46 protein-coding genes (1 of these 46 only partly in view) are annotated in these 51964 nt (G+C 47.0%); 20 read left to right on the forward strand and 26 right to left on the reverse strand.

The genetic code is table 11. The features are described 5' to 3' along the window. The 3 genes in view from map to OXH00_22705 are tightly spaced (each overlapping or abutting the next) and all read right to left on the reverse strand, a layout consistent with a single transcriptional unit that may run on beyond the window. Positions 1–109, reverse strand: partial view of a type I methionyl aminopeptidase gene (gene map / locus OXH00_22695; protein ID MCY3743832.1) — the 5' end (the start) only. 677 nt of this gene lie to the left of the window's left edge; the window shows 109 of its 786 coding nt (coding positions 1–109); it begins with the start codon at positions 107–109; its stop codon lies off the left edge, out of view. Continuing rightward, on the reverse strand, positions 109–1551 hold the full coding sequence (gene miaB, locus OXH00_22700) for a tRNA (N6-isopentenyl adenosine(37)-C2)-methylthiotransferase MiaB (GenBank protein ID MCY3743833.1): 1443 nt from the start codon (positions 1549–1551) through the stop codon (positions 109–111). The genes map and miaB overlap by 1 nt, the downstream gene beginning before the upstream one ends. After that, positions 1548–2312 (reverse strand): PmoA family protein, encoded by a 765-nt coding sequence (locus OXH00_22705; protein MCY3743834.1) that lies wholly within the window; start codon positions 2310–2312, stop codon positions 1548–1550. The genes miaB and OXH00_22705 overlap by 4 nt, the downstream gene beginning before the upstream one ends. Before the next feature lie 429 nt (positions 2313–2741). On the opposite strand from OXH00_22705, the gene OXH00_22710 reads away from it, so the two are divergent. Further along, positions 2742–3434, forward strand: a complete 693-nt coding sequence (locus OXH00_22710) for a gamma-glutamyl-gamma-aminobutyrate hydrolase family protein (protein ID MCY3743835.1) — start codon at positions 2742–2744, stop codon at positions 3432–3434. 374 nt (positions 3435–3808) lie between these two features. On the opposite strand, the gene OXH00_22715 is transcribed toward OXH00_22710, so the two are convergent. From OXH00_22715 to OXH00_22770, 12 genes are all read right to left on the reverse strand, one after another. Beyond that, the gene (locus OXH00_22715; protein ID MCY3743836.1) at positions 3809–4741 is read right to left on the reverse strand and encodes a PorV/PorQ family protein; all 933 of its coding nucleotides are present in this window, start codon (positions 4739–4741) and stop codon (positions 3809–3811) included. Between the two features lie 29 nt (positions 4742–4770). Next, positions 4771–6375: an AAA-like domain-containing protein gene (locus tag OXH00_22720; GenBank protein ID MCY3743837.1), complete on the reverse strand. Its 1605-nt coding sequence runs from the start codon at positions 6373–6375 to the stop codon at positions 4771–4773. A 19-nt stretch (positions 6376–6394) separates the two neighbouring features. Beyond that, positions 6395–6838: a type II toxin-antitoxin system VapC family toxin gene (locus OXH00_22725; protein ID MCY3743838.1), complete on the reverse strand. Its 444-nt coding sequence runs from the start codon at positions 6836–6838 to the stop codon at positions 6395–6397. Between the two features lie 2 nt (positions 6839–6840). Beyond that, positions 6841–7071, reverse strand: a complete 231-nt coding sequence (locus tag OXH00_22730) for a hypothetical protein (GenBank protein MCY3743839.1) — start codon at positions 7069–7071, stop codon at positions 6841–6843. 16 nt (positions 7072–7087) lie between these two features. Then, a complete protein-coding gene (locus OXH00_22735; protein MCY3743840.1) occupies positions 7088–7849 on the reverse strand; it encodes a hypothetical protein in 762 nt (253 codons plus the stop codon). Between the two features lie 994 nt (positions 7850–8843). Continuing rightward, positions 8844–11912 (reverse strand): N-6 DNA methylase, encoded by a 3069-nt coding sequence (locus tag OXH00_22740; protein MCY3743841.1) that lies wholly within the window; start codon positions 11910–11912, stop codon positions 8844–8846. Between the two features lie 7 nt (positions 11913–11919). Next, positions 11920–12594, reverse strand: coding sequence for a hypothetical protein (locus OXH00_22745; protein MCY3743842.1), 675 nt, complete (start codon positions 12592–12594; stop codon positions 11920–11922). A 57-nt stretch (positions 12595–12651) separates the two neighbouring features. Beyond that, the gene (locus OXH00_22750; protein ID MCY3743843.1) at positions 12652–13833 is read right to left on the reverse strand and encodes an SLBB domain-containing protein; all 1182 of its coding nucleotides are present in this window, start codon (positions 13831–13833) and stop codon (positions 12652–12654) included. Between the two features lie 31 nt (positions 13834–13864). After that, positions 13865–14077, reverse strand: a complete 213-nt coding sequence (locus OXH00_22755; protein ID MCY3743844.1) for a hypothetical protein — start codon at positions 14075–14077, stop codon at positions 13865–13867. A 22-nt stretch (positions 14078–14099) separates the two neighbouring features. Next, positions 14100–14447 carry a hypothetical protein gene (locus OXH00_22760; GenBank protein MCY3743845.1) on the reverse strand — a complete coding sequence of 116 codons (348 nt, stop codon included), beginning with the start codon at positions 14445–14447 and terminating at the stop codon, positions 14100–14102. A gap of 493 nt (positions 14448–14940) precedes the next feature. Beyond that, a complete protein-coding gene (locus OXH00_22765; GenBank protein MCY3743846.1) occupies positions 14941–15756 on the reverse strand; it encodes an amidohydrolase family protein in 816 nt (271 codons plus the stop codon). After that, positions 15753–16748 carry a lysylphosphatidylglycerol synthase transmembrane domain-containing protein gene (locus tag OXH00_22770; protein MCY3743847.1) on the reverse strand — a complete coding sequence of 332 codons (996 nt, stop codon included), beginning with the start codon at positions 16746–16748 and terminating at the stop codon, positions 15753–15755. Before OXH00_22770 ends, OXH00_22765 begins: the two co-directional genes overlap by 4 nt. A 180-nt stretch (positions 16749–16928) precedes the next feature. On the opposite strand from OXH00_22770, the gene OXH00_22775 reads away from it, so the two are divergent. Then, a complete protein-coding gene (locus OXH00_22775; protein ID MCY3743848.1) occupies positions 16929–18155 on the forward strand; it encodes an MFS transporter in 1227 nt (408 codons plus the stop codon). A 9-nt stretch (positions 18156–18164) separates the two neighbouring features. Here the strand turns inward: OXH00_22775 and OXH00_22780 are convergent, their stop codons facing one another. From OXH00_22780 to OXH00_22790, 3 genes are all read right to left on the reverse strand, one after another. Further along, a complete protein-coding gene (locus OXH00_22780; GenBank protein MCY3743849.1) occupies positions 18165–19262 on the reverse strand; it encodes a hypothetical protein in 1098 nt (365 codons plus the stop codon). A gap of 87 nt (positions 19263–19349) precedes the next feature. After that, positions 19350–20159, reverse strand: coding sequence for a formylglycine-generating enzyme family protein (locus OXH00_22785; protein MCY3743850.1), 810 nt, complete (start codon positions 20157–20159; stop codon positions 19350–19352). A 2-nt stretch (positions 20160–20161) separates the two neighbouring features. Then, the gene (locus OXH00_22790; protein ID MCY3743851.1) at positions 20162–21025 is read right to left on the reverse strand and encodes a phytanoyl-CoA dioxygenase family protein; all 864 of its coding nucleotides are present in this window, start codon (positions 21023–21025) and stop codon (positions 20162–20164) included. 475 nt (positions 21026–21500) lie between these two features. Between OXH00_22790 and OXH00_22795 the strand changes: the two genes are divergently transcribed. Further along, on the forward strand, positions 21501–22682 hold the full coding sequence (locus OXH00_22795) for a mandelate racemase/muconate lactonizing enzyme family protein (GenBank protein ID MCY3743852.1): 1182 nt from the start codon (positions 21501–21503) through the stop codon (positions 22680–22682). A 66-nt stretch (positions 22683–22748) separates the two neighbouring features. Here OXH00_22795 and OXH00_22800 read toward each other — a convergent pair whose 3' ends face one another. Next, entirely contained in the window at positions 22749–23606 is an 858-nt protein-coding gene (locus OXH00_22800) for a restriction endonuclease (protein ID MCY3743853.1), read from the reverse strand. 838 nt (positions 23607–24444) lie between these two features. On the opposite strand from OXH00_22800, the gene OXH00_22805 reads away from it, so the two are divergent. From OXH00_22805 to OXH00_22815, 3 genes are all read left to right on the forward strand, one after another. Further along, positions 24445–25215 carry a hypothetical protein gene (locus OXH00_22805; protein MCY3743854.1) on the forward strand — a complete coding sequence of 257 codons (771 nt, stop codon included), beginning with the start codon at positions 24445–24447 and terminating at the stop codon, positions 25213–25215. Positions 25216–25250: 35 nt separating this feature from the next. After that, positions 25251–26315 carry an ELM1/GtrOC1 family putative glycosyltransferase gene (locus OXH00_22810; GenBank protein ID MCY3743855.1) on the forward strand — a complete coding sequence of 355 codons (1065 nt, stop codon included), beginning with the start codon at positions 25251–25253 and terminating at the stop codon, positions 26313–26315. Positions 26316–26416: 101 nt separating this feature from the next. After that, complete coding sequence (locus OXH00_22815) at positions 26417–27709, forward strand: hypothetical protein (GenBank protein ID MCY3743856.1); 1293 nt, start codon at positions 26417–26419, stop codon at positions 27707–27709. Between the two features lie 92 nt (positions 27710–27801). On the opposite strand, the gene OXH00_22820 is transcribed toward OXH00_22815, so the two are convergent. Then, complete coding sequence (locus OXH00_22820; GenBank protein ID MCY3743857.1) at positions 27802–28779, reverse strand: cache domain-containing protein; 978 nt, start codon at positions 28777–28779, stop codon at positions 27802–27804. Between the two features lie 155 nt (positions 28780–28934). Here OXH00_22820 and OXH00_22825 point away from each other — a divergent pair, with 155 nt between their 5' ends. From OXH00_22825 to OXH00_22845, 5 genes are all read left to right on the forward strand, one after another. Continuing rightward, a complete protein-coding gene (locus OXH00_22825) occupies positions 28935–29765 on the forward strand; it encodes a phosphatase PAP2 family protein (GenBank protein ID MCY3743858.1) in 831 nt (276 codons plus the stop codon). Between the two features lie 177 nt (positions 29766–29942). Beyond that, positions 29943–30692, forward strand: a complete 750-nt coding sequence (locus tag OXH00_22830; protein MCY3743859.1) for a hypothetical protein — start codon at positions 29943–29945, stop codon at positions 30690–30692. Positions 30693–30847: 155 nt separating this feature from the next. Further along, complete coding sequence (locus tag OXH00_22835; protein ID MCY3743860.1) at positions 30848–32077, forward strand: DegT/DnrJ/EryC1/StrS family aminotransferase; 1230 nt, start codon at positions 30848–30850, stop codon at positions 32075–32077. 56 nt (positions 32078–32133) lie between these two features. Further along, the gene (locus OXH00_22840) at positions 32134–33948 is read left to right on the forward strand and encodes a lipase maturation factor family protein (GenBank protein MCY3743861.1); all 1815 of its coding nucleotides are present in this window, start codon (positions 32134–32136) and stop codon (positions 33946–33948) included. A gap of 193 nt (positions 33949–34141) precedes the next feature. After that, on the forward strand, positions 34142–34921 hold the full coding sequence (locus tag OXH00_22845; GenBank protein ID MCY3743862.1) for an inositol-phosphate phosphatase: 780 nt from the start codon (positions 34142–34144) through the stop codon (positions 34919–34921). Positions 34922–34952: 31 nt separating this feature from the next. Here OXH00_22845 and OXH00_22850 read toward each other — a convergent pair whose 3' ends face one another. Continuing rightward, positions 34953–35837: a GNAT family N-acetyltransferase gene (locus tag OXH00_22850; GenBank protein ID MCY3743863.1), complete on the reverse strand. Its 885-nt coding sequence runs from the start codon at positions 35835–35837 to the stop codon at positions 34953–34955. Positions 35838–35999: 162 nt separating this feature from the next. Between OXH00_22850 and OXH00_22855 the strand changes: the two genes are divergently transcribed. The 9 genes from OXH00_22855 (at position 36000) to OXH00_22895 (ending at position 46429) form a co-directional block, all read left to right on the forward strand. Then, positions 36000–36680 carry a cyclase family protein gene (locus OXH00_22855; GenBank protein MCY3743864.1) on the forward strand — a complete coding sequence of 227 codons (681 nt, stop codon included), beginning with the start codon at positions 36000–36002 and terminating at the stop codon, positions 36678–36680. Positions 36681–36861: 181 nt separating this feature from the next. Then, positions 36862–38337, forward strand: coding sequence for a CCA tRNA nucleotidyltransferase (locus OXH00_22860; GenBank protein MCY3743865.1), 1476 nt, complete (start codon positions 36862–36864; stop codon positions 38335–38337). A 20-nt stretch (positions 38338–38357) separates the two neighbouring features. After that, positions 38358–39077: a site-2 protease family protein gene (locus OXH00_22865; GenBank protein ID MCY3743866.1), complete on the forward strand. Its 720-nt coding sequence runs from the start codon at positions 38358–38360 to the stop codon at positions 39075–39077. Positions 39078–39143: 66 nt separating this feature from the next. Continuing rightward, the gene (locus OXH00_22870; GenBank protein ID MCY3743867.1) at positions 39144–39998 is read left to right on the forward strand and encodes a segregation/condensation protein A; all 855 of its coding nucleotides are present in this window, start codon (positions 39144–39146) and stop codon (positions 39996–39998) included. 11 nt (positions 39999–40009) lie between these two features. Beyond that, complete coding sequence (gene scpB / locus OXH00_22875; GenBank protein ID MCY3743868.1) at positions 40010–40651, forward strand: SMC-Scp complex subunit ScpB; 642 nt, start codon at positions 40010–40012, stop codon at positions 40649–40651. Continuing rightward, positions 40648–41976: a threonine synthase gene (thrC, locus tag OXH00_22880; GenBank protein MCY3743869.1), complete on the forward strand. Its 1329-nt coding sequence runs from the start codon at positions 40648–40650 to the stop codon at positions 41974–41976. The genes scpB and thrC overlap by 4 nt, the downstream gene beginning before the upstream one ends. A 129-nt stretch (positions 41977–42105) precedes the next feature. Beyond that, positions 42106–43275, forward strand: coding sequence for a xylose isomerase (gene xylA, locus OXH00_22885; protein ID MCY3743870.1), 1170 nt, complete (start codon positions 42106–42108; stop codon positions 43273–43275). A 188-nt stretch (positions 43276–43463) separates the two neighbouring features. Continuing rightward, positions 43464–45359 (forward strand): carbon starvation protein A, encoded by a 1896-nt coding sequence (locus tag OXH00_22890; GenBank protein ID MCY3743871.1) that lies wholly within the window; start codon positions 43464–43466, stop codon positions 45357–45359. A gap of 386 nt (positions 45360–45745) precedes the next feature. After that, the gene (locus tag OXH00_22895) at positions 45746–46429 is read left to right on the forward strand and encodes a hypothetical protein (GenBank protein ID MCY3743872.1); all 684 of its coding nucleotides are present in this window, start codon (positions 45746–45748) and stop codon (positions 46427–46429) included. Here the strand turns inward: OXH00_22895 and OXH00_22900 are convergent. The 5 genes from OXH00_22900 to OXH00_22920 all read right to left on the reverse strand — a co-directional run bounded on the left by OXH00_22900 (position 46426) and on the right by OXH00_22920 (position 51606). Then, positions 46426–46644 carry a hypothetical protein gene (locus OXH00_22900; GenBank protein MCY3743873.1) on the reverse strand — a complete coding sequence of 73 codons (219 nt, stop codon included), beginning with the start codon at positions 46642–46644 and terminating at the stop codon, positions 46426–46428. The genes OXH00_22895 and OXH00_22900 overlap by 4 nt on opposite strands. 88 nt (positions 46645–46732) lie before the next feature. Further along, entirely contained in the window at positions 46733–47512 is a 780-nt protein-coding gene (locus tag OXH00_22905; protein MCY3743874.1) for an isochorismatase family protein, read from the reverse strand. Further along, a complete protein-coding gene (locus OXH00_22910; protein ID MCY3743875.1) occupies positions 47509–49659 on the reverse strand; it encodes a pitrilysin family protein in 2151 nt (716 codons plus the stop codon). The genes OXH00_22905 and OXH00_22910 overlap by 4 nt, the downstream gene beginning before the upstream one ends. After that, on the reverse strand, positions 49659–51176 hold the full coding sequence (locus OXH00_22915) for a pitrilysin family protein (GenBank protein MCY3743876.1): 1518 nt from the start codon (positions 51174–51176) through the stop codon (positions 49659–49661). The genes OXH00_22910 and OXH00_22915 overlap by 1 nt, the downstream gene beginning before the upstream one ends. Before the next feature lie 172 nt (positions 51177–51348). Further along, on the reverse strand, positions 51349–51606 hold the full coding sequence (locus tag OXH00_22920) for a hypothetical protein (protein ID MCY3743877.1): 258 nt from the start codon (positions 51604–51606) through the stop codon (positions 51349–51351). Between the last annotated feature and the right edge of the window lie 358 nt (positions 51607–51964).

Below are 51964 nucleotides of genomic sequence, written 5' to 3' on the forward strand. Positions count from 1 at the left end.
CACCCGGAGCAATTGCCTCTCCAATGCGCTTAAGTACAGTCGCAGCCGCTTTACCGCTCCGTTTCATCTTCTCAATTTCGAGTCTGTTTTTGATCCTAAGTTTATCCATCAGACGATCTGTCCAATCAAGGTATGCGCTGTTGTACTGTCAATGCGAACGTTGACAACCTCACCGATTTTACTATCTACTTTGGGAAATACTGTCGTTTTGAAACCGTCTGTTTTTCCGTAATATTTATCTGCTTCCCGACGCGATTCGCCTTCCACAAGCACAGCGACAGTATCACCGACTGCAGCCGTGTTGATTTCCGCAGAAATCTGCTCCTGAAGTTCAATAATCTGTTTGAGGCGTTCTCCCTTTTCTGTCTCCGGCACATCATCGGGTAGCGCTTTGTGGGCAAGTGTCCCTTCACGTTCAGAATACTTGAACATGAACGCCGAATCGTACCGGATGTCCGTCATCATCTGATACGTCTCCATAAATTCTGCTTCGGTTTCGCCACAGAAACCGACGATAACATCGGTGGAGAGGGCAATATCAGGGATGCGTTCGCGGAGTTTTGAGACGAGCACCCGATACTCTCCCGCTGTGTAGGTACGCCGCATCCGCTCAAGTACCGGCGTAGATCCAGATTGCAGCGGGAGGTGTAAATGTTTACAAACAGTTGGAGAACTCGCCATCGCGTCAATCATACGCTCCGTCGCATCTGCCGGATGTGGCGAGGTAAAGCGCACGCGTTCTAAGCCGTTGACTTCGCCGACAGCATAGAGCAGATCCCCAAAATCGGAGCCGTTGTCGCGATAGGAGTTAACCGTCTGACCGAGTAAGACGACCTCTTTGAAACCTTGGTCAACCAATTTTTCGACATCTTCAACGAGAAGTTTCAATGGCAGACTCCGCTCCCTACCACGGACAAAAGGAACGATGCAGAAGGTGCACATCTTATCGCAGCCTCGCTGAATCGTGAGCCATGCCCGGATCCCTTCTTTTCGGATGGGTGCGATGTCGGCGTAATCCTCGCTTTTGTCCAAGCGTAATCCGAGGAACGGATCTCGGTCTTTCAGGGAGACGTGCGCCTCCACACCACCTGTCAACGAATCCAGCGCGATGGGTAGATTCCGATAGGCATCCGGTCCCATCACGAGATCAACGTAGGGTGCAGCGTCCAAGAGTCGGTCGCGGAGATGTTGCGCCATACAACCGCAGACCCCGATAATGAGTTCTGGCTGCCGACGTTTGCGGTGGTTGAGATGCTTAAGCCGATTAATAACCTTCGTTTCCGCGTTTTCCCGTATCGCACAAGTATTGACGAGAACGACATCGGCATCGTCGATATGCGTCACGGTCCGGTGTCCACTTTGCGTTAAGATACCTGCCATCAGTTCGCTGTCACTGACGTTCATCTGACAGCCATAAGTTTCGATGTAGACCCGGCGCGCGTGTGCATGCTGAGGCGTGTCAGTAGATGTCCCGCCTTGCGATTTTTGCGGCGGTGGATGCGGGATGTCTTTATTATTATAAAGTGGAAAAAGCGTTTCGTTTTTCATCATGACATGTTCATATAATCTTGGTGGTATCCCCATAAATCTACAATGAAGAGATCGCCAATGTATGCAAGCACACGATATTTTAACGTGTGCGTTGTCCGTGTGTTTATTGTAAAAGGTGCCGTCTGTGCGAAGAGGTGCCCGAAAGAAGCATCCGCCGCGAGAAATGTTGTGTCGCCGTTTGACGGATGCGGAAAGATAGCGACCCCGACGGCTTCCTGCTCAGCAGCCGTAAGTCCGCAGAGCGTACCCCACGCCGATATATTGTTATTTACCTCTGACTCGCCGATCCGTCCGTCTGCATTAGCGGCTTTCCGGTACTCCATCTCAGCAGTGAGACAACCGAGGCCTATATCTCCCGTAAATTCAAGCGAGTGACTCGGTGCGTGTAATGAGAACTCCATATCCAAGACTTGCACTTCGGTCTGACGTGGATGAACTTCTGTCGTGCAAGTTTCTATCAGGTACGGTTCTGCCGAATCTTTCCAGGTCGTGACAATAGAAAATCGCGCTGAATCTGCCGCCGTGTCGCGCGTAATTTCATCGTGACCCAGCTGCCCGTCATTGACGGTTCCGCGAGTGAAACAGATTCCCGGCGGATGCTGATGCCCGATATTCGTGTCGCCCGTTACCACTTGCCCGTTGGGCGCATAGAACGGATGCAGATATGGCGGACGTGCCACCCCGCCACCATGGTAGCAAGTAAGTATCGGCGCACCGTCTTCTGTAATGGATAATTCTTTTTCGTTAAATTCGTATAACATAAATGCTATGCGTAAATTATACCACGCATCTCACTATAATGCAAACGCGATTTAGGGGTTATCAGCAGAGGCACTCAATTGTCCATTTTTTGATCGAATTTTCACCCCCAGGTCCGGTAGGTTCGGTTTTGCGGTGTACTCACCTGCCCCCCTGATAAGGGGGGATAAAGGGGGTGTTTTTGCTGGGGTGTTTCTTGCGATCTGCATTCCTAACCGAACCGGATACTTAAAAAAAGACGTGAAATCCAATAACTTCTAAAACTTGAATGGCTCTGGGGTTATCAGTTTTCAGTTTTCAGTTAAAAAGAGGTCTGATTAACCAAGGTATCTCTTAATGGCTCTGACCCACGCCTGATTAGGTTGCTATTTGTCCGCAAAATAAGGTATAATTTATGTATAGTAAAACGATTCAAAAGGAGACTTTTATATATGCCACCTATTATCGGAATTACATTTTCATCCGAGAGTATAAGGGGTACTTCTAAGAACTATATCCACGCCATTGAAGAGTTCGGCGGCATACCCCGCAAACTGTATCCCGATGTGCCAGATTCTGAATACGCTGATATTGACGGACTTTTACTAACAGGGGGTCCCGATATTGACCCGGCCTATTATGGTGAAGAGAGGCATGAAACTACAGACATTAACGCAGCTCGCGACGAGCTGGAGTTACCACTATACAAGTGGGCTATAGAGAAAGATCTCCCCGTTTTCGGAATCTGCCGCGGTATCCAGATTATGAATGTTGCAATAGGAGGCAGCCTGTACCAAGATATTCCTTCACAGTTTACATGCCGTTTGACCCATAAGATACTGGTAAATTCGGACGACTCTTGGCATAGTATTAATAAGATTCAACCAGGCAGTCTACTAAACCAAATTACAGGTGAGAGCATCACCGAAGTTAATTCAAGACATCATCAAGCCTTAAAAGTAATTGGCAAAGGGTTTACCGTAACTGCACAATCAAAAGATGGCATCATTGAAGCAATAGAAGATAGATCAAAACGGTTTGTGCTTGGCGTGCAATACCATCCAGAGCGGATGACCCAGACCGCTGAATTCCGTGAACACAGACGTAAACTATTTGAGGCGTTTATTAAGGCTGCCTCTCGATAACACCATAAGTCCATTTAGGGGATTTCACAAATCTATAAACATGCCGTCCCTACAGGACTTAGGCGCATTTAGTATCGTAGGTTGGGTAGAACGGATGCCATCAAATCCGTAAAGGTTACAGAAAGATGAGGCACCTCTATACACGCTAATCAAACAAAATACCCAGTGAAACCCAACACTTTCATCGTAAAGCCTGAAGTTGGGTTTCACTATGTTTTTGAGGATATACGGTAGTACATTAGATTCGACGTATCTTTGAAACAGTGATACTCACATCTCAGTTCCCTTCTACCTAACCTACGGGACCATGTAAATCCTAAATTGACACCTATGGGTCTTTTACCGCTCTACTCAACCTACGTATATTACAAGATTTAGAAATTAGCGACCAAAGAGAACCGGTGTGTCAATCCGAGAACACCGAAGGGGACGAGTGCGTAATCGACTTGAAATCGCAGAACCTTCAATCCGAAACCGCCTCTGAGTCCAGAAATCGCACCTAAATCGTTGCCGCCGATCCTGTAATTATAGCCAGAGCGGAGTTGCAAGATATTGCCGATCGTGTAGCCTGCCCCGACCGCAAGAGAAATATCGTTGTCGGCGGGACGGATAACGTCTGTCGTTAGGACAAGTGCCTCACCCCAGAGTCTGTATGCTGCACCCAGCCTGAAGGTAACAGGTAAACCGAACGCCTCTTCAATAAACGTCACACGCGGTCCGAGGTGCTGCGCGTTGAACCCCAACGAAAGCGGTATATCAGAAAAAGTGTATAACCCACCGAGATCAAAGGCGATACCGGTCCCCGTTTCGTCAGCAATCTCCTCGCGTAAGAATTTCGCGTTCGCACCGAAGGCGATGGAACTGCTGATATTACGCGCATACGAAAAGATCATCGCGAGATCGTAAGGACGGAAAACTGTCGTCTCGTTTCCCTCCCTATCGCGCCCCTGTAATTCGCCAAAAGACAAGAAACTTGCACTGGCACCGAGGGTGCCGATATTCCCCAATGGCAGCGCAACCCCGACAAACTCATGATTGATGCCAGCAAACCATTCGTTGTGCATGAGTGCAAGTTGTGGTTCTTGAAGTTTCGCCAGACCCGCTGGATTCCAATAAGAGGCGTACAGATCATCGGTCGCAGCGACTTGGGATTCGCCCATCCCGATTGCTTTCGCGCCGACCCCGATTTTAAGGAACGTCATGGCGCGGGTGCCAGCGTTTTCGTGGATGTCGGTGTTATCTGCTATGACGGGTCCACATGCGAAAATGAGAACTGTAATGCAGGTGTATGTAAAAAATCTGTTCATAAGTATTTCCATCTAATTTTCTAAATGTTTTATCTTTCAGTTTGGCCGTTTGAGGGGACATCCTGCATCACAGGAATAACATAACTCCGAATTGATACACTATCAATGACTTCCGTTTCAACTCGCGGTTCAGGGGTCTGCCGGTGATCAAACACGACATAGTATCCCACTGTTGCTCCTTCCGACTTAAGATACGCCGCAAGCTGCGTTTTACCTACTTGATAACGGTTGTTCCCTCTCCAAATTTTTGTTTCAACGACATACTTTCTCCCATTGTGGGTGATAAGGATGTCCATTCTGCCGCGTCCCGTTGGCACCTCGATGTGCATAAGACCGCCGATCCGTTTAACGAACGCATCAAGGTAGGCGAGCAAAAGGTGCCGTCCTACCGACTCCTGGGGGGTCTCTGGCACTTGCAGGATTCTGAATCCTGCGCGTCCAATGAAGTCTTGGAAGTTATCAAGTAACGCTTTCATTTCAATCTGTCCTGTAGATGTGAGATAATCCCGCAACTCATCACTGGTGTTTTCTGAAAAGTATTCCTGCTCCAATCCATTTACGACTGGCTTGAATGCCCTCATAATCCGATAGAGATAAATCGGATTGAGGATATCACACATACCGTCAACCCCCTCTTTGATGACACCATAGGTAGCGAGTTCACTGATAATGTCATCATCCAAGTTGAAATCTACACCTTCATCGCGTGCCATAATTTGCATCAGAACGCTCTCAAAACGTGGATCTCTGCGGATATTTGTTGTCAACTGATCAATGTTGGTATTCCGTTCCCGCAGCAGCTGTGTATGTGCCGTTGTGAAGTGCGTCATCGTAATCGATTCAGCCTTCGGGATATCCATCTCTTCGGTAAGGATCTGCGCGAACCGGTTGACAAGCACGGGCTGTCCTGCAGTCTGTTTATAAATGGATTCAACGACTTCGGGGACAAACGCTTGCCCAATTTCGTCTGTATATTGTCCCAGCAGTCCTTGTATCTGTTCAAGGGTAAAGTTCGGCAGGCGAAACTCGTCTTGAATATTGAACGGGGAAACAGACCTATCGTAGTTGAGTTGCGTGATACTTTTAACCCCGATGATGCCAACACTGTGTGGACACCGAGGTTCATCAGATAAGTAAACGTGGCGGAGTGTATACAGAAAATCGCTTACAACGGTTTGTGGGATACCATCAAACTCATCGATAACAACAACAACTCTCTTATGCTCAAGAAAACCCAATAATTCCTGAAAAAAAATCATCAGTGAGAATTCATCGGTTAGCTGCGTTTCCTCCAAAAATTGTATCAGTGATGTTGGGGGAATTTTCCCGCGTTGTTGAAAAACGGTCTTTATTTCCCGCTGTATCATATAGTAGAGTCGTTGATAAAAAGTGGCAGGGGCGGTGTTGCGCACTATTTGAAAATCCAATTGTATAGGAAAGTAGGCTGTATCTTGCGTCGTGAGTGCCTCCAGTGCCAATCGAAAAAAGGTAGTTTTGCCGGTTTGCCGCGGCGCGAAGAGGACAATGTAACGTCCATCTTTGACGCGGTCGATAAAATCGGCAATCTCATCGGTCCGAGAGACGACATAATGTTTATTGGGGTATACGCGACCTTGGGTGCCAAAACGTCTCATTTCTTATTCCAATTGATGGCTAAACCCCTGCAGGATTAACAACCTCAATTCCTTCATCAGTATAGCGTTGAAAGTCTGTTACATTGAAAGTTAGGATATGCTTTACATTATGAGCAATCATTGACGCAGCCAACCGTGCATCGTGAACCTGAACACCGGACACATCATACTTTACGACGAGTTGTCTCCACACTGGATAGACTGTGAACGAATCGGGTAACAAAGGGAAAAGCTTTTCCAAATCTTGCAATAAGTCATCTGCTTCAACTGTTGTTTGTCCAAAACCGTTTCGATCAGTGGGTCGAGTAGATACGTTCCAGAATTCCGCAAAATTTTGTGACGTAGTTCGTAGTTGGTGTTCATTTGCCAACAATTCACGGATAGCAGCCCGAACAATTGGGGAACGTGGATCAGCGGGGAATGAAAATCCCAACAAAACATTGGTGTCAGTCAGATAAATCATAACTATGGATGATCTTCGTATATACCTTCGCGACTCATCGCATAGTCTGATAATGGTGGAAAATCAGGACCGACATATTTCATAAATTTTTTTCCCAATTCATCTGCTAATGCCTCAAATTCCTCAAGAGATAACTGCGCATTGTTAACTGTTGATACCTTCTTAGCATTGTCAAGGACTTCTAAATGTAAATTATTATTATTATTCGGATAACTATAAACCGTAACCGTCATCTGTTTCATCTCCTTTTTATGACGCATTCGCGTCCGTTTCTGTCTCATCCTTCTGCGATTTTTCACGTATTTCCCGATCTTGATCTTGAATAAGGAAGTCTACTTTCTGTAAAATTTTTTCTTGAATATTACGCGGGTATTGACTTATGCGACTCTCCAGAAAGTCAGTATGCCTCCGTATCCTATGCTCAAATACGGGTTCAGTCAGAATTACGGGTTTTCGAGTGCCAGTGGCAATGCTGTTGACATCCTCCTGTAACTTTTTAGTGGCCTCCGCTATCTCAAAAAGCGGTGGTCTACCAATGTGTGAGAACCCCTCGTTCTCGCTAAAATCGAGATGAAATGTGCGTTCATGCTCGCGATCCACTACGTCTTTATATTTAACGGTAATCTCCAATGGTATTTGCTTGAGTTCATCATATTTATCCATTACATTGACCAAAAACTGTTCAATCTTCCGTCCGGGTTCAAAGTAAGCGATTCCGCCCTTGAGAAAACCGATCTTCTCAAATGGTATGTCAAGACAGGGTATAGAAGAAGGTTTTGTTCCGAACCGTAGATTCCGGGCTGCGCCTGTCCCTATATTTTCTACACAGATCATGACGAGACTAACGTATGCTTCATGGCACCGGAGTGATATTGCAATTTCAGGCGTGTTATTGGCTTTTAGCAGCCGCCATGTCAGATAAACGTAAATACCTGTGATACCAACAAGCACAACGGTGGCAACCCCTATTATCACGCCACTATTTGCGTTTAACCACTCTATGATCCCCATAATTTTCTCCTTATGTATATTTTAACCCAATCTTGGTAATTTGGCAACAAAAAGCCCCATCTACATCAGAGCGATTCAGTTTTAAAAATTTACTCCATATATGGATATACTTTCTTCTGTAGGAGCGAGCTGTGCTCGCGATCTTACGGAAAAAACGTTAACTTATGTAAATGAAAATCGAAATCAGAATCGAAAACTGAATCTTCCTGCCATCTACATTCAGCAGTGTTCAGTTTTCCTTGAAACTGTCTGAATCCCGGCTTATAGTAAAATCCGAAAATAATTTAACACTTGTAGTCTAAACTTTTAGTTTGGGTTTCCTTGTAGCATAGGCTGTTAGCCTGTGGCATATAACTTCAGAGTTCACACGACGATACGAGTGTATAAGTAATTACGGAATCTACTATAAACAAAAATTAACGCCGAATACAGGTATGGTATTCGACGCTGCTTATGAAATTTATAGGACTCATGTCGTTTTTGATTGAAAACAGTCTCTTTACAAAATTTGACTATTTAGAATCAACGATAACCTATCAGATTATATTCATCCAGATAGATGAAACTTTTAATTTTTTTCACGGTGTTTCCCAATGCTTGTCCGTTTTCTGGTATCTATGATGGACCAAATAGAAAAACTGATGCCTATTACACCAAGAATTGAACCTGTGATGATAACTGCTGCAGTCATTTGATTAATCCTCATCCGACAATTCATAGGTTCGTAGTAGGGCAAGTCTGCGGCGTACGCGAAGAAACACCCAAGCAAAAACCCCAAATGCGACGTGCATTATTGCCCGTTATTGACTTGTGGACGTGCGATAAATCGCACTACTACGAACCTGCCCTCAAATTCAAAGTTGAAAGACTACTATTATCTTTACGGAAATTCTCCCAACTTCTGCCATCAGAATCAATCGTTCATAAATAATAGCATATTTTACAGAGAGAATCAAGAAAGTATAGGTTACGGCACGCCGAGCAGGTTCTTCTACTACTGTAACGCTGGCAAATTCTCAACAATATCCACCGTCTCCAGACTGACAGTAATCACCTTGCCGATGAGTTTGACGACATACTGCGGATCGTCTGCACGGTTTGGATCGTTCACAATACCGCTGCGTTTGTCTATTTTAACACAATATTGATTAATTATCCACTCCAACGCGGAACGGGTGCCGAGTCGGTAATCAAACGCTTTTTCGGGGATGCCATCAAGTGTCAAGAAATCGTTGTATACAATCTGCGTTTTGTCTTTGGAGAGTTTCATTTTCTCGACGCGCCAATCGAGGGGTGTGTCTGGGTTCTGGACGAACTTGAGTTTATCATATTCGGGTTGGGATTCGTAGCTGACGTGGAGGTCTGCTAACCGTTCGCCTGCTTTTGCGAATCCCCAGAAGTCGTTGGCAAAGGGGATGTGTGGCAGATCACGTTTGAGGTTTGCCTCGTATTTTCCGCTATACGCCGGATGATGCAGGAGTCCGTAGTTATAGTGAAAGATGTCCCATTTGGTGATAGTATTGTCCTTGTAGCGGGTTCGGAATTCTGCCAATGCCCAATCGGTGATGTTCTCGCGGCGGTTTGCGCTGTCTTCGTCATAGATATAGAATGGGAAACATTGAGAGCCACCCTGTGGCAATTGATCTGCAAGCCGATTGACCATTAATCCAAACATTGGCCATTCTTTTCCGACCTTAAGCCATATAACTCGATTTTCTATTTCGGTTTCGAGTACAGGAAAAATAGAAGGAAAGACGTATACACGTTCAGTCATCATTCGGTCAAAGTAAAGGTTAGATTTCGTGAATGGACGATAAAGAGATGTCCGTATTTGCTCAGGCGAAAAATCAGCGACCTGTCCACTTTTCAATTTCAGTTTCAAGCCTGAACTCCAACCGATTTTTTCATCATCAGAAACCACAAAATCATCAACCTCAGCATCTTGATTTTCCCGCCGTTCCCACTTGAATACCTGTTCGTTGTAGGTCTCAATCATCCCCCTCATGTTTTCAGTGAGAGCGTCTTGATTGAAGTTGTAAGCCCAAGCATCACGATTGGTTTTTACACCACTGCTATAAGTTTTGAAAATCACATCTATTACTTCACCTCTTGTTGCTTTTGTCTCTTTAGTCCCCATTGGAATGAAGGTATCAAACTCGGTGTGAAACCCGTCTGTGAGCCATGTCTGGCGTGCATCTGGTTGAATCGTTTGCCACTGAATATCGCCAGCGTGTTGAGACTCATTTAGAAAACTGAATTTCTGTTTTTTGTCCCACAAATCGTCGGTCCGGTAGTAGAAGATACAGGGGGATTCTGATGAGTTCCCATCTTTCTTGACAAATAGGTTGATACTCACACCGACACGAATTCCGAATACATTGGCATCGGAGACCTTTAACCCCTTCCTTGCATTCCCACCCAAATCCAAAATATAAATCGCGGCGCAATCTTCAGCGAGGTGTTTCCGCATGCCGTCAAACGCTATACCGTCGAGGAAACTGTTGTTTGTCACAAAGGCTACAATACCCTCTTTCTCTATTCTGTCCAATGCCCATCGAATTGCTTTGACGTACGAATCTGAGAGGGCATTTTTGTTCGTTGCCTTTGAATCATGCGAATAGGTTTCCCGCACCCGTTTATCCATTGTTTTATATTTCCGGTTCTTATTGTTATCGTTCTCGTTGACCTGTCCGACATTGTAGGGTGGATTACCGATGACGACAAACATCGGCGACTTCTTTTGCTTCTCAACCCGCTCTGTATTGTCGGCGGTGAATAGCTGCATCTGGCGGTCTTCTGCCATCTCAAATGTATCCACCAAGCACAAGCCTTCGTAAGGGACGTACCGGTTCGTTGCCGTGTAAAACGTATGCTCAATATTGAGACTGGCGATGTAGTAAGGTAGGAGCATCACCTCGTTGCACTGGAGTTCTGGCGGGTCGGCGGTGTATTTTCGCTCTAATGCGATAGGGTCAAGTGCTTGCATGATACGGACGATAAAGTTGCCAGTCCCAACAAACGGGTCGATGATATTCACACCGGTATCAGAGAGGGAACGGTCAAACTCGGTCTGTAGAATATGCGCGACGCTTTTCACCATGAAATCGACGATCGGTTGCGGTGTGTAGACGATGCCGTGCGTATCTGCCACCTTGACGGAGAAGCCTTGAAAAAATTGCTCGTAGACGGTGTTGAGGAACCCCTGTTTCTGTGAGAAATCGGTGATAGTGGCGGCAGTCTGCTCGATTGCAACGTAGAAGGGGTCCAAACTCTGGAGGAACTGGTTGCGGTCGAATGTCTGTGAGGTGAGCGCGTCGATGACGTTCTCAATTTCGCGGGCGATGATATTGCGGCGTGTAAAATCGCGGTTGTTGAAAACGGTGCGGAAGATGCGTTCCGTCAACAGGTGCTGGATGAGCATCTCCTCTACAGCGGCGATGGAGAGGTTCGGATTGATTGAAGTTTGGCACTGTTCATGGAAACTGATAAATGCTTTCTGAAATCGCGGGTTGTTTTGGCGTTCGGTTTCGATTAACGCTGTCAATTTTTCACCGAGTTCAGGGACGGTCTCCTTGAACTCAGAGACGGCGGTATGCCACGCCGAGATGTTCTCTTCCTGATACGCGAAGAAGCTCTGGAGAACGTTGACGAGGTTTCTCGGTTCGGTGATGTCTAAGTCCAGTTGCAGCTGCCCGTGTTGATAAAGCAGCGCGTGTGTCGGGGACTGGAAGACGATATTTTTGGAAGGGTAGCCCGCGGCGAATTTCTTATCCGTTTCGACGTAAAGATCATCCTGTGTATCTTTTGCTTCCCAATAGCCATAAGGCAGCCCGAAGGTATCAACGACTTCGCCATCGGGTGTTATCCGTCTGTTCTCCGGTGTGTAATGTGTCTTTTCACAAACGAGGATGAGGTCTGCCTGTCGGCAGTAGTGTTGGAGGAGACTCTGGAATGCCGTTCGGACTGCGCCTTCATGTGCTGCGCCGATGCTGTCGTATTCTTGGAGCTCGGCATAGTAATTTTTGATGGATTTGTGGGTGGGTTTGATGTTGAGATGGGGCATAGCATTTTTAATACAGATTTATCCCGATACTAAAAGCGGTATCAGAACTCTCAAAAGAAAATAGAAGAGATCCGATGATGCTCGTCGTCTTTGACATCTGAATTTCTACCCCGGCTTCTCCTAAAATACTACTATCGCTCACAGTTTCTTCAAATCCTGTCCATTGCCGCTCTGTAACATCCCAAGCACTTGAATAATATACGCCAAAAAATGGGGTTATACCCCATCTTGATTTCGTACCCAACCGTTTTAAAACACCACCGCCACCGGTAAGTCCAAGTATCCGTGTTTTAACGAACGTCTCACTTGTTGCAGCATTCACAGTCCGGGAAAACATAGCACTAAAACTCCCCTGAAGAAAATAATCTAAGCCTGTCTGCCCCAACGAGTTAATTCGGACTACCGACAGTCCAACCACAGGAGCTGGCGGAATTTCTAACATTCTATTGTACACATCATCCTCAATAAGGGCAACTCCCCCTGCGAAAGAAATTCTTAAATCCCTGTCAATTCCGTAATCAAGGCTACCAGTTATTGTGTTGATATTTTCGGTTGTACTAAACCCAAGTTCAAGCCCCGTCCTGCCTTTCGGGAGTTTGTATATACTTGTCTGAGCGTAAGCAGTAATAGGGAGTAAAGCGAAAAAGAAGATGATGTAGCGGTGTACTTTTTTTAACTGCACTTTTATCGCTCCTTTTAAAAAAGACGTTTGAAGTCTGCTCGCGTCGCGCTTAACAATTTACCGTGTCAACTGGATGATAATACCCACGCCGCTGATGACGATGTAGGCGAAGGTACTGACGAGACCCCAGTTGACTTGGAACTTCTTTTTAATCTCTAAAATGTCACCGGGGTAGAGTAGCATTTGCCGTGCCTCACCTTCAGCTGGGTTGAATGTGAAAGGTGTTTCTATGGTTGTACCATCACGCCGGTGGATGAGGACCTCTTCACGGTTGGCAGAAACCTCGAATCCACCAGCGAGTGCAAGTGCCCGCGCAATGGTCAAAGGACCGCGAACACGTTGCGCGCCCGGGGCGCGAACGTACCCCGTTACATAGATAGGCTCAACCTTAAAGACATTAGGGACAAACAAGACATCACCGTCTGATAAAGATGGAAGCTCGACACCCCTTGGCGGCGATTTCCAAAACTGTTCGGAGAGGTTGAATTCGGAGAGTGACCCGCTTTTTGCGACCTTCACAACAGCGGTCAGATCAGCTTCTCGATCGGGGCCGCCAGCGCGGGCAAGTGCTTGCCTGATACCAATGTTTCCACGCACAAAAAGTTTTCCGGGGTTTTGTACCTGCCCTTGCACTTCAACAACCGCCAGTGGCATAATATACACCAAATCGTTGATGTTGACGCGGATATTGCGGTCAGGATGGTTTGTTGAGAGGTCGTAGGTTTCAACTTTTTGGGTTGTATCGGTGCGAATTAATTGGACACCTTGGCGATCAGCGTTCTCTGCCATACCGCCCGCGAGCGCGATGGCACGGTATAAATCGATATCGGTCTCCGGCGAAATGGTATAACGTCCGGGGGTTTTCACTGCACCGCCGACGAAGACTCCGTTTTCTTGGGACACCAAGGACACCATAACAACAGGGTTGCTAATGTGCTTGAGAAACTCGCGAATCCGATGATTGACCGTTGTCACTGTAGCCCCAGCAACATCAAACTCGCCGCCGAAGTAGTTGATTCTACCGTCCCCACGGACCTGCACGGAATGCGTATATTCCGGCTGCCCGATGACAGTAATTAGAAGAGTATCACCTTTCTTGATACGGTAAACATCGCTAAAAAGTGTGGGAGTCGCAATGCAAAAAAGTAAAATAAGGCAGGCTTGTAAACTTCGGAAAAAGTAGACCATAGCGTTTTTCTGAGAAGATGTCATTTGGGTATGTTCAGAATCACCAGCCACAATCTCTTCTCACAGCACCTTTCAACTTGTGTCAATTTGAGGTTTCGTTGGTTTCAAAGATAGTGAGTTGAGCCGCTGTTGATTCAAACCGTTTGTGGATACCGATCCTTTTGTTAGGTCGCCGCCGCCAATGCTCTTTGACATAACTTCCGTTCCGCCTACGATGTCCTCGGACATAGACTTTCCCAGCCATGCGGACATGCGCTTTTGCTTCCTTAATGAGGTAGAGTTGCTTGGCTTTCATAACGATCTGCTTGTGTGCCTTATTATTCTTCCTTCAACGAATCGAAATAGGCTTTGAGACATACCCGGGCGCGTGGGACTAAATTAACCGGCACAAGGACATCACCCCATTCCGACTGGGAGGCGTTGCCTTTTACGCCACCATAATTAGGCACCTCATGGCAGCGCAAATAGACCGGAATCCCCTCATCTTCTAAGACGCTCTGAAGGATATTTCCTGCTAATTCGTTCGGCACAGATTCAAGGGCGTACCAGTCCCCGTATTCCGGGATCTCGGTTTGTGCTGCTTGCGGCACGAGGTATACTTGACAATCCGGACATGTTGAGATTGCTTCTTTATATGTAGTGTTGCATTGTGGGCAAAACGGCATGGTGTTTTCTCCATGTAAACGGGCGAGGTGTTTTTGATAGGGTGTTTCCCATAGGAAACCTCGCCAGTAAAAGAGGACAGGGTTTTGTACGACGCCACACCACGGTGCTTTTACGTTAAGCGGGTTCTCGTTGGTACATTCACATTATTATAACCCAAGTTGCTACCAACGGATTTTGAGCATTGTAACGCGGTTTTTCCGACACTTTCTTCACCCCGTAGGGGTGTTATATCTATAGAAACAGCATATTTAAGCGACCGCACTCCGTAGGAGTGCTATGTAGATAAATAGGTGGCAACTTGCGTTATTATAGTAACACACGTGCGAGAATTTGTCAAATGTTAAAATTAGAAGCAGTCAGCAATTAGCCATCAGCCGTCAGCAATTTCTGTCCGAGTAGGCACATATTCAAGAGGTTTTTGAAATCTTCAAGGTTTCCTCGTAAATCCGGGGCGGTTCCAAACCGAACCTACCGGACCTGCGGATTGAGACATTAGAATTTCCAGAGACGTAGTGCCGTTTTGCCTAACACCCATTCCCGGTCTTCTGGTGTAAAGAAATCCATCTCATCTCGGACAACCGCCAAGGTTTCTGCATAACTGGCACGGCTGAGACAGACGGGCCAATCAGTACCCCACATGAGTCGCGAACCGCCGAAGGCGCGATATACTTCCTTAACCTGTTCAAATGTGTCCGACCATGGGTACCCTGTTTTCGAGATTGACCACGTATGGCTTATTTTGACATAGACGCGAGGAAATTTTGCAAGATTGAGCAGTAATTCAAGTTTTTCAGGCGCATCAGGCGAGCAGCTCGCCATGTGGTCTACCACGACATCGAGATCCGGGTGCTGCTCCAAAAGCGGCACAAGATCGACCAATCGCTCGGCTCCAGTGAGCATAAGCAGTGGTACACCGAGTGTTTCGGCACGACTAAAGATAGGCGGCATTAACGGTCCTGTGAACCAATCACCGGCGGGTCCGACAGACGGACTCAGCCGCACGCCATGGAAACCGTGCTCTTCTGTCCAACGGCTGAGATGTTCCGGTGCCGCCGGGTCTTCGGGGTTGATCCGACACACGCCCATGAATTTATCGGGATACCTTTTCATAACGTCCGCGGCGTAACTATTATCCCATCGATAGTGGATGACTTGAACGAGGACGGTTTTTTCTACATCATTTGCTGCCATTAGTTCCAAAAGCATCTCTGCGGTAGCGTCCTCGGTGGGCGGACTTGTTGTCTCCGGTGCCCACGGAAACTGCGGATCGTTTTTCCAAACATGAACATGTGGATCAATAATTCTCATATCTCTAATGACTCCTTCGGTTTTTTGAAATATCCGTATAGACCTAAAGGTACACAGTAAAGTAGAATCAGGATGTGCAGGCTAAACCCTGTGACAGTCGCTACTTCTATAGAGGTCCCGAAATGTGATAGCAGCCAGACGAACGGAAACTCTGTCGTCCCGAAGTTGCCAATCGTTTGGACAGGCAAAAGATTAAAGACGTTGGTAAATGCAAGTGCAAACAACACCTGCGTTATTGGTACATCAACCCCCATTTCAACAACAAGGTAGCACTGAAATCCGAATCGGATTACAAGGCACATCAAAGAATATGCCCACACCTCCAAAAACCGTCGATTCAATCGGAACGCCGTGAGTTCCTGCAGCACCTGTAACCCCTTATCGACAATCCATGAAACCGCTCGCTTTTCAAGGCGTAATAGCGGTCTCGCGCATCGGTCAGCGAGTTTCATACAGACCTTCGGCGCGACAGAGACGAAAACGACGACCGAAATTAAACCGCTTCCTATAAGAAGGGGCATGAGATACAGAACAATGCCAGTGAAGGTATCCCGAAGTTCAGCACGCAGGAGCCACCCGGTTGCAATCACTAAACCCATTAACAATATCAAATCAATCAGACTTGCTACCAGCAGCGAAGCAATCCCTTGTGTTGCTTCCACTTTCTGCCGACGTTGCATCAGATAGACATAAGAGACATCCCCTGTCCGCATCGGGAGGATATTGCCCCAAAAGGTATGCAACGCTAAAATTGGAAAAATCTGATGTAGACTGCTATCAAGATTCAGCAGTGCTCGGAACCGTGAGGCTTTCGCCAGAACTAACAAACAGTAGCATGTGAATCCGATTAAGAGTGCCTTTATTGACAATCGACGCAGGGTTTGCGGTATCTCTTGAAGGTCAATCTCTTTTAAGAGGAAGTAGGTTATGATGACTGCGAGTAGCGTTGGTAAGCCGATCTTGGCAATCCGCTGGAATTGTTCTCTGTTCAAAGGCACGCTCGCTATGGGTTATGATTGATTTTTCTGTTTTATAGAATTTGTATTATGGTATCCGTTGAAGGTTTAATTGTCAAGATTTCTTTTAAAGACTTGCTTTTTAGTTTGTGGCATTCTATAATATGCATCTTACAATTGTCTGATTTTTATAGAAACGCGGTATCATTTCATCTCATGGATAACAATCAAGACACCTCAAAAACTTCCACTCGGAAACAGTTCTATTTTCTCACGTTATCACATACCGTTCTCGATTCCTACGCGACGCTTCTCTCACATTTGCAACCGCTCCTGCTGACGAAGTTAGCCACAGCTGCGACACGGAATAGCTTAGCGGGGAACTTCGTTTCAATTTACAGCGTATTTAGCTCATTCGGACAGATAGTCTTTGGATGGCTATCAGATCGTGTGCGAACAGTGCATTTTCTGACAATAGGCGTGGCCTTTAGTGCGCTCGGTTTAAGTCTATTGTGGCTTGCGCCATCTGTTAATATTGTGTATCTGTTGTTAGCTATCGGTGGTATTGGGGTCGCTGCATTCCACCCACAGGCGACGACTTATGCAGGTGCGCTCGCTTCAGAACAGAGAGGGATGGGTATCTCCATATTTCTAACAGGTGGAAACGTTGGACGTGCACTCGGGCCGCTGGTACTCCTGTTTATCCCGTACCGTTTCGGCTTGGAATACCTTGTTTGGGAAATGATACCCGGTTTACTCGTGGCGTTGCTGTTACCAAAAGTATTAAAATTTGAGAAGGCACTCGATTTAACTGTCAGCACGAGCGGCACACCAAGCGACGATCAAATCCCGCAAGAACCGTTTTGGCGTGTTGCTTCACCGCGCCTGCTCCCCATCATTGTGCTATTCGTTATTGCGGCGATGCGAACCGTTACACTCACCGGTATCGAAACCTTTCTTTCTGTCCATTTAGCCGATCAAGGCTACTCAGACCAAGGGCGTTCTCTGGTCATCGCCCTCTTTATTTTCGCCGGGTCAATGGGTATTTTGTCAAGTGGATGGCTGATGAGTCGCGTCAACACTTATGTTTTGTTATTGGTATCACTTCTCGGTGCGCCGCCCCTTCTTTACTGGTCGTTACACACGGACGGGTTCAGTTTCCTCGCACTCCTCTTTTTAGGCAACGTCATTCTTACGAGTTCGATAACTGTTAACATTATTCTCGCGCAGATCATGTTGCGCGGACATGAAAACATCGCCTCCGGTTTAATGATGGGTGCCGCGTGGGGTGTCGGTGGCTTTTTGAATAAAATTGTTGGTGTTTTAGGAGACCAATACGGTTTGCCGATTGTGTTAGACGGTTTGGTGATGCTCCCGTTGGTCCTTGCACCGCTCTTGATCCTGTTACGCGATCAACCAGATTTGTCGAAACCAAGCGTCTAAAGTCGCTTCTTAAAAATTCCACAGCAGACTCAAAAAATGTGTGCTAATCAGGTCACCGAAGAGGAGCGCGTAATCGAGCCGAAACTGGCGAAGTTGGATACCGATGCCGCTTGTAAGACGGCTCTCGCGGTAGCCGAGGCGTAAAGCTAAAGGTTTGCTAATCTGATACTCTATACCGAGATGCATCTGACCACCATAGCGTTGCTGCCACTGGTAAGAGAGGATCAATTCTCGATTGAAAACACGACTGTTAGTATACGCCACCCCTATATTCCAATTCGCAGGAATAGATTCTTTCGGCGCAGACAGCGTGTTCCACGTCAAAGTCGTCTTTGAAATGTCCTGAAGATTGACACCGAAGGAGAGACTACCGAAGTTCTCCAGCCTAAAAAGCCCGTTAAAGTCCGGCAAACGGACAAGCGCGCCAACATCAAAACCGTATCCCCAACTCCCGTAATTATAAATGTCAATATCGCCGCCGCTTAAGCGTTGCGAAATCCATTTTGCATTCGCACCGACCATAAACTCCGGCGGCACCGAATCCCTACCGAAGTTATCCCACCACGATTGACTGACAACCCAACGCGTGGCGAGTGTTAAAACATAGGCGTTTTCACTATCGTTTAGGTAACCCACAGGCGTAAAGTCTGATTCTCTCGGTCGGTTTTTGGCGAGGTTCCGTCGTTCACCGGCACTAATATTCGGATCAAAGGCTGGAACGAGTGGATAGATTGGGATGTCGTCTACGCCTGCCCGAATCCACGACAGCCCGAGATTGAGTTTCGGCAGAATTTGCGTTGTACCACTGATATAGTTGAACGTGCCTAACCCGGAACGCCGCGCGGCGTGCATCAGACAGAACTGATAATTATCGGAAACCGCCGCAATACCAGCAGGGTTCCAATAGGTAGCCGTCGCATCGTCAGCAATGCTAACATACGCGCCACCTAATCCGAGTGCGCGCCCGCCAACACCGTTTGTTAAAAAATCACCCGTATAGTTTTCGGCGACAGCCGGTAAAACAGCAATACAAATACATCCGACGAGTATTGTGACAAAACAGATGCGATGTGTAGTATTAAGTTTTCGTCGTTGAAAATTGATCAATTGGTTTCTCTTTTCCTTGGATCCATTATGATGGTACTATAGCTTTGTAGACGGCGCACGACATGTACCTGCTATTCTATAACGGTACTATTTTCTCGACGGCACACGCCGTGTACCTACTACTTTAACACAGCGGAAGCCGACATCGCTGCTTAAAAGTGAGGGTTTCTCAGCGAGCCGATTCGCGACGCGGACGCTTTTTGCGTTGAAACTCCATGACCCACCACGCACAACACGCTTTTCTTTGCTAACACCGGCATTTGTAATAGCCTGTTGGACGTTCTCAGCACCAGCAATCGGGTTATCTCGTGGTGCATCCGCGTAAAACTTTCGGTGATATGTGTCAAGACACCACTCCGCGACGTTCCCAGACATATCGTGCAATCCGTAGCCGTTAGCAGGATAGGCACCGACAGGTGTCGCGCGTTCATCATGCGCGCCAGATTTTGTATTTTTGTTGTAATTTGCGCTGCTGGCATCAATCGCATCTCCCCACGGATAATCCTGCGCGATTAACCCACCGCGTGCGGCTTTCTCCCATTCGGCTTCTGTCGGTAACCGCTTGCCTGCCCATTTCGCATACGCCATCGCATCCTGCCAACTGACCTGAACCACAGGGTGTTGATCGGTTGGCGAGGTTCGCTCTACAGATTCTGGTAGCGGTCGATGCCCCGTTGCTTCAACAAATTCCTTGTATTCTGCAACCGTCACCTCATGTTTGTCAATATAAAAGGCATCAAGATAGACAGTATGCACCGGCTTCTCATCGCGCTCGCCGTTGTTACTTCCCATGCGGAACTCGCCTGCTGGGATCAGCACCATATTGACGGTTTGTGAAGACAGGCTCGCTGTAACATATAAAACACCGATGATCAGGAGAGTCAATACAATTTTCATCACTAAACTCGATTCAAATCAAAGGCGTTCCAATAATACTGGTACTGCGTTGATTTCCAATCGGTATAAATTTCGTCCCAACCCATCCGATTGAAATGCGGTAAAAGCGACCCTTCTGTGACCGGCTTCGAGCATCCTTGATAGCGATAATCGACCGAAAGTCGAATCAGATCCGGACTCTGGTTCGGCAGTGCCTTATGAACGGCATGACTGTGGAAGAAAAGCGCGTCGCCAATCTCGTAGTCTCCTGCTACCCAATAGAGTCCGTCTGCTTCCAAGGGTTCGGTATCAATGCCGAGTCCACCCGCACCGAGGGCTGGTTTCACGGGATATATACCGCCTTGATGCGATCCAGAGAGTACTGTTAATCCACCCAACGCTGTCGAACACACGCCGAGCGGTATCCATGCGGTATAGGTCTCCTCTGTGCCCCGGATATGGATAAAATCTTGGTGTGCAGGCGTTGTGTATTTAGTGTTTTCTGGGAACATAATTCTTCCAATATTCCGCGGATGCACAAGTGTCTTCTCGCCGAAGAGTTTGTCCAACATGTCCAAGATCGCTGGATGGTGCGCGAACGCATGGAAAGATTCCAAGGATTGGAATTCATCTAAGACGGGCCAATAACCGTCATCGCCTTCCATGTAGGGACCCCCCGTGCGGATGCCGTCCATCAAGGCATCTCCACCTTCTGCCCATCCGTGTCGATGACAGATTTCTAAGAAATCTTGACGCAAGTTATAGATAGAATCGGCATCAATCAAGCCACGGAAAAAGAGATAACCATCTTGCCGCGCCTGCTCTTGCAGTTTATCGGGTTCACCTAAAAGTTCATTTGAAACATTAAAGGGTTCAATCCTTGCCATAAAACGCTCCTTGCTGACAAAAACAGTTGTAGACTTAAGGATATTATAGCAACAAAACGGGTGGCGTGTCAACTGTTGTCGGTTGTCAACTATCAGTCCTGTAGGTTGGGTTGAACGGAGACCTACTAAAAATCGTACACAGCACAGCATTTTCAAAGGAACAGAGAAACTTGAAATCACCACCGAGTGAAACCCGGGGTCCCCACCCGTTACTGGAAAGGTGCCTACGTCTATATTTGTATTTTATTTTCTAACCCTCCTTTAACTATCAAACTCAAGTTACGATAGTCTATTTTCCCCTTTGGTTGCAAACACTGACGGTTTTCTTCAAAACTGAGTTCATAGAAAGGCGATTTGTCGCAATATTCTTGCCCTGTAATTTTGAAAGTGTGATACAATTCGGAACAATGTGCAATAAATGTAGAAATGTATAGACGCACTATCAAAGCGGACCCTCTATTTTAGGAGATATTTCATGCTTAGCATCAAACACCTTGAAGCGATTCCGTTGAACGTACCTTTCTATCACGAGCGGGTCAGCCGACACATGCACCGCGCTTTGACGCACGGTGAACGGGTTCATGTTTACCGTGTTGAACTCAGCAACGGCGTTGTCGGATACGGCGAGAATTTATCAGATGAATCAGCGAACATTGAACAACTGATCGGACAAAACGCGTTTGCATGTATGAACGATGACAGCGTCGGGTTCGGTATTCAGATGTCGCTTTTTGACGCGATCGGCAAATCGGTGGATGTGCCTGTCTACCAACTCATTGGACCCAAGGTTCGCGAGAAATGCCCCATTTCGTGGTGGGATATTGATATGCCGCCGGAGGATTGGGTGGCGGAAGTCCAAGAATCGGTGAAACGCGGTTATACGTCTGCGAAACTCAAAGCGCGTCCGTGGCGCGACATCTTCGCGCAGGTGGATGCCGTCGGTGATGCGGTGCCAGCAGACTACCGGCTCGACATTGATTTCAACGGATTCCTACGGACTGCGGATAACGCTATCCCTGTTTTACAACACTTAGATAAACACCCGAATGTCGCTATCTATGAGAGTCCGTACTATCTCGGCACAGATGTAGAGGGTGCAGCGCGATTGCAAGCGGCTGTCGAAAAACGGATTGTAGAGCATTTCAACGAGTCCTGCTTGCATGCGCGGTGTTGTGGTGGGTTCGTTGTCGGTGGTGGTGTGAACTCGCTCCGGCGGACGAACGCGCTCTGTGCTTCGTTCGATCAACCCTACTGGCTCCAGATGGTCGGCACAGGGATTACAACGGCGTACTCGGTGCATCTCGGTGCCGTGCTATCCCAAGCGGAATTACCAGCGATTACGTGTCATGAGTTGTGGGAATCGGACTTGCTCGAAACGCGGCTTCCGGTGGTTGAAGGAACAATTCAGGTTCCTGAGTCGCCAGGACTGGGGATTACGGTTGATGAGGCAGCGTTAGCAGCATACCGTGTGGATCCATCTACACCGACACCGCAGCAGTTGTTCAATCAGACCGATTATACGTGCAGGGTGCATATCCCAAACGAAGGCGGTGGCGAGACGGTCCACGATTTTGACAACGAGGGTGTCTATTACCCGGCGTTCAGCGAAGGAGAATATCCAGGGTTCGTGCCGGGGGTTTGGATGGAAGTGGTTTGATATGGTGGTTGTGTGGATCTCGGATTTTCTGTGATTCACATAACCCACACATCGCAGTGTTTTGCATCATTCAACGTTTTCAGCAAAATAATCGGAATCTACACGTTTGACTTCGTACGTTTTCTCTATGGAAACACCAACATTGTGTTCGATCATATATTGGGCAAGTTGGTTTCCATCAATAAGAATAATTTTGAAACCTGAAGCATCGTACGCTCTCGCAGCCTTGGTAAAATCTGATGTTGTGATGAAAATTCCCTTATTAGCACCTTTTCCAGCCAACGCCCCCGCAAACCTTGCAATATCAGGTTCACCAACATTTCCTTCCCACCGTTTTGCTTGAACGTAAATCACGTCAAGACCGAGTCTGTCCTCATTAATAATACCATCAATTCCACCATCACCACTGCGTCCTACGGCTTGGGCATCTTCGCGTGAACCACCATATCCCATTGCAACGAGCAAATCAATAACTAATTCCTCAAAAAAAGTAGGAGAGTTCTTTTTAATTTGTTGCAGTAATTCTTCCGCTAATTCCTTTCTGATTTGCTGATAATTTTCTTCAATGGATTTTTCAGGACGTTGGTTACCTTCTCCAATCCCAAGGTTTTCCCCAGAGTCAGGTAGGTCCCCACTAGTTCCAGCGTTTAGATCAGGCGCAGAAATTTCTTCTACGCTTTGACTTAAAACATTACGTCCGAGAGCTGTTATTCGGTAATGCCGTTCTCTGGATCGCTCTATGAGTCCTTTACGACTCAAGGATTTTTCCATCTGTCCACTTTTACCTAGTTTCCTCCTTTCATCCTCGGTAAGCGAAAAATGTTCGGTAAGCATTTTTATAATACTCAAGCGACGGTATTCTTGACCGTTAGCTATGTGCTGAAGAACAGGTAGAGTCATTTCGTCAGTAGATGGTATAGGCATCTTTATCAAAATCTCCAATATCAATTAAAATTTTCTACGACTTTTCGCACTATAATAGTTTCAAAAATGTCTTAAGAGCATAACACATCTAATCTATTTGCCAAGGAATTTCGTTTGACACTCAGGGATATTGAACGTGCCGTAGGTTGGGTTGAACGAAACTGAGAAACCGGATGTGTGGGTTCCAAATCCCCTTCAAATTCAACATGTCGCTGTTAAATTCAAGGACTGAGTGAAACCCAACTTTATACCGTCACAGTCCCAGAAATCCGAAAACAAAACGTTGAGTTTCACTCGGTTTCTGTTCAATGTGTAGGGTTATTTAGTTTTCCATTTTTTTGCCAAATTTTCGGACCCCAAGCCCGGTAGGTGCGGTGTTTTTGCTTGGGTGTTTCCCTCCTAACCGCACCGGATCTTTAAAAAAAGACCTGAAACACAATAAATCCTTAAAACTAAATCGTCCTGACTTCAAGGATGCCTGGAGCGTCAGAGAGGTAACGATCTCTAACACAATCAGTCAAGCAAAAACAGTTGAATTTCTTGGGCAATATGCTATACTATCTTTAAGTTTCAACAACACATCAATAGACGAAAGGTAAAATATCTTCCAACACCATTTGAGCAACACCTTAAAGAAAAACAAGAGGACAACCAAGTGAAAGTAATTTTGACCATATCCGCAACATCCCTTCCGGGTGGTTCATTGATAGAGATGGCACCCTAATCTCTCAGCAAGCCAGCGGACCTCTGTTAGAACAGCTCGTATCAGAGGCAGTGAGGGTTAATTTCGTCAAATTCATACTGTCAGTCCTTGAAAAAAATAGGAAATTAAAATAAAATGCGACTGATTTTTTTCATGCTGTGTGGTATCTTTATCCTATTCGGATGCGGTTCCGATGAAATGCCCGCGCCGATAGTGCAGCAGATGCCGAACTACTTTCCCGATACTGTCGGCAGCAGATGGGTCTATCGGAACGCCGATGGATCCGAGTGGTCGCGAGAGGTTACTGATGGAAATAGTATTCACGGAGAGGGCTTTCAGGTTTTTACCTACACACCACCGGTTACTGAAACGGAGTTTGACTATCTGAAACCCGATGTTTTACGCGTTACGGATAGCCAAGTATTATTCGTCATCGGTGAAAAGATAGAGCGTTACGTTCAAAGTGAACTGCCTGCTTCGGTTGCAGACGAATTCGCTGGCTTGGAACTGGATATCACTGTAGAGCCGATCACACACCCTGAATTTGTTTTTTGCCAATTGCCGTTGACTCCCAATTTCCAGTGGGATGCCCTCAATACGAATGTCAATGGAAGCATTATTTTGCAGAACCTTGTGCTGCTGCAGTTCCCTTTCGCGGTACACGTGAGTGTTAAGGGTGAGGTTGTTGCCATAGGTTCACTTGAGACCCCTGCCGGAAGTTTTGAGGAAACGTATCAGATCGAATATCAGACAGAAATCACGCAGACGCTCTTCTCAGAGGCAGAAACAACGCAGCAGCGTCAGAGGGTATGGTTCGCTCCACACGTCGGCATTGTCAAGATTGAGGGTGAAAATGGTATAACTGAATTAATCGCGTATACCTTCCCAGAAATAATCGAAAATTAGCGTTACGGCATACGGAGTATGCCTACTACTTGCAAATGAAAGTTGTTATTTTAAGCGACAATAAGCCGGGGCATTACAAGCAATCTTTAGGCATTGTAGAAAAGTTGTCTGAATCCGAAACTGAATGGCTTACGGTAGAATTCCGGCGTAAGTGGCGTGATAATCTGCTGCGTGTCTTTATGTGTATTTTCGGCGGCACACCACTCCCGATCTCGCTTATCCACACACTTCTTCGCTGGAGTCTCACTGCTGAGACTTACAATGCGTTGACAGCCTTTCGTCCCGCTGATATTATCCTGTCGACGGGTTCATCTGTCGCAGCGGTCAACCTACTCCTTGGTAGGCTTCTCGGTGCCAAAACAGTCACATGTCGTAGACCTTCACCGTTGGGGGTCCGAAATTTCGACCTCGCGATTCTCCCGATGTTCTCATGGCACGGTAAAAGAGACAAGGATAACGTCTGCAAAACAGTCGGTGTGCCGAACCCCATCTCACCAGATACGCTGAATAGCGAGCAAAAACGACTCATCCAAAAACTCAATCTCCCTGATTGTCCACGGATTGGACTCCTCATCGGTGGCGCAGACCGACACGAAACTATTACATCTACAGATGCCGAACAACTCAGCGAGATTTGCCAGACAGTTGCAATAGAAATGAATGCACAGATATTGGTCACGACTTCCCGTCGAACACCGACAGAAGTAACAGCACATTTGGCATCAACACTTAAACACAGCGCGTGGTGTCCGCTCTTCATTGAACCAGACACACCCTCAGAACTTGCAGACCCCTATCAAGCCATCCTCGCCTTAAGCGATCTACTTATCGTCACCGCAGATAGTTTCACAATGGTGTGTGAAGCGGCGAGTAGTGGGCATCCTGTTATCGTGCTAACACTATCAAGAGACACTGTGAGAAAACCGAAGCGGTATAACGCCTATCAGTACATGGAACACCATGCCATTGTGAACCAATGCAAACTTGATAAGTTAAAGCAGCATATCGCCGACGGACTCACCTCGCGTGTACCGAACATGCCGCTCCAAGATACAAATGCAGCAGTGCATGCGATTCGTAATTTAATCGACAGTAACTAATCCAAAAGAATTGCGGAACTTTTTTCCACATTCGGTGTGTCAATCCGTACGATCTAAAAGTTAACATAAACCAACCACAACTTCACCGAAGGAGACACACAATGAAAACCAAACAGATTGTCCATATACTGACGCTTCTGCTCGCATTAGGAACCGTCGCATTTTTCGTAGCGCGCCCTGAAGCACAAACTACTGAAGACCCTTGGGAAGCTTGGGTAAACGAACAGACCGAAACTGTGTTAAAGTCTGCTGGCGAAATGGATGCAGCGCGGCGTGCTGAAATGCGTGCCACTATTCGGGAAAAATTTGCAGCACTCGCCGCAGAACTGAAAAACGAGATCGCGTCGCCACCACAGACCCAAGACTACGCCATCTTGCAGACAACTAAAGAGCTGCGAAACACTTATGACGAAGGGTACAACCAGAAACACAAGGATACCACCGTCCGCGTGTCCTACACGGCAGGTGATACTGAAATCTTTGCGTATCATGAAAATATCCCGCTCGTCGAAGTCGATGCGAAATATCCGCGCGACGCATGGCTCCAGATGCTACTCGACAAAGGGATCACAATCAAAAACGCAGAGGCGTATTGGGAATATCTGTTCCTTCGGGATACCTTAGTGCATCTTGAAAGACAGCCACAGGTATGGACATCCGGACTTTTCGAGATCCCAGCAACCGAGGATTGGGAAACCTATAAAGCTGCCTATATTGAGCGAGAACTCGGTCAGATTGAAAAGCGATTGAAAAAAGGACAGCTGGCGCGGGTTTTCAATATTGACGAAATCGTAAAAGAGCACCACCGTCATTTAGGAAAAGATGATGTCCCCGAGAAATTGTTTCGATCTCTACACGACTTTCCTAAAGAGATACCCTCGGTTGAGTTTAAGAAGCGCATTATTGTAGTGCCGCAAACTGTCAAAACACTGCAAGACGCTTACGACGAAAAGTACAACGAAAGGTATGCCATCACTTCTGGAAGTGTCAGCTATACACTCGACAACGGTATCAATTTTAAGTATAGTGTCCCGCTTCCGATGAGCGAAGTAGATGCAAAATACCCGCGGGATGAATGGCTCCAGATGCTCCTTGATAAAGGCATTACCATTGACAACTTTGAAGAGTACTGGACATATCTATCAAAACGGGATGAATTGGTAGAACTTGAGAAACATCCAGAGGTTTGGTCTTCCAGCCTTTTCGGTATTTCACCGACTGATCATTGGGAAACTTATAAAGCCGCCTACTTGAAGCAGATGTTTGAGAAACTCCACGACAAGAGAAAGAATGCGGTTTATTTTGGCAAGGTTGACGCAGAAGAGGCACTCAAGCAATCACGAGCGTTAATTGAGCGATTAGAACGGTCTAAGCCTTCGCTACGCGACCGTTAGCGTCCGTTGAATTTGCAAGAAAAGGCGAGGTCCGCGGACCTCGCCTTTTTATTTTAACGTATAGCGCGGCTTCAATCTCCGCCATAGATCGGCTAATTTCCTGCTGGCATGGAATCTTCCACGACTGACACAGCATCTTCCGTTAGAGACACGGAATCTTCCGCCATAGGTTTATAATATCCTGAAGCAAAAAGGTAACCATCGTGGCGGATTGGCCACGTGCGCTTCATTTCATTCATGCCACTTTCAGGATTGGGCCATAAGTACTCAATCCAGTGTCCTGTCCCCGTTGCCTTGGCGATCTCTGCCCCTAAAGCCGATCCATCAAGTCCCATGACATCCTTCAGATCCGTTCCTACCAATTCCTGCATCGGTGCATGCGAAACGAAGGTATCATTTGCATCCGTGATGAACACATACCACTGTCCGTCAACACTTGCCGGGGCGTTGTAGTAGGCTGCCGTAGCATCGAGCCCTTCAGATTCATAACGTGCGACCGCTGCCAAGACAAAGGCGTGCGCAAATGCCTCTGGATCATCTTTTGAGTCTATAAGAATCGTCGCGGGATCAGGACTCCACGGTTCATAGTACCCGGAAGCGAAAAGGTAGCCATCGTGACGAATCGACCACGTACGCTTCTGTTCTAATTTGTTAGTTTCTGGATTAGGCCACAAGTACGCAGTCCAACGTCCATCTTCTGTCGCCATAGCGATCTCTAAACCTGTTAGTGCCCCGTCAACTCCAGAAATCTTGGTTATATCTCTACCAACGAATTCGGGTTTCGCCGGATGCGCGACATAGATATTATTTTCATCAGCAATGAACACATACCACTGCCCGTCAATACGCATTGGGTCATTGTAATAGGCTATCGCCTCGCTACCTTTTGTTGTGTAGAGATCGACCGCTCCTTGCACAAGAGCAACTGCAAACGCCTCCGGATCATCCATTGTCGGCATCTCAGTCGGTGTGACGGCATCCATCATCGATTCCGTCATCGGTCTATCACAGCCAGTGATACTAACTGTTGTGAGTCCTATCATCAGTAAAATCAACAAAAAATTTCTCAATTTTTGATTCCTCTTTTAGTCAATAAAATTTAGTTCACTTTAATTATAATCACTTACTCCGCGATTGTCAAACGCGTCAATTTTTTTCTTGTTATTTTTTCCACAATAGGATAAATTCTGTCGGAATAAACAAACACTGTACCGAAAATGGAACTATGAATCTTCTCCCTTACGATTGGATTGCTATTGGGTATTTAGTACTCACCGGTGTACTCATTTTAATCTTTCACAAAAATGTCGCGCGCTGGTATCTCTATCTGTTCGCACGCGTGCTCTGTATCACAGGCATTGTATTACTGACACCCACTGACGCATCTACGCTATTTCCTTTCCGATTCCTGCGGGATTGGTACCCGTTATCCACTATCGCGCTTTTCTATTTCGAGATGGGGAAGTTGACTCAGATGGTGTTTCAACGCTATTTCGATGAAACGGTAATCCGCTGGGAAAAACAGGTTTTCAAAGGGATGCCAAGTCTTGAACTTAGTGACCGTTTTCCATCTATAATTCTATCGGAAATTTTACATCTCTGTTATTTTAGTTACTACGTCATCGCCGTGTTTTTAGCGGTGTGGCTCTATTTCAAAGGAAAAATAGGACCGTTTCAAGAGACAGTTTTCGCGGAGACATTAACATTTAATCTAAGTCTCCTCTGTTATCCGTTTCTACCTGTCACCGGTCCCCGCTACCTTTTTGAAAAGATTCAAGGTCCATTGTCGAAAGGTTTTTTCTTTAGACTGACCCATTCGGTTGTCTCAAGAGGTTCCTCGAAAGGCACGGCATTTCCGAGCGCACATGTCTCGTTATCAGTGATTGTGCTGCTCTGTGCATTCCGTTATGATAGTACAGCGTTCCTGATTCTACTACCGCTGTGTGTAGGTTTGACACTTGGCACGGTTTACTGTAGATTCCACTATGCGATTGATGCGCTCTTAGGCGCAATTTTAGCTGGCATCGTCTTCGGTATCACAACCATACTCTTTTAACGCTCAATCGGCCTCTGTCTTTTATCTCAACACTGCTTTTTCCTTGACAGTTTTTTGGATAGCATAGTAAACTTAACAGGGTCGTCAAATACAAGTGCTCTTCACGAAAAATTTCCCCGAAATGTAGAAAATAAAACCTCGTTTCAAATGCCCTTGATTGAGAAAAGGAGAAAATTCATGAAACACATTGTGCTAACGACGCTACGCCTGCTCATTGTCGGAATTGCTTTTATAGGGTGTGGCGCGATATCGGATCATGAGATGTGGAGGTCGAATTTTGCGGCACCTACCAAGAAATATACCGGACCTCAAACTGTTGAAGCTCTCATGGAAACGTTTGATGAGAGATACACTTCTCACGCATCAAACGCAAAGTGGGCAGCAGGTATTGAGACAGCCCATAGTGAAAAACGCCACATCGCGTTTACACTCGTAGATATGGATGCTAAATACCCACGCAAAGAATGGCTGCAAATGCTCCTCAATAAAGGCATTACGATAGAGACTTTCAAGGCTTATGACGGATACTTCAATATACGATCGGCTCTGATCTTGAAAGAATTTTACACCGAAGATGATTGGGAAACGGTTAAAGCAGAATACATTAACACCGAAATCCAGAAATGTCAACAGAAGTATCAAGTAAAACCAGAGACAGAAGAAGATTGGGTTGTGTTCGGTGAAAACAGACTACCCGCTATTCCAGGAAGAATCTATTTACAAAAAAGCGAGTCAGGACATCGGATCTGGCACATGACCGCTTCTGAGAAAAAAGAAACGGTGAATGGAGAAGTAATAGTGCTTAATAAGAGTCCAGTACTCTCCGAAGAACAGCAGTCTAATCTCGTAAATGACGGTGTGGAACCCGTGGGCTGGGAAGTTGTGTATTTGGATGCAAAGGGAAACCCTATCCCTTCTGACAAATAACTGAACCTGACAACCGTAAGCATCTTGGCTCTCTGCAAAACCTTCCAAACGCTTGCAGAAAACCATGAAAACATATAGGCATTACCGGTAAGTGCGCTGATCGGCGGTGTATCGTTAATCGCAAAATCTACCATTAGAGAAAATCGGAGATTCGTATGTCCAACCAACTGGCAATTTCAGGCGGCACGCCTGTCCGCAACATAGAAAGCGAACCGTGGTCCTCATGGCCCCTCACGACAACCGATGAGTGGGAATCAAAAATCGAACCGCTGCTCAAGGAAGTGTATTTGAGTGCAAATGAAGGCTCTGGCGGTACGATGATTGAGCGTTTCGGAGAGCAGTACGCACAGTATACCGGAACAAATTATGCCCTCTTCATGCCACACGGCACCGATTCAATCAGTGCCGCCTTAGCCGGCGCGCTGGATCTCGACGGATTTAGTGATGGCGGTGAGGTGATCGTGCCGAACTATACGTTTGTAGCGACCGCAAGTGCTGTCTTGGAACGCCGATGTACCGTAGTGTTTGTAGATATTTCACCAGAAACGTTTACAATTGACCCAGCAGGCGTTGAAGCGGCTATTGGTCCCGAAACCCGTGCGATCTTACCTGTGCATCTCGGCGGTCATCCAGCAGATATGGGGGCACTACGAGAAATCGCCCAACGCCACCAACTTACAATCATTGAAGACTGCGCGCAGGCACACGGCGCAGAATATCAGACAAAAAAGGTGGGTTCCCTCAGCGATGTCGGCGCGTTTAGTTTCCAAGCATCGAAAAATTTGACCTCCGGTGAAGGTGGCATGGTCACAACAAACGACAAAGACATTCACGACCGAGTCTGCGCCTTTATGAACGTAGGGCGTGCACCGGGCGGTGCGAGATGGGAATACCCGCGCCTCGGCTGGAACTATCGTCCGTCAGAATACCTCGCGGCGATCCTGCTTGTGCGGTTGGAACTTTTAGAAGCACAAACCGACCGCCGTAATCGGAATGCCGCCTATCTCTCTAACGCTTTGGAGGCAATCAACGGTATTACACCGCCCCGACTCGCCCCGTGGGTTACGAAACACGGCTATCACCTCTACTGCCTAAAGTATAACCCTGAAGGTTTCAGTGGCAAATCCCGGCAGGCGTTTGTCAATGCGCTTTCTGCTGAAGGCATTCCGTGTTCCATCGGCTATCGCTCTCCGCTTTCGGAGGAACCCGGAATGGCATACGTTGCGGAGAAATATCCACATCTTATCCGATCATTGCCTTGTCCGAATGCCGCACTGGTTTGCGAACAGAGCGTATGGCTCTTCCAAAATATGTTCCTTGGATCAGAAAAGGATATGGATCAAATTGTGGAAGCCATCACTAAAATTCACAAAGCATGGAATTAATCATTCATGCTGAGTATAAAGTTGTAGGCGTTAGACAAACCTTCTGAAAATCTCGGATGCACCCACAAAGCAGCAAACCGCTCCTTGTTTACGATAATGACTGCGATTTTTGCCGATACTGGATTACACAGTGGCAGCACGTCACAGGTGACCGTGTTGACTATGCCCCGTATCAAGAGATGGCGGCGGAATTCCCAGAAATACCGATTTCAGATTTTGAAAACTCCGTGCAGTTAATCCTCCAGAACGGCACAGTTTTGAGCGGGGCAGAGGCTGTTTTTCGTGCCTTGAACAACGGTTTGCTCCTCTGGTGCTACTACCATCTGTTCGGGTTTAAAAGTGTATCGGAGTGGGTCTACCGCTTCGTCGCCCAGCACCGCCCGTTCTTCTCTACGTTGACGCGCTGGTTTTGGGGGACCCATACCGAGCGAACAACGTTCCACCTTTCGCGCTGGCTGTTCCTACGAGGACTCGGTTGTATCTACCTCATCGCCTTTTTATCCCTATGGGTACAGATCCACGGGTTAGTTGGGAGCAACGGAATCCTACCGGCAGAACAGTATTTAGCAGCCGTACGTCAACAGATTGGGACGGAAGGCTACTATCTCCTTCCAACACTGTTTTGGTTGAACCCGTCAGATGCTTGCCTCCATTTCTTGTGTGCCGGTGGCATTGTTTTGTCTCTGGCTCTAATCGCGGGTTTCTTTCCACCGTTTATTCTAACCGGTTTATGGATGTTCTATCTGTCGCTTGTGACAGTCGGGCAGGTCTTTCTTAGCTTCCAATGGGACGTGCTGCTTTTAGAGGCGGGACTTTTAGCAATCTTTTTTGCACCGCTGCGAATCCGTGATACATTCAGGCGTGCGTCTCAACCCTCCGGCGCGTTTTTATGGCTCTTACGTTGGCTCTTATTCCGGTTGATGTTCGCCTCCGGGTTCGTCAAACTTGTCAGCGATGCCGTGTGGCGAAATTTCACCGCCCTCAACTTCCACTATGAAACGCAGCCCTTACCGACATGGATCGGGTGGTATGTGCATCAATTACCAGAGTGGCTCCACAAAGTCTCGGTTATCGGTATGTTCGCCGTTGAACTCGTTGTCCCGTTCCTAATTTTTGCACCGAAACGTTTACGGACCGCCGGATGTATCGGATTGATCGGTCTACAAGTGCTCATCATCCTGACAGGAAACTACTGCTTTTTTAATTTGCTGACGATTGCACTGTGTCTTCTGCTCATTGACGATGTAACATGGAAAGGTCTATTATCCAAACGGTTCATGCCGAACTTCCAATCCGTTGAAGGATCACCTCACCGCTATAGGCGCGTCTGTATCGCAGTGGTGGCAATGCTTCTCTTTGTGTTCAGTGGTATCCGATTCGGCGGGCAACTTTTTAGAGATGTGCAATTTCCTGATGTCGCTTGGATGAGACCGTTTCGGAGTGTGAACACCTACGGACTCTTCGCAGATATGACGGAGTCCCGCCCAGAAATTATTGTCGAAGGCAGCAACGATCGGATAACATGGGAGACTTACCATTTCCGATGGAAACCCGGAGATCTCAAAGAGGCACCCAAATGGGTTGCACCGCATCAACCACGTCTGGATTGGCAGATGTGGTTTGCGGCACTACAAGGGAGTTATCGGCATACGCCTTGGTTCCCCCATTTCATAGGTGCACTCCTACAAGGTAAATCTGAAGTCTTGCAGCTGCTGGCAGAAAATCCGTTCCCAGAAAATCCGCCCCGATATGTCCGCGCCACGCTTTACGATTACCATTTTACCGACATCGCCACAAAACGTTCAGAAGGAACGTGGTGGTCTCGTGAACGGAAAGGACTTTATTGCCCCGCAGTTTCACTCCAAAAGTAGTAGGCACGCTCCGTCGTGCCGTTAAACCTCAAGTAGTAATCACGCTCCGTCGTGCCGTTAAACCTCAAGTAGTAATCACGCTCCGTCGTGCCGTTAAACCTAAAGTAGTAATCACGCTCCGTCGTGCCGTTAAACCTAAAAGTAGACACGTTCTACGCTGCCCTCTAACTTCAAAAATCCAATAGGAGAATTTATGCCCAGTCAATTCTTAAAGGTTGCATTGGCAGCAGCCAAAAACGCTGAAGAAATTATCACTGCCTACTACACCGGCGATGCCATGAAAGTCGAACTGAAAGAGGATGAAACACCGGTCACGCTCGCCGATAGAGGAGCGGAAAAAGTCATCCGTGAAACCATTAAACAGGCATTTCCCGACCACGGGTTTTTAGGTGAAGAATACGGAATCGAAGAAGGAGATTCACCATACGTCTGGATTATTGACCCGATTGATGCTACAAAAAATTACATCCGTAAAATCCCGATCTTCGGTACACAGATTGCCCTGATGAAAGGCGATGACCTGATTCTCGGTGTCTCCAATGCACCCCTTTTGAACGAACTGCTTTATGCCGAGGCAGGAAATGGGGCTTTCCTGAACGGCGAACCGATCCAAGTGTCCGATGTCGCACACCCCAAAGACGCAATGGTATGCCACGGCGGACTGAAGTGGTTTGTAGAAAAAGCCACTTTTCCCGGTATCTACAATCTCATCAATGACGCTGCACGCACAAGAGGGTTTGGCGATTTTTACATGTATCATCTTGTGGCTTCTGCAAGAGTGGATGCTGTCGTTGAGGCAGCGATTAGCATCTGGGACATCGCTGCCGCCACCGTCATTGTGCGGGAAGCCGGTGGGAAGGTAACAGATATACAAGGACAAGCCATCACGAAAGATACCGCTTCATTAGTCGCGACAAATGGTGTCTTGCATAATACTCTATTGAATTATTTTAATGATACGCAATCACCATAGATGTATTTTCTTGTTAATCATCAATTGAGTTTTACCACCAAGCGGTCCGGTGATATCCTGTTAAATCTATATCTTGACCAAAGGATGAAAGCATTATAACGGTTGTTGTCGGTTCAAATGTGCAACCGTATGCCCGAAGAGGTGCTTCATACCTGCCACCTTCCGCTGTTTGCCAAGTGCGAATTGTCGGTATTGCCGATTGAATTGATGCAATAACCTCCATCGGATCCATATCTGGTGCAATGGGGTCACGAATTAACCCATGTTGATAATATTCTGAGGGTTCATCCCATCTTGCATAACCGACAATGTTTTGACCCTGACGTAAAATACGGTACCCACTCATAGTATACTGGTTCACTTTTATGCTTTGTTGATCGCAGCTAACAGGAAAATTCTGTCTTGCCCACATCTCATCCAACTGAGGTAAAGCACTTAAATCGTTGAGATTCACTTCCGCCCATTTGAGTTCCGATGCGTTCTGATTGGGTGGAAGTTGGGTTTGTAAATCTTGTGTCAATTGTTGGTAACCAACTTTCTGATACAATCGCATAGCTTCTTCTGCATCAACATCAAGAATGCTGCCACGATAGCCCTTTGTTTGGAAGTGTGCATGCAGCTCCTGCATTAATCGGGTTGCAACCCCTTGGCGACGCATATCTTGCGCTACAAAGACAGCACCTACTGTTACAAATCTCTGACACTTGTCTTCAATGAAAAATGAACAAGGTTCACCCCAGACATGACCTACGACCCTCTCATTGACAAGTGCTAAACCTATCCCTTCCGCTTCAATGTGACCCTCAAACTTATTTCTATAGATGTTCTCATCAACTTGCTCAGCAGGTAACAACAACGCTAAAATAGCGTCATCATCGCCGGGCTGCCAATGTCTGTAAATAATCTTATGCCGCATAGTCTCCCTTCCAGACAAAATAGTTTTCATTTATACACCAAAACGGATGCACTTTTCTGGAGGACGCGAGATATGATTTCCTTGAATATTTCAAGGGGATGTGTTATACTACATATCATAGCTTTGTGAGGGCAACATGTTTGTTAGAAGGAGAAAAATATAATGCGCCTTGACTTTCAAAACGTGCTGGATCTGTCTTATGTGGTCGATGAAAATAGTCCATGTGAGCTGCCGATTGATCCTGCCAAAATTTATGACCAAGCGACGTTGGAAAAAGATGGCTACTTTGAAAGCCGGATTGACACGTCTGGACACTACTCTACGCACATGGATGCCCCCTGCTTAATGTATCCCGGTGGCGCAACTATCGCCGAGATTCCAAAGGAGAAACTGACCGGAAACGCTGTCCTGATGGACTTTTCAGCAATCAAAAAACCGAACGACGCTGTAACGGCAGAAGATATTGAGGCGTGGATAGCCGAAAACGGCGAGATTTCAGAAGATAGCATCGTCTTTATGCGGACAGGAATGGATAGGTTCGTCTATCAGGATAACTTCAACCGAGAATGGATCGGTTTCAGTGAGGATGCCGCCGAATTGCTCGTTGAAAAGGGCATAAAGGTCATCGGAACAGATGCCTGTAGTATTGACTCGGTAGCAGGGCACCCACCGTTGCATGACGGTCTACCGCCTGCACACCTCGTTTTCCTCGGAGCCGGTATCCCGCACGTTGAAGACCTGTGCAATTTGAGTCAACTCCCGACGCATTTCTACGTAGTAATCGCACCCCTAAAGTTAGCACGGAGCTCCGGCGCACCGACGCGGGTCTTCGCGTTCGTGTAATACAATTTCTGGTAATAGATTTCTCTTTTGTAGAATAAACTGTTAGTTTGTTCCGCATCGCTATACGTTTCATGAAAACCGGTAATGCAATATCATTATTTGGAAGTGGTATAAGTATCCTAAAGATGTCCCTCTCCTTCAGATAGGGTGCGGTTCTGCAACCTCGTTTGACATGAGAAAAATGATACCCAATATCCCCGAACCGATCTTAAACCTGTTATATGAAATCGGTGAAGTTGCAGGAAAAAACGCTTATCTCGTCGGCGGATTTGTCCGAGACCTCCTGCTCAAACGACCAAGTTCTGATATTGACATCGTTGTGGAAGGAGACGCAATCCGAGTCGCTGAAACGATGTCTGAACGGTGGAACGGGACATTGGAGACGCATTCCCAATTCGGTACTGCAACCGTCACACCTGAAAATATCGACCTGCCTAAAGTGGACTTCGTCACCGCACGGCGTGAAACTTATCAAGGCACAGGCACGTTACCTATAGTGCAACGCGGGACGATCACTGACGATTTGCACCGACGCGATTTTTCCATCAACGCGCTTGCAATGCGTTTAGACACAAATGCTTTTGGCACCATCGTTGATAAGACAGGTGGGCTGGAAGACCTTGAGGCAGGGATTGTTCGGGTACTCCACAAGCAAAGTTTCATAGACGATCCGACGCGTATCTTCCGCGCGGCTCGGTATGCTGGACGTTACAACTTTCGTATCGATGAAACCGATCAAGTTCTGATTCAGGAGGCACTCCCGATATTGCCACAGTTGAGCGGTGAACGGATACGCAATGAAATTGACAGGGTACTTCTTGAGAAGCATGCAGCCAAAATTGTAGAACATCTCACACAACTCGGCGTGTGGCAAGTTATCTTTGTAGGGCAAAATATATCGACTGCATTTGTCTACGACTTTAAGAAGGCAGAACAGACAATATCTTGGGCATCAGCGCATCTCGTAGATGAAACATTTCAGCCAGAACGGGTTCGTTGGATGACACTCCTCGGCACTGATATGCCGATATGCCAAATTGAAGCCATCAGTTTCAGACTCGGATTAGCGCATCAACTCCAGCGACTGATAAGCCGCACACAAGCGATGAAACGCGGGGTTTCGCTTGAAGAGGTAACAGCATCTAATTTTGAAAAATTGGGATTTTCGTTGTCGAAAAACACATCTATCGAACACCAGAACGGCATGTGGTGCATCGTTGATGCAGACAATATGAACACTTATGTATGTGGAGAAGGGAATCTCTATCGGGTACAAACACCGCTCACTGCTTATAGGCAGTTGAAACAGACGCTTACAGCATTAAAGGCAACAGTAAAACCGAGCGAGGTTTACCAATTGCTAAAGTCGTATCCGATCGAAGCGTTAGTACTCGGTTATGTAGATGCAATCGTGCCAGAATGGAAACGTGAAAAAATAAAAGACTATCTTCTCGTGCTTCGCAAGGTTCAACCGTTTATTACAGGAGACGATTTGATCGCGTTAGGAGAAAAGCCGGGGAAAGCCTTTGAGACAGTGCTTTGGGAGTCATTTGCTGCACAATTAGATGGAAAAACTGCGACAAAGTCGGAAGCATTTTGTCGCTTGCGGGATTCAAAGACCACTCGCCCCGCAAAACATTGTAAACTAAAAAAATAGAATGGAAGATTAGATAAAATATGTTCAGTCCAGAACAAATATACGGAGCAATTCTTTTAGTTGCACAATTCATTATTCTGCTAACCTTTCATGAATGGGCACACGCGAAATCAGCAGATATGTTAGGTGATCCAACTGCGCGCGATCTCGGACGGATGTCCCTGAATCCGGGTGTACATATCGACATGATTGGTACGATTATACTCCCCTTGTTCGGCAGTCTTTTGGGAGGTGGTTTCTTTGGTTGGGCAAAACCGGTGCCAGTGAATCCTTACAATCTTAAGAACCCGAGGCGAGACCTGATGCTGATCGCAGCAGCGGGGCCCGTCACGAATATCGTTCTCACTTTTGTAATCTTGGCAGGACTCAAAATAGCATTGGAATTTACACCCTTCAATCCGCTTGAATCTTCATCTTATCACCATGAAATAGGCAAGCAAGTTGTTCGTATGGCACTGATCAGTGTATTTCTCGCAGCGTTTAACATGCTTCCGCTCTTTCCATTAGACGGATTCAGCGTTGTAAGAGGCTTGCTCCCGGAAAACGCAGCACGCCAATTTGAAAAATTGTCACCGTATGGGATGCCAATTCTGATGTGTCTCATCTTTCTGCCCTATTTCCTCCCTATTTTCCCTAATGTCTTCGGGTTCTTGGGTCTTATCAGCCTCGACACACTCAAATTGACAGCTGAGATCGTTGGCTTACCAAAAGTGATCTTATACGAGTTATTATTCCGCTAAACGTCATCCAACACTTTCAATATGGAAAATCTGTAGTTACATCCTACAATCCTGAAAGCATCAAATATGCTGACTGAAACAACTGAAACCCTTGAAAATCAAGATTTAGAAACCACATCTACTGATGTAGCCCCGCTCTACTCGGTCAAGTTAGAAGGTTTTGAGGGCCCCCTTGATTTACTCCTTCATCTGATCCAGAAAGAGGAAATGGATATCTACGATATTCAGATCGCGCAAATCACTGACCGGTACCTCGAATATGTCAATTTAATGGAGGAACTGGATTTAGATGTGGCATCCGAATTTTTGGTGATGGCAGCGACGCTTCTGCATATTAAATCGCAGAGTATTCTTCCACAACTCACCGCAAACGCGGAACACCCGATTCGTGACCAAGAGCAACTCGTAAAACAACTCTTGGAATACAAACGCTTCAAAGAGGCTTCTAAGGTACTCGACGTTTACGCCGAGCGACAGACATGGGTTTATAGTAGAAGTCCGAAACTGCATGAGGAGTTAGACGGCACACGGGAATTCGAGATTAGAGCCACCTTATTTGATCTGCTTACCGCTTTCAAGGCTATAAATGACCGCGCTGCGGAAGTAGATGCCGAAGAGCTCTACGAAACGGTTGAAGAAGAAACAATCACCGTTGAAGACAAAATTACCTTTATTGAAAGACAGTTGGATGCTGCAGATCAACTGCTATTCGACGAACTGTTCCCTTTATCCTCAAGCAAGACGGATCGGATTGTCACATTCCTTGCCATTTTAGAACTGATTCGGATCGGAAAAATCGTTACCGTTCAAACGGATCATTTTGAGAGTATCTATATCGTTAAACAGGAGCACCAGCCGGATCGCGATATCGCGCCGCCGCCACCCGTAGAAACCACTCGTTCAGGAGAACGAGGCTATTAGGAACTATGTCTATGGATTCTGAAAATGTTATTGCTGTCAATCCGATAGAAGAAATTGATCTAATGTCGGAACAAAAACTTAAGTCAATCTTGGAAGCGATTCTGTTTGCAGCGAGCGAACCGATTTCGATGGAACAGTTTCAAGACGCGCTGCCAGGCGTCAGTAAACGTGCCATCCGGAAAGCACTCACCGCACTCCAAGACGAGTACCAAGAGATAAATCGAAGTTTTCATCTCGTTGAAATAGCGAACGGCTACCAAATGAGCACACGCCCAGAATATTCAGAATGGATACAGAAGTTTTATACCCGACAAGTTCGCGTTACACTGTCGCCATCCGCGCTTGAGACGCTTGCGATCGTCGCATACAAGCAGCCTATCACACGTGCCGATGTCGCAGCAATCCGTGGCGTAAACAGCGACAGCGTCCTCAACTCGCTCGTTGAGAAAAGACTCGTTCGCATCACCGGCAGAAAAGAGGGGCGCGCCCTGCTTTTTTCAACCACCGACGAGTTCCTGCAACAATTCGGATTAAAGGATGCCTCTGACCTGCCTTCACTTGATGAAATCGACGAACTTCTTACCACACCAAACGGCAGTGAACCCGCCCAAAATCTACTGCCAGAGATGATGGAGGAGGGGGCTGAGCAATGAACTACGATGCATGGTTCCAGTGCAGTGAAGGATGCGGTGAGACTTATCCACTCACTGAAATTATCTATCGGTGCAAAAATTGCGACGGGTTGTTAGAAGTCCAACACGACATGGGCGTACTGAAACAACGCAGCGCGGCTGATTGGAAATCCCTCTTTGAGCAGCGCTATAGGCGTACACAATACCCCTATGGCAGTGGCGTTTGGGGGAAAAAGGAACTTGTTTGCCCAAACATTGATGATAATAACATCATCTCTATGTATGAGGGCGGCACCAATCTATTCTGGGCAGAACGTTTCGGTGAGCAACTCGGCTTACACGACCTCTGGATCAAGCAGTGTGGTAACAGTCATACCGGTTCCTTTAAAGACCTCGGGATGACCGTCCTCGTCTCAATGGTTAAACAGATCATCGCTGAGTCAGGAAATATCCGCGCTGTTATGTGTGCTTCGACCGGCGACACCTCCGCGGCTCTGGCTGCTTATGCATCTGCAGCAGGTATACCCGCAATTATCCTCTTGCCAAAAGCGAAAGTTACGCGTGAACAACTCATTCAACCTATCGCGAATGGTGCCCTGACGCTTTCGCTGGAGACAGATTTCGACGGATGCATGGAGATCGTCCAAAAACTTGCCGGGCGGACAGATTTCTATCTCGCTAACTCCATTAATTCTCTCCGCATTGAGGGACAGAAAACAATTAGTATTGAGATCGTACAGCAGTTTGATTGGGAAGTCCCTGATTGGATTATCATTCCTGGAGGCAACCTCGGCAATGTTTCAGCACTCGGACTCGGTTTTTTAATGATGTACGAACTCGGTATCATTGACAAACTCCCGCGCATCGCTTGTGCGCAAGCTGAACGCGCGAATCCGCTTTATCGAAGTTATCAAACAGGGTTCACAGAGTTCAGCGCAATCACAGCACAAGCGACACAAGCGACAGCCATTCAGATCGGGAACCCGGTTTCGGTGCATCGCGCCATACGGACCTTGAAACGATTTGATGGAATCGTTGACCAAGCGACAGAAGTAGAACTATCAGACGCTGCCGCAAGAGCAGACAGAACAGGGTTATTCAATTGCCCGCACACCGGCGTGGCATTGGCAGTGCTCATAAAAATGGTCGAGCGCAAACAGATTCAACCTGATGATAGAGTCATTGTCATCTCTACAGCAACTGGTCTCAAATTCCCAGATTTCAAGGTAGCCTATCACAACGTCGCTCCCGGCGAACCTGCCCCGCGCTACCTAAATGCCCCGATTGAATTGGAAGCAGACTATGAAGGGGTCCTGAAACAGATTGGTACACACCTCGACGCATAACTCCCACCTATAAAGATGCAAACTGAATCGTACAGCGATAAAGATTTGCAACAAATCCACAAAATATGGTATAATCTAAGTGTCAACTTATAAACTGTATCAAAATTAATAAGCAATAGGAGTGAATGAATGTCAGAACAGTATCAGCCTAAGCCTGAGCATAAGTTTACCTTTGGATTGTGGACTGTGGGTAACCCAGGACGTGACCCATTTGGTGATGTTGTCAGGCCCCCTCTGAAACCTACCTACACAGTCGAAAAACTCAGTGAATTGGGCGCGTATGGCGTCAATTTACACGATAATGACCTCGTCCCATTTGATGCTTCAGCCGCTGAACGCGATAATATTGTTAGCGAATTTAAGAAGGCTCTTTCAGATCACGGTATGAAAGTCCCGATGGCGACAACAAACCTATTTTTCCATCCGATCTTTAAAGATGGTGCCTTTACTTCTAATGACCCGAAGGTACGCGCATTCGCCATTCAGAAAACATTAAATGCCATCGACCTCGGCGTGGAACTCGGCGCAACGGTTTATGTCTTTTGGGGCGGACGCGAAGGCGCAGAAGTCGATGCCGCCAAGAACGGACCGGATACGGTCAAGTGGAATCGTGAGGCGATGAACTACTTCACGCACTACGTCCAAGACCAAGGATATGACCTCCGCTTCGCGCTTGAGGCAAAGCCAAACGAACCGCGCGGCGACATCTATCTACCGACGACTGGACACATGCTTCACTTTATCGAAACGCTCGATCACCCAGAAATGGTCGGCGTTAATCCCGAATTCGCTCATGAAACGATGGCAGGATTAAGCTTTATTCACGGTGTCGCACAAGCCTATGAAGCCGGTAAACTCTTCCACATTGACCTCAATGACCAGAAGATGAGTCGTTTCGACCAAGATCTACGTTTCGGTTCCGAAAACATCAAAAGTGCTTTCTTCCTTGTTAAATTCCTTGAGGACGTGAACTGGGATGGCAACCGCCACTTTGACGCTCACGCTTACCGCACTGAAGATGAACAAGGCGTATGGGACTTCGCTGCGGGATGTATGCGAAGCTACCTGATTTTGAAGGACAAAGCACACCGTTTTAACGAAGATGCGGAAATTCAAGGGATTCTTGCGGAAGTGCGAGCACGTAACCCTGAACTTGAAGCACTCATGGCAAACTACAGTGCCGAGAGCGTCGGAAGGCTAAGAAAAATAGACTTTGAACCGGATACCCTCGCAGAAAAAGGACTCGGATACGAGAAATTGGATCAACTCACGTTTGAAGTTTTGACGGGAGTCAGGTAAGCTAAACTTTTACCAGAACCGTAAGGAGGCGTTGACAGTCGGTCGTTGGTAAAGAGGTTTCGTCTCACATTGGTTACTACTAAAGATAGTCTCAAACCCTGTAGTTCGTAATGAAATGGAGAGCGGATTTAAGGAACGCATCCGATAGGTCTAACCCCCGTTGTTCCTCCGCAAGGTAAAATTAAAAAATGAATACCCTTATCATTGCGGTTTTGAGTTTCGTCGGTTTCATCGTCGCCTATCACACGTACGGTAAATGGCTGGCGAGAAAGATTTTTGGATTAGATGCGCAAGCGACGGTGCCGAGTCAAGAACTGAAAGATGATGTCGATTACGTTCCGACCAAAAAGGAGATTATTTTCGGACATCATTTCACAAGCATTGCTGGCACAGGTCCGATCGTAGGACCCGCAATTGCCGTCTTTTGGGGATGGCTACCAGCGTTGCTATGGGTTATCCTGGGGTCGGTTTTTATCGGGGCTGTTCACGATTTCGGCGCGCTTGTGGTCTCACTCCGCAACCGAGGACAAAGTGTCGGCGAAGTAGCGGGCAGAATGATAGGGCCCCGCGCAAAATTCCTTTTCCTTTTCGTGCTCTTCATGGGCTTGACGATTGTCCTTGCCATCTTCGGTTTAGTCATCGCCCTGATCTTCTCCTACTATCCTGAGTCAGTTTTATCCGTCTGGGTGGAAATCCCGCTCGCTATCGCCATCGGTCTCTGGATTTACCGCAGAGGTGGTAACATTCTCATTCCATCCATTGTCGCCCTCGGTATCATGTACATCGGGATGGGTGTCGGCGCATACCTCCTACCGATCGATTTAAGTCAAATATTCGGTATCCCGTTACTGGGGCAAACTTACCTGAACGTCGTGGTCGTCTGGACGTTGGTGCTTTTTGTCTACTGTTTTATCGCCTCAGTACTCCCCGTGTGGACACTCCTACAACCCCGTGATTTCATCAATAGCCACGAACTCGTATTAGCACTGCTCCTATTGCTACTCGGACTCGCCGTAGCAGGCTTAACAGGCAAAGCAGACCTTGTAGCCTCCGCCCCTGCTGTCGCTTCAGACATCCCACCCGACGCACCACCGATCTGGCCCTTCCTCTTTATCACAATCGCGTGTGGTGCTGTGAGTGGTTTCCACTGTATGGTGAGTTCTGGGACTTCCAGCAAACAAGTCGAATCCGAAAGTGATGCACAATACGTAGGCTACGGTGCGATGTTGCTTGAAGGCGGACTCGCCGTTATTGTCATTCTCGCCTGCTGTGCTGGCATCGGGATGGGGATTTTCAACCGCACCGGTACCGGTGCAAACTACACTTTTGAGCCTATTATCGCAGCAGAAAGTGCTGCACCTGTTACCAATCACGATGCATGGAGAACCCGTTATGCTACTTCCGAAACAGTAACAAATGCTGATGGTACAACAACGGTCGTCGGAGGCTGGGCAAGCCATAATCTCAAGGCAAAGGTGAGCGCGTTTGTTGATGGCGGTGGAAACTTCCTCGCTTCGCTTGGCATCCCACTCAAGATGGGTATCGCAATTATGGCAGTACTCGTCGCCAGTTTCGCTGCCACAACGCTTGATACTGCGACACGGCTTCAGCGATATGTCATCTTTGAACTCGCGCAGACAGCTAACATCAAACCGTTAATGAACCGTTACGTCGCTACTGCGTTTGCGTTAGTCCTTGCGGCTGCTGTCGCCTTACTACAGGGACCAAGTGGACCCGGTAGTGGCGGCTTGACACTCTGGCCCCTCTTCGGTGCAACGAATCAACTCTTAGCAGGATTAGCGTTCATGGTCATTGTCTTCTATCTCGTGCGCCGTAACAAACCGATCTGGTTCGCGTTCCTCCCGATGGTCGTCATGCTCATCATGCCCGCTTGGGCAATGTTGCATCAAATGTTCGATCCACAGACTGGCTGGCTCTTCACCGGTAAATATCTGCTTTTCGGATTTGGGGTCGTCGTAGAGGCGTTGCAAATATGGATGGTTGCTGAAGGTGTTATCGCCTGGCGAAATGCCCGCGGAAATTACCCCGAACTCCCGCCATTGGAAAGCGTTGCTGCTGATTAAACAGAATATTGATATAATATCCGTAGAAAACTCCCTTTGGTAAATATTCAGGGTACTTCATTATATCATACGGATTCTTTTTTTATCACACAATCCCACTTCTTACCTCAAACCCATACTTCTGACTCCCTCTATTTTCAAATTATGCACCCTTTCTATCGACAAATAGTCTCTTTATAGTAAAGCCCATAATTATTTGGACGCGCGATTGATCGTAGGGGCTGGGTTACCCAGCCCTTACGATCAGGCAATGTGGGTTGCTATCGTGGTGTGTCAATTTATTTTCGTGCTTTACTATAATCACAGAAATATGAGTCCTATGTCATCGTTTTGGCGATGTTAGTTTTTATCAATCAAGCGAATACCTTTCAGCGGAAGGAGAAAAGATGCCAGAGACTATAGAAAAACAGACCAAAGACGAAGCACTTCACAACCATCCTTTTGATGCAGAAATCTTTCAAAGGACATTCAACAGATACGTTCAAAGATTCAATACTATCTTTATCGTTTCAGTTCTCTTGATTAGCGCGCCTTTCATAGCATACCTGATTGCATGGTATTTAGAGCAGACCAAAGTTGACGTCACCGGTTTTTTACGTCTGTGGCATGCCGGCGAATCTCTACTGTTAGACGTGGGATTTCCACACATAGCATTCGGAATGTTTGCATCTGGAATTGTTTCCGTGAGTCACTTCGCTTTTGGAATTATCTCAATCGGTAATTTCTCTTTTGGCGTGATTTCAATCGGGATGTTCAGCTCTTGCGGTATTATATCTATAGGTGTTATGTCGTCTGTTGGTGTTATCGCAATTGGATATGCACGCGTTTATGGGGTCATCACTATCGCTATAGGGAGCAAAAAACCCTTTGGAAAAAGCACATACATGAACGGAAAGGCTTTCGGAGTGATTGCAATCGGGCGGCAGGCACACGGAATTTATTCGCTATCTTACGGAGAGGAAGGCGAAGGCACTTATCAGTTTTCACCGAAACGTCAGGACCCCGAGGCTGTCAATCTCTTTACGAGTTGGTTCAAGAAGTTCAAAAACGCGTTTGTTTTGCCTTCTTAATCCGATACATGCTTCCGTAAAACGTCCCTTACCTTATCCCTTTCTACATCGGATTTTACTTCCTCCACAAACGCTGTTTCCCGCTGAATAAGCACCTTCACAATATCCGCAAGTCGTAAAATCTGTAGTCGTTTTAGGGTATATTCTGTTACCTCCTCAAAGATACCTTCCTCCTTGAGAAAATCATCAAAACTGCCTCCTTCATACTTATTCATAATCAGCCTCCCGTTTTGTGGTAGTACGAAAGAAGGCGAGGCACAGAGACCTCGCCTAACAATGAAAATGAACGTCTATCAGCACGCGCTATGCTGGAAGCCCCTCAACAGCCGCAAAGAAATCGGCGTTTGATGCGCTAAACCCATACTGCTGCTCTACTTCCCGAATGGCAATCTCCGTTGTGAACAGATTATCGTACGTATCGGGGAACTCCACACCCGTCGTGGCATCGCGGAGTAGCACCATGTTATAACCATACCTTGACATAGACCGGATACCGTAATCCCTACCCAACACGCACCAATTCGTTGCGAAACCGGCAAAGAGCAGATGCAAGATACGCCGCTCCTCCAAGAGTTCATGCAACTGCTGCCCCGTTGCGATAACAAAGTCATCATCTTGTACATCAATTGCGGGGGATACAGCGAGTTGTGAAGCGAGTTTATCCCAATGGATACCAATACCCGGCGGTTGACTACGAGGACCACGGTAAACGGCGTAATCACCCGCACGACCTCGGAAATCGGAGGGAGGCCACGCCGAAGGTGTAGACGGTGCAGGTGGCTTATGGCGTTTGAGTTGTGGATACTGCTCCGCCACCGGTGGCGATGGCGCATGCACGATTGTCAAACCCGCTTGCCGCGCCGAGTCTATCACTGGCACAACGCACTCAGTCGTTATCTGTGCCGCGCGTTCTATCCAACTTTCGATGAAATGCACGTTCCACAAATCCACGAGGACCAAAGCCGTCTCATCAACCGGCAACGGCATCTCAAACTCACGTCGGATAAACGCAGTTTCACGGCACGGCACATCTGCCGGTGTGCTATCCTGAAAGTAGCGGACACGCAAATCTAAGGTTTTCATTCTGGCTCCTGAAATAGCGACGCGTCCAACTCAGCATTCAACGTGACACCCTTCACTCGACCTTCAGAAAAGAGCTGACCGTCTATATTCTGAACCGTCCGGTACGCTATCTTAACACCATCAACATCGCGGTAATCGTCCATGAGGTTCTCTCGGTTAGCAACGACCCCTTGCGAAGCCTCACGATAGGCATATTTCACGACATAGTGGGTCTCATCACTCACAAAAACCTTCAACATTTCGCCCGATGGCTGTGGAATCAGCAGAATAGACGCAGGCTTGCCTTGCACATCCTCCGTCCCGGCATATTGGATTGGAATATCGTTTTGCGAAAGATTCGCCAGGAGCCACACAGTCTCTCGGAAAATACTATCCTTGAAAGCGTCAGCCATTTGCGGTGGAATAGGTTGAACACCCATCGGTGTCATCGCATACGCGGCGGAGCCGTCATAGACGTAAGCCATTTCACCTTGGGGCAGCTTTAAATCCTGCCTAAATTTGTCCGGGAAGAGGTAGTATAACTTGGCGTCTACCTGCATGGGACCTGCCTGTGAATTGGCGGAAATATCTATTTCCATAACAGCGTTCTTCACTGCTTGCAACTTCTCAAGTCCACCATGCGCTTCTACTGCTGCAGCGAGGATTTCTTTGGCTTTTGCCATGTCCGCTTCACTCGCTTCTGGCATCGGTTCCGCAGGCGGCGGAGGAGCAGGTTGCTCTATCTCAATTTCGTTAACCTCCCCGAACTCAGCAAGCGGTCGGTCGAAACTCTCTTTATTTCCGACAGTGACAATCGTCAATGCATCTGGATGGAGATATTTCTGCGCGACTGCCTGCACATCTTCCGCCGTGACCCTCGCGATATTATCGGTAAAGGTTTCAAGGAAGTCTGGCGCGAAACCACGATAGGCGAGCATCATTTGCTGGAAGGCGATCTGTGCGCTGCTCTCAAAACCAAAGACAAACGAATTGATGAGTGAATCTTTAGTGCGCTGCAGCTCCGCTTCCGGCACAGGCGCATCCCGGAGTCCTTTGACAACATCAATAATGAGTGAGATCGCTTCTGCCGTTTTATCGGTCCGGGTCTGTGAATAGGCAAACCATTCCCCCGGATTCGTGTAATATGACGTTTGCATGATGCTGCCCACCATATAGGCAAGACCGTGCTTCTCACGCACTTCCTTCATGAGACGAGAAGTAAAACCGCCTTCACCGAGAATATCGTTCATGACTCGGAGTGCGAAATAGTCTGGAAAGTCGGGGGTGCGCTTGATGCCGAAATGCCCAATGAGCATCACTGACTGAGGGAGATCTTTAAAAATATAATTAACGGACGCTTTCGGGGTAGCATCTACTGTTGGAACGTCTGGAAACGCAATTTCTGCGGATTCCCATCCCGCAAACACCTTTTCAAGCTGCGCAATCAAGGTTTCCGTATCAAAATCGCCGGTAATCGCGAGCATCATGTTGTCAGGATGGTAATATTTCGCATGAAAGGCTTTGAGATCATTAACAGTGATACTCTCTATGCCTTCAATTTCGGTATACCGTCCGAATGGATGGTCGATCCCGTAGAGCAGCGCAGAGAAGTTGCGCCACGCGAGTTGAATCGGATTATCGTTGCGGCGACGGATACGTTCGATCGACTGCTGCTTACGGAGTTCCAATTTGTCTTCGCGAAACGCTGGATTCCTCAGTACATCCGAAAAGATTTCCAATCCTTTCTCGATGTCTTCCGCGAGTGTTGAGAGATTAATGGTCCCGTACTCGCGGGACATGCCGACTTCAACAGAAGCCGCCATTGATTCCAATTCCTCGTTCAGTGCGTCCGGTTCGCGCGATACCGTGCCACCGGTTCGCATAACGGTTGCAAATATTGATGATAAACCGACCTTATCCGCAGGATCGTAAATGTCCCCGGTTTTAATCAAACCGTTGATATTGAAAAGCGGCAACTCGTGATCTTCAAGCAGGTAAAGCACCATCCCATTTGAAAGCATCCGTTTCTCTGGCACTGGCGGTTTAAACTCGATCGGTTCAAAGGTGAGTTCTTCGTGCGGTTTCGCGAATGTAGACGGAATGCCGCAAACCACCAAGCAAACTATCAGTATCGCGATGACAAGTCCTGAATAGGTTTGTCTGTTCATTATTCATTCCCCTCCGTGTTTTCACCGGCGGGTGCTGCTGCCGCTTTCTTAACGAGTGTGCCGACGGTGCGGTTGCTTTTCGTGAAATAGGTGTTTGCGACTTTCATGATGTCCTCAGGTGTAATTTTATACATATTCTCGCGCCAACCCAGTATATACCGCCAGTCGCCAGCGATCCCTTCATAGAAAGCCAACTGCTGTGCCATTCCGGCGTTTGAACTGAGATTGCGGATGAAACCCGCATCAATCTGCTTAAGGATGCGTTTAAATTCCTTTTCCGCCACAGGTTCAGTTTTAAGCCTCTCGAGTTCTGCGTAGATCGCTTCCTCAACATCAAGGGTCGTGTGTGGTGACCGTGGTGTACCATTTACGACGAAAAGATTGTCGTAGCGTGCTCCCGGATACCCATTTATTGAATTAACAGAGACAGCTATGCCCTCCTCAACAATATTTTTGTAAAACCGAGAGGTGCGTCCATCAGAAAGAATTGCACTGATAAAATCCAGTACATAATCGTCAAAATGTGGGACTGTCGGTTTATGGTATCCAATCATGAGCTGCGGTTCCGCGTCATATTCAACTTCAATCCGGCGTTCACCTTCCTGTGGAAGTTCTTTCGTTGTTACTTCACTCGGAAGCGGTTGTGCCTGCATATCACCAAAATATGTATCAATAAGCGCAACGGTCTCCTCTATGTCTATATTCCCCACAATCACCATGACAGAATTATTGGGGGCATAGTGGATCTTGAAAAACGCTTCCGCCTTGCGCCGATTGAGCATAGCAATATCCGAAGGCCAGCCAATGATTGGCATTCCGTACGGATGGGCAGTAAAAGCAGCGGCGATAAACTGTTCGTAGAGTTTGCCGCCCGGACTGGTATCCACACGCATCCGGCGTTCCTCTTTAACAGCCTCACGTTCTACATAAAATTCACGGAGGACAGCGTTCTTAAGCCGGTCAGACTCAAGCATCGCCCACAATTCTAATTTGTTAGACGGCAACTCCACCGTATAGATAGTGTAATCAACAGAGGTACCAGCGTTGAATCCTGTGCTACCGTGTTGTGTATAGATTTCAGTATATTCACCGGTGGCGATCCACTCCTTCGCAAGTTCCTGTTGTTCTTTGAGTGCCGCTTCTAATTCGGCTACTTTATCCGCATCTGCTCTCGCGCCTTTCGCACGCTCCATGTCAAGCGCATCGCCTACGCGATCTATTTCAGCCAACACGACTTTCTCTTTTTCATAGTCTTTTGTGCCGATTGTTTTCGTGCCTTTGAACAGCATGTGTTCTAACATGTGTGCAATACCGCGTGTATCGTCTGATTCATCTACAGATCCGGCTTTAAACAGAATGTAAGGTGCAATAGTCGGCGAGGTATCACGTTTAATCATCAATAACTTCAGACCGTTGGGAAAAATATGCTCTACCACCCGGTCTGAGAGATCCTGTGCTGATGCTATGCCGGTCAAGGCAATAAAGAATAGAATCAGCAAATAACGTATTCGTTTCATTTTACATAATCACGGCAGTTTTTAACTTAGAAAATGCCGCTTCCTTTCCATATAAAAAACCCTCAGCCATAAGACGAGGTATAGAATTTTCTCTTTTATAAAGTTGAAAAAAAAATGAGGTCGTAAGTCAGCAGAAAGAAGCCTCGATTGAAGGATCGAGGCTCCTGACGCTTTATTCTTTTTCTATGTCCCCGAGTAACCCGACGAGGGCAAATCTGATGTGTGATGAGAGTGCAGAGTTCTCCGCGCGGAGATCTGCGCCTTCTTCGTCTGGGTACATAACGTGTGCAGCAACAGCGCGTTTGACCCACCGCTCTGCTCGGTCATCGTAAGGAATATATTTTTCTTTCGGTGCTGTGCACGCTGGACACTCTTCTGGCGGGCTATCTGCTTCTTTCCACAAATAACCACAAGCAATACAAACAAACATTGTAAAGTCCTTTCTTTGTTCCTCAAATAGATTAATATTTTAAGACCGAATTAAAAAAATTAATCTTTGGGAAATCAAAGTTATAGGTTCTAAAATTATAGTCAATGCCTGCATTTTAGCAAATTACGTAATGAAATGCAAGGATTAAATTGAGGGTGTCTTCCAAATCATTGTAACCGCAACAATAACAAATAGTGCTTCAAATCATACAAATCGCACGATGTGCCCTTTTTTGTAGCATAATCTGTTAGATTGTGCCCTTTGCGTTGTATGTTCTATTCGTTTTGATATGGTGATTTCCCGCAAACTACCTATGTTTTGTCCAATAGGACCAACATTTCATATTGTTGGAAAAGTG

It is taken from the genome of Candidatus Poribacteria bacterium (genome assembly GCA_026706025.1).
Classification (GTDB): Bacteria; Poribacteria; WGA-4E; order WGA-4E; family WGA-3G; genus WGA-3G.

Coding starts and splice junctions, on each gene's coding strand:
- OXH00_22760 (MCY3743845.1), bottom strand. CDS start 14,447: ATGCCGTTTTGCCCACAATGCAACACTACATATAAAGAAGCAATCTCA.
- OXH00_22915 (MCY3743876.1), bottom strand. CDS start 51,176: ATGAAACGAATACGTTATTTGCTGATTCTATTCTTTATTGCCTTGACC.
- OXH00_22735 (MCY3743840.1), bottom strand. CDS start 7,849: ATGGGGATCATAGAGTGGTTAAACGCAAATAGTGGCGTGATAATAGGG.
- OXH00_22845 (MCY3743862.1), top strand. CDS start 34,142: ATGCCCAGTCAATTCTTAAAGGTTGCATTGGCAGCAGCCAAAAACGCT.
- OXH00_22800 (MCY3743853.1), bottom strand. CDS start 23,606: ATGCCTATACCATCTACTGACGAAATGACTCTACCTGTTCTTCAGCAC.
- OXH00_22890 (MCY3743871.1), top strand. CDS start 43,464: ATGAATACCCTTATCATTGCGGTTTTGAGTTTCGTCGGTTTCATCGTC.
- OXH00_22920 (MCY3743877.1), bottom strand. CDS start 51,606: ATGTTTGTTTGTATTGCTTGTGGTTATTTGTGGAAAGAAGCAGATAGC.
- OXH00_22825 (MCY3743858.1), top strand. CDS start 28,935: ATGAATCTTCTCCCTTACGATTGGATTGCTATTGGGTATTTAGTACTC.
- OXH00_22715 (MCY3743836.1), bottom strand. CDS start 4,741: ATGAACAGATTTTTTACATACACCTGCATTACAGTTCTCATTTTCGCA.
- OXH00_22850 (MCY3743863.1), bottom strand. CDS start 35,837: ATGCGGCATAAGATTATTTACAGACATTGGCAGCCCGGCGATGATGAC.
- OXH00_22900 (MCY3743873.1), bottom strand. CDS start 46,644: ATGAATAAGTATGAAGGAGGCAGTTTTGATGATTTTCTCAAGGAGGAA.
- OXH00_22790 (MCY3743851.1), bottom strand. CDS start 21,025: ATGGCAAGGATTGAACCCTTTAATGTTTCAAATGAACTTTTAGGTGAA.
- OXH00_22725 (MCY3743838.1), bottom strand. CDS start 6,838: ATGATTTATCTGACTGACACCAATGTTTTGTTGGGATTTTCATTCCCC.
- OXH00_22855 (MCY3743864.1), top strand. CDS start 36,000: ATGCGCCTTGACTTTCAAAACGTGCTGGATCTGTCTTATGTGGTCGAT.
- OXH00_22905 (MCY3743874.1), bottom strand. CDS start 47,512: ATGAAAACCTTAGATTTGCGTGTCCGCTACTTTCAGGATAGCACACCG.
- OXH00_22710 (MCY3743835.1), top strand. CDS start 2,742: ATGCCACCTATTATCGGAATTACATTTTCATCCGAGAGTATAAGGGGT.
- OXH00_22805 (MCY3743854.1), top strand. CDS start 24,445: ATGCGACTGATTTTTTTCATGCTGTGTGGTATCTTTATCCTATTCGGA.
- OXH00_22810 (MCY3743855.1), top strand. CDS start 25,251: ATGAAAGTTGTTATTTTAAGCGACAATAAGCCGGGGCATTACAAGCAA.
- OXH00_22865 (MCY3743866.1), top strand. CDS start 38,358: ATGTTCAGTCCAGAACAAATATACGGAGCAATTCTTTTAGTTGCACAA.
- OXH00_22815 (MCY3743856.1), top strand. CDS start 26,417: ATGAAAACCAAACAGATTGTCCATATACTGACGCTTCTGCTCGCATTA.
- OXH00_22705 (MCY3743834.1), bottom strand. CDS start 2,312: ATGTTATACGAATTTAACGAAAAAGAATTATCCATTACAGAAGACGGT.
- OXH00_22740 (MCY3743841.1), bottom strand. CDS start 11,912: ATGCCCCATCTCAACATCAAACCCACCCACAAATCCATCAAAAATTAC.
- OXH00_22840 (MCY3743861.1), top strand. CDS start 32,134: ATGCACCCACAAAGCAGCAAACCGCTCCTTGTTTACGATAATGACTGC.
- scpB (MCY3743868.1), top strand. CDS start 40,010: ATGGATTCTGAAAATGTTATTGCTGTCAATCCGATAGAAGAAATTGAT.
- OXH00_22830 (MCY3743859.1), top strand. CDS start 29,943: ATGAAACACATTGTGCTAACGACGCTACGCCTGCTCATTGTCGGAATT.
- miaB (MCY3743833.1), bottom strand. CDS start 1,551: ATGATGAAAAACGAAACGCTTTTTCCACTTTATAATAATAAAGACATC.
- xylA (MCY3743870.1), top strand. CDS start 42,106: ATGTCAGAACAGTATCAGCCTAAGCCTGAGCATAAGTTTACCTTTGGA.
- OXH00_22775 (MCY3743848.1), top strand. CDS start 16,929: ATGGATAACAATCAAGACACCTCAAAAACTTCCACTCGGAAACAGTTC.
- OXH00_22720 (MCY3743837.1), bottom strand. CDS start 6,375: ATGAGACGTTTTGGCACCCAAGGTCGCGTATACCCCAATAAACATTAT.
- OXH00_22860 (MCY3743865.1), top strand. CDS start 36,862: ATGATACCCAATATCCCCGAACCGATCTTAAACCTGTTATATGAAATC.
- OXH00_22795 (MCY3743852.1), top strand. CDS start 21,501: ATGCTTAGCATCAAACACCTTGAAGCGATTCCGTTGAACGTACCTTTC.
- OXH00_22870 (MCY3743867.1), top strand. CDS start 39,144: ATGCTGACTGAAACAACTGAAACCCTTGAAAATCAAGATTTAGAAACC.
- OXH00_22895 (MCY3743872.1), top strand. CDS start 45,746: ATGCCAGAGACTATAGAAAAACAGACCAAAGACGAAGCACTTCACAAC.
- OXH00_22765 (MCY3743846.1), bottom strand. CDS start 15,756: ATGAGAATTATTGATCCACATGTTCATGTTTGGAAAAACGATCCGCAG.
- OXH00_22730 (MCY3743839.1), bottom strand. CDS start 7,071: ATGACGGTTACGGTTTATAGTTATCCGAATAATAATAATAATTTACAT.
- OXH00_22910 (MCY3743875.1), bottom strand. CDS start 49,659: ATGAACAGACAAACCTATTCAGGACTTGTCATCGCGATACTGATAGTT.
- OXH00_22755 (MCY3743844.1), bottom strand. CDS start 14,077: ATGAAAGCCAAGCAACTCTACCTCATTAAGGAAGCAAAAGCGCATGTC.
- thrC (MCY3743869.1), top strand. CDS start 40,648: ATGAACTACGATGCATGGTTCCAGTGCAGTGAAGGATGCGGTGAGACT.
- OXH00_22835 (MCY3743860.1), top strand. CDS start 30,848: ATGTCCAACCAACTGGCAATTTCAGGCGGCACGCCTGTCCGCAACATA.
- OXH00_22785 (MCY3743850.1), bottom strand. CDS start 20,159: ATGAAAATTGTATTGACTCTCCTGATCATCGGTGTTTTATATGTTACA.